Annotated in this window: 50 protein-coding genes (1 of these 50 cut by a window edge); 17 read left to right on the top strand and 33 right to left on the bottom strand. The window is 60.1% G+C overall.

Features of this window, described 5'->3' with window-relative positions; translation table 11 throughout:
- The 3 genes from plsB to ACI5GA_RS22330 all read left to right on the top strand — a co-directional run.
- Nucleotides 1–712 carry the end of a glycerol-3-phosphate 1-O-acyltransferase PlsB gene (gene plsB / locus ACI5GA_RS22340; protein ID WP_421424282.1) on the top strand. Its footprint begins 1781 nt before the window's first position, so the window shows 712 of its 2493 coding nt (coding positions 1782–2493); the start codon falls outside the window, past its left edge; the stop codon is at nucleotides 710–712.
- A gap of 213 nt (nucleotides 713–925) precedes the next feature.
- A complete protein-coding gene (locus ACI5GA_RS22335) occupies nucleotides 926–1327 on the top strand; it encodes a YbaY family lipoprotein (RefSeq protein WP_404637478.1) in 402 nt (133 codons plus the stop codon).
- Nucleotides 1328–1360: 33 nt separating this feature from the next.
- Nucleotides 1361–2050, top strand: a complete 690-nt coding sequence (locus ACI5GA_RS22330; protein ID WP_404637476.1) for a DUF4197 domain-containing protein — start codon at nucleotides 1361–1363, stop codon at nucleotides 2048–2050.
- Nucleotides 2051–2117: 67 nt separating this feature from the next.
- Here the strand turns inward: ACI5GA_RS22330 and ACI5GA_RS22325 are convergent, their stop codons facing one another.
- The 3 genes from ACI5GA_RS22325 to ACI5GA_RS22315 all read right to left on the bottom strand — a co-directional run bounded on the left by ACI5GA_RS22325 (nucleotide 2118) and on the right by ACI5GA_RS22315 (nucleotide 7116).
- Nucleotides 2118–2684 (bottom strand): DUF4337 domain-containing protein, encoded by a 567-nt coding sequence (locus ACI5GA_RS22325; RefSeq protein WP_404637474.1) that lies wholly within the window; start codon nucleotides 2682–2684, stop codon nucleotides 2118–2120.
- Nucleotides 2685–2934: 250 nt separating this feature from the next.
- Nucleotides 2935–6009, bottom strand: coding sequence for an efflux RND transporter permease subunit (locus tag ACI5GA_RS22320; protein ID WP_404637472.1), 3075 nt, complete (start codon nucleotides 6007–6009; stop codon nucleotides 2935–2937).
- A 6-nt stretch (nucleotides 6010–6015) separates the two neighbouring features.
- Nucleotides 6016–7116 (bottom strand): efflux RND transporter periplasmic adaptor subunit, encoded by a 1101-nt coding sequence (locus ACI5GA_RS22315; RefSeq protein ID WP_421424280.1) that lies wholly within the window; start codon nucleotides 7114–7116, stop codon nucleotides 6016–6018.
- Between the two features lie 107 nt (nucleotides 7117–7223).
- On the opposite strand from ACI5GA_RS22315, the gene ACI5GA_RS22310 reads away from it, so the two are divergent.
- Nucleotides 7224–7856 (top strand): TetR/AcrR family transcriptional regulator, encoded by a 633-nt coding sequence (locus tag ACI5GA_RS22310; RefSeq protein WP_421424279.1) that lies wholly within the window; start codon nucleotides 7224–7226, stop codon nucleotides 7854–7856.
- A gap of 175 nt (nucleotides 7857–8031) precedes the next feature.
- Here ACI5GA_RS22310 and ACI5GA_RS22305 read toward each other — a convergent pair whose 3' ends face one another.
- Nucleotides 8032–8814 carry a class I SAM-dependent methyltransferase gene (locus ACI5GA_RS22305; RefSeq protein WP_421424278.1) on the bottom strand — a complete coding sequence of 261 codons (783 nt, stop codon included), beginning with the start codon at nucleotides 8812–8814 and terminating at the stop codon, nucleotides 8032–8034.
- 98 nt (nucleotides 8815–8912) lie between these two features.
- Between ACI5GA_RS22305 and ACI5GA_RS22300 the strand changes: the two genes are divergently transcribed.
- Nucleotides 8913–9539 carry an energy transducer TonB gene (locus ACI5GA_RS22300; RefSeq protein WP_404637464.1) on the top strand — a complete coding sequence of 209 codons (627 nt, stop codon included), beginning with the start codon at nucleotides 8913–8915 and terminating at the stop codon, nucleotides 9537–9539.
- Nucleotides 9540–9659: 120 nt separating this feature from the next.
- Here ACI5GA_RS22300 and ACI5GA_RS22295 read toward each other — a convergent pair whose 3' ends face one another.
- The 6 genes from ACI5GA_RS22295 to ppc all read right to left on the bottom strand — a co-directional run bounded on the left by ACI5GA_RS22295 (nucleotide 9660) and on the right by ppc (nucleotide 16217).
- Nucleotides 9660–10358: an extensin family protein gene (locus ACI5GA_RS22295; protein WP_421424277.1), complete on the bottom strand. Its 699-nt coding sequence runs from the start codon at nucleotides 10356–10358 to the stop codon at nucleotides 9660–9662.
- Between the two features lie 45 nt (nucleotides 10359–10403).
- On the bottom strand, nucleotides 10404–11270 hold the full coding sequence (locus ACI5GA_RS22290) for a DUF72 domain-containing protein (RefSeq protein WP_421425513.1): 867 nt from the start codon (nucleotides 11268–11270) through the stop codon (nucleotides 10404–10406).
- A gap of 2 nt (nucleotides 11271–11272) precedes the next feature.
- Nucleotides 11273–11566, bottom strand: coding sequence for a hypothetical protein (locus ACI5GA_RS22285; protein WP_404637460.1), 294 nt, complete (start codon nucleotides 11564–11566; stop codon nucleotides 11273–11275).
- A 310-nt stretch (nucleotides 11567–11876) separates the two neighbouring features.
- The gene (tsaB, locus tag ACI5GA_RS22280; RefSeq protein WP_404637458.1) at nucleotides 11877–12551 is read right to left on the bottom strand and encodes a tRNA (adenosine(37)-N6)-threonylcarbamoyltransferase complex dimerization subunit type 1 TsaB; all 675 of its coding nucleotides are present in this window, start codon (nucleotides 12549–12551) and stop codon (nucleotides 11877–11879) included.
- 96 nt (nucleotides 12552–12647) lie between these two features.
- Entirely contained in the window at nucleotides 12648–13295 is a 648-nt protein-coding gene (gene adk, locus ACI5GA_RS22275) for an adenylate kinase (RefSeq protein WP_404637456.1), read from the bottom strand.
- Nucleotides 13296–13580: 285 nt separating this feature from the next.
- Nucleotides 13581–16217: a phosphoenolpyruvate carboxylase gene (gene ppc, locus ACI5GA_RS22270; RefSeq protein ID WP_421424276.1), complete on the bottom strand. Its 2637-nt coding sequence runs from the start codon at nucleotides 16215–16217 to the stop codon at nucleotides 13581–13583.
- 234 nt (nucleotides 16218–16451) lie between these two features.
- Between ppc and ACI5GA_RS22265 the strand changes: the two genes are divergently transcribed.
- The 3 genes from ACI5GA_RS22265 to ACI5GA_RS22255 all read left to right on the top strand — a co-directional run bounded on the left by ACI5GA_RS22265 (nucleotide 16452) and on the right by ACI5GA_RS22255 (nucleotide 18334).
- A complete protein-coding gene (locus ACI5GA_RS22265) occupies nucleotides 16452–16796 on the top strand; it encodes a pilin assembly protein (RefSeq protein WP_421424275.1) in 345 nt (114 codons plus the stop codon).
- Nucleotides 16797–17077: 281 nt separating this feature from the next.
- On the top strand, nucleotides 17078–17503 hold the full coding sequence (locus ACI5GA_RS22260) for a DUF4398 domain-containing protein (protein ID WP_404637450.1): 426 nt from the start codon (nucleotides 17078–17080) through the stop codon (nucleotides 17501–17503).
- 48 nt (nucleotides 17504–17551) lie between these two features.
- Nucleotides 17552–18334, top strand: a complete 783-nt coding sequence (locus tag ACI5GA_RS22255) for an OmpA family protein (RefSeq protein ID WP_404637448.1) — start codon at nucleotides 17552–17554, stop codon at nucleotides 18332–18334.
- Nucleotides 18335–18565: 231 nt separating this feature from the next.
- Here ACI5GA_RS22255 and ACI5GA_RS22250 read toward each other — a convergent pair whose 3' ends face one another.
- The 15 genes from ACI5GA_RS22250 to ACI5GA_RS22180 all read right to left on the bottom strand — a co-directional run bounded on the left by ACI5GA_RS22250 (nucleotide 18566) and on the right by ACI5GA_RS22180 (nucleotide 35285).
- Nucleotides 18566–18892, bottom strand: coding sequence for a hypothetical protein (locus tag ACI5GA_RS22250; RefSeq protein WP_404637446.1), 327 nt, complete (start codon nucleotides 18890–18892; stop codon nucleotides 18566–18568).
- Nucleotides 18889–19797, bottom strand: coding sequence for an alpha/beta hydrolase (locus ACI5GA_RS22245; protein WP_404637444.1), 909 nt, complete (start codon nucleotides 19795–19797; stop codon nucleotides 18889–18891). The genes ACI5GA_RS22250 and ACI5GA_RS22245 overlap by 4 nt, the downstream gene beginning before the upstream one ends.
- A gap of 126 nt (nucleotides 19798–19923) precedes the next feature.
- Nucleotides 19924–21201 carry a flavohemoglobin expression-modulating QEGLA motif protein gene (locus ACI5GA_RS22240; RefSeq protein WP_404637442.1) on the bottom strand — a complete coding sequence of 426 codons (1278 nt, stop codon included), beginning with the start codon at nucleotides 21199–21201 and terminating at the stop codon, nucleotides 19924–19926.
- Between the two features lie 27 nt (nucleotides 21202–21228).
- The gene (locus tag ACI5GA_RS22235; RefSeq protein ID WP_421424274.1) at nucleotides 21229–21786 is read right to left on the bottom strand and encodes a hypothetical protein; all 558 of its coding nucleotides are present in this window, start codon (nucleotides 21784–21786) and stop codon (nucleotides 21229–21231) included.
- 36 nt (nucleotides 21787–21822) lie between these two features.
- The gene (locus ACI5GA_RS22230) at nucleotides 21823–22545 is read right to left on the bottom strand and encodes a TetR/AcrR family transcriptional regulator (protein ID WP_421425512.1); all 723 of its coding nucleotides are present in this window, start codon (nucleotides 22543–22545) and stop codon (nucleotides 21823–21825) included.
- 131 nt (nucleotides 22546–22676) lie between these two features.
- On the bottom strand, nucleotides 22677–24179 hold the full coding sequence (gene lysS, locus ACI5GA_RS22225) for a lysine--tRNA ligase (protein WP_421424273.1): 1503 nt from the start codon (nucleotides 24177–24179) through the stop codon (nucleotides 22677–22679).
- 105 nt (nucleotides 24180–24284) lie between these two features.
- Nucleotides 24285–25380 (bottom strand): peptide chain release factor 2 gene (prfB, locus tag ACI5GA_RS22220; protein WP_404637436.1). Its coding sequence is split into 2 segments (ribosomal slippage): nucleotides 24285–25307 and nucleotides 25309–25380, totalling 1095 coding nucleotides; the frame shifts between segments, so codons are not numbered across the junction.
- 203 nt (nucleotides 25381–25583) lie between these two features.
- Entirely contained in the window at nucleotides 25584–26591 is a 1008-nt protein-coding gene (locus ACI5GA_RS22215; protein ID WP_421424272.1) for a diguanylate cyclase domain-containing protein, read from the bottom strand.
- Nucleotides 26592–26636: 45 nt separating this feature from the next.
- Entirely contained in the window at nucleotides 26637–27647 is a 1011-nt protein-coding gene (locus tag ACI5GA_RS22210; RefSeq protein ID WP_404637432.1) for a chemotaxis response regulator protein-glutamate methylesterase, read from the bottom strand.
- Nucleotides 27644–30025 (bottom strand): hybrid sensor histidine kinase/response regulator, encoded by a 2382-nt coding sequence (locus ACI5GA_RS22205; RefSeq protein ID WP_421424271.1) that lies wholly within the window; start codon nucleotides 30023–30025, stop codon nucleotides 27644–27646. The genes ACI5GA_RS22210 and ACI5GA_RS22205 overlap by 4 nt, the downstream gene beginning before the upstream one ends.
- Nucleotides 30022–30705 carry a chemotaxis protein CheW gene (locus ACI5GA_RS22200; protein WP_421424270.1) on the bottom strand — a complete coding sequence of 228 codons (684 nt, stop codon included), beginning with the start codon at nucleotides 30703–30705 and terminating at the stop codon, nucleotides 30022–30024. The genes ACI5GA_RS22205 and ACI5GA_RS22200 overlap by 4 nt, the downstream gene beginning before the upstream one ends.
- Entirely contained in the window at nucleotides 30702–32006 is a 1305-nt protein-coding gene (locus ACI5GA_RS22195; RefSeq protein ID WP_421424269.1) for a CheR family methyltransferase, read from the bottom strand. The genes ACI5GA_RS22200 and ACI5GA_RS22195 overlap by 4 nt, the downstream gene beginning before the upstream one ends.
- Nucleotides 32003–32539, bottom strand: a complete 537-nt coding sequence (locus ACI5GA_RS22190) for a chemotaxis protein CheW (RefSeq protein ID WP_404637424.1) — start codon at nucleotides 32537–32539, stop codon at nucleotides 32003–32005. The genes ACI5GA_RS22195 and ACI5GA_RS22190 overlap by 4 nt, the downstream gene beginning before the upstream one ends.
- 7 nt (nucleotides 32540–32546) lie before the next feature.
- The gene (locus ACI5GA_RS22185; RefSeq protein ID WP_404637422.1) at nucleotides 32547–34169 is read right to left on the bottom strand and encodes a methyl-accepting chemotaxis protein; all 1623 of its coding nucleotides are present in this window, start codon (nucleotides 34167–34169) and stop codon (nucleotides 32547–32549) included.
- Nucleotides 34170–34550: 381 nt separating this feature from the next.
- Nucleotides 34551–35285, bottom strand: a complete 735-nt coding sequence (locus tag ACI5GA_RS22180) for a tellurite resistance TerB family protein (protein ID WP_404637420.1) — start codon at nucleotides 35283–35285, stop codon at nucleotides 34551–34553.
- Between the two features lie 166 nt (nucleotides 35286–35451).
- Between ACI5GA_RS22180 and ACI5GA_RS22175 the strand changes: the two genes are divergently transcribed.
- The 8 genes from ACI5GA_RS22175 to ACI5GA_RS22140 all read left to right on the top strand — a co-directional run bounded on the left by ACI5GA_RS22175 (nucleotide 35452) and on the right by ACI5GA_RS22140 (nucleotide 46377).
- A complete protein-coding gene (locus tag ACI5GA_RS22175; RefSeq protein WP_404637418.1) occupies nucleotides 35452–36366 on the top strand; it encodes a LysR substrate-binding domain-containing protein in 915 nt (304 codons plus the stop codon).
- Between the two features lie 263 nt (nucleotides 36367–36629).
- A complete protein-coding gene (locus tag ACI5GA_RS22170) occupies nucleotides 36630–38090 on the top strand; it encodes a gamma-aminobutyraldehyde dehydrogenase (RefSeq protein WP_404637416.1) in 1461 nt (486 codons plus the stop codon).
- Between the two features lie 88 nt (nucleotides 38091–38178).
- Nucleotides 38179–39330 carry a putative ABC transporter substrate-binding protein YdcS gene (gene ydcS, locus ACI5GA_RS22165; RefSeq protein WP_404637414.1) on the top strand — a complete coding sequence of 384 codons (1152 nt, stop codon included), beginning with the start codon at nucleotides 38179–38181 and terminating at the stop codon, nucleotides 39328–39330.
- Nucleotides 39331–39514: 184 nt separating this feature from the next.
- Nucleotides 39515–40552 (top strand): ABC transporter ATP-binding protein, encoded by a 1038-nt coding sequence (locus ACI5GA_RS22160; RefSeq protein WP_421424266.1) that lies wholly within the window; start codon nucleotides 39515–39517, stop codon nucleotides 40550–40552.
- A gap of 31 nt (nucleotides 40553–40583) precedes the next feature.
- A complete protein-coding gene (locus tag ACI5GA_RS22155; RefSeq protein WP_421425511.1) occupies nucleotides 40584–41504 on the top strand; it encodes an ABC transporter permease in 921 nt (306 codons plus the stop codon).
- On the top strand, nucleotides 41494–42324 hold the full coding sequence (locus ACI5GA_RS22150) for an ABC transporter permease (RefSeq protein WP_421424264.1): 831 nt from the start codon (nucleotides 41494–41496) through the stop codon (nucleotides 42322–42324). Before ACI5GA_RS22155 ends, ACI5GA_RS22150 begins: the two co-directional genes overlap by 11 nt.
- 201 nt (nucleotides 42325–42525) lie before the next feature.
- Nucleotides 42526–43950, top strand: a complete 1425-nt coding sequence (locus ACI5GA_RS22145) for a gamma-aminobutyraldehyde dehydrogenase (protein ID WP_421424263.1) — start codon at nucleotides 42526–42528, stop codon at nucleotides 43948–43950.
- 414 nt (nucleotides 43951–44364) lie between these two features.
- Nucleotides 44365–46377, top strand: a complete 2013-nt coding sequence (locus ACI5GA_RS22140; protein WP_421425510.1) for a response regulator — start codon at nucleotides 44365–44367, stop codon at nucleotides 46375–46377.
- Nucleotides 46378–46478: 101 nt separating this feature from the next.
- Here the strand turns inward: ACI5GA_RS22140 and ACI5GA_RS22135 are convergent, their stop codons facing one another.
- The 3 genes from ACI5GA_RS22135 to ACI5GA_RS22125 all read right to left on the bottom strand — a co-directional run bounded on the left by ACI5GA_RS22135 (nucleotide 46479) and on the right by ACI5GA_RS22125 (nucleotide 49995).
- Complete coding sequence (locus ACI5GA_RS22135; protein WP_404637406.1) at nucleotides 46479–47585, bottom strand: NADH:flavin oxidoreductase/NADH oxidase; 1107 nt, start codon at nucleotides 47583–47585, stop codon at nucleotides 46479–46481.
- A gap of 92 nt (nucleotides 47586–47677) precedes the next feature.
- Nucleotides 47678–49393, bottom strand: coding sequence for a single-stranded-DNA-specific exonuclease RecJ (recJ, locus tag ACI5GA_RS22130; RefSeq protein WP_421424262.1), 1716 nt, complete (start codon nucleotides 49391–49393; stop codon nucleotides 47678–47680).
- Between the two features lie 59 nt (nucleotides 49394–49452).
- Nucleotides 49453–49995, bottom strand: a complete 543-nt coding sequence (locus ACI5GA_RS22125; RefSeq protein ID WP_404637402.1) for a YaeQ family protein — start codon at nucleotides 49993–49995, stop codon at nucleotides 49453–49455.
- Nucleotides 49996–50290: 295 nt separating this feature from the next.
- Here ACI5GA_RS22125 and ACI5GA_RS22120 point away from each other — a divergent pair, with 295 nt between their 5' ends.
- Nucleotides 50291–51184, top strand: coding sequence for a TIGR02285 family protein (locus ACI5GA_RS22120; RefSeq protein WP_404637400.1), 894 nt, complete (start codon nucleotides 50291–50293; stop codon nucleotides 51182–51184).
- Nucleotides 51185–51345: 161 nt separating this feature from the next.
- Here ACI5GA_RS22120 and ACI5GA_RS22115 read toward each other — a convergent pair whose 3' ends face one another.
- The 5 genes from ACI5GA_RS22115 to dsbC form a co-directional block, all read right to left on the bottom strand.
- Nucleotides 51346–51642, bottom strand: a complete 297-nt coding sequence (locus ACI5GA_RS22115; RefSeq protein ID WP_404637398.1) for a DUF3509 domain-containing protein — start codon at nucleotides 51640–51642, stop codon at nucleotides 51346–51348.
- Between the two features lie 148 nt (nucleotides 51643–51790).
- Nucleotides 51791–53941, bottom strand: a complete 2151-nt coding sequence (locus ACI5GA_RS22110; protein WP_421424261.1) for a transporter substrate-binding domain-containing protein — start codon at nucleotides 53939–53941, stop codon at nucleotides 51791–51793.
- A gap of 114 nt (nucleotides 53942–54055) precedes the next feature.
- Nucleotides 54056–55465, bottom strand: a complete 1410-nt coding sequence (thrC, locus tag ACI5GA_RS22105) for a threonine synthase (protein WP_421424260.1) — start codon at nucleotides 55463–55465, stop codon at nucleotides 54056–54058.
- Between the two features lie 48 nt (nucleotides 55466–55513).
- A complete protein-coding gene (locus ACI5GA_RS22100) occupies nucleotides 55514–56818 on the bottom strand; it encodes a homoserine dehydrogenase (protein ID WP_404637394.1) in 1305 nt (434 codons plus the stop codon).
- A gap of 89 nt (nucleotides 56819–56907) precedes the next feature.
- Complete coding sequence (dsbC, locus tag ACI5GA_RS22095) at nucleotides 56908–57651, bottom strand: bifunctional protein-disulfide isomerase/oxidoreductase DsbC (RefSeq protein ID WP_404637392.1); 744 nt, start codon at nucleotides 57649–57651, stop codon at nucleotides 56908–56910.
- Nucleotides 57652–57671: the final 20 nt, after the last annotated feature.

Genomic DNA, 57671 nt, shown 5'->3' with positions numbered 1-57671 from the left:
CGCGCTGGGCAGGATTCTGTATCTGGACGAGCAAAATGCCGTCCTGATGACCTACTACCGCAACAACGTGTTGCACATCTTTGCGTTGCCATCGCTGCTGGCGAGTTTCTTCCAGAGTTCGTCGCGCATGAGCCGAGAACAGATTCTGCGATTTGCCCGCGCGCTGTACCCGTACCTGCAATCGGAGCTGTTCATTCGCTGGTCGCTGGATGAACTGGATGAGGTCATCGATCAATGGCTGGCCGCGTTCGTGGAACAGGGCCTGCTGCGATTCGAGAACGACGTGTACCTGCGCCCGGCGCCCAGCTCGCGGCACTTTGTCCTGCTGACCTTGCTGTCACGCTCCGTGGCGCAAACCCTGCAACGTTTCTACATGGCGATCTCGTTGCTGCTCAACAGCGGCCAGCACACGCTCACCGCCGAAGAACTGGAAGACCTGTGCACGATCATGGCTCAGCGCCTGTCTATACTTCACGGTCTGAACGCCCCGGAATTCTTCGACAAGAGCCTGTTCCGGCACTTTATTCAGACCCTGCTGGATCAGGGCGTACTCACCAAGGACGAGAGCGGAAAACTGGGCTATCACGAGTTGCTCGGCGAGTTGGCCGAGGGAGCGGCCAAGCGGGTGTTGTCAGCTGAAATCCGATTGTCGATCCGTCAGGTGGCACTGCATCGCGAGGATGAGGTCCTAGATCCAGGCCCGATTGGCTGAGGCCTGATCTTGTACATTCGGGATACCGGAGCCGAACGCAGTTCCTGTGGGAGCCGGCTTGCTGGCGAAAGCGCTGGGTCAGTCAGGGATAAATTGACTGACAGATCGCATTCGCCAGCAAGCCGGCTCCCACGGGGGAAGCGAGTCAATCAGGACGATCGCGGCGTTATTTCACCGATGACGCATCCACGAAGCCACAAGGAGACTCACCCCATGAAACAGCTTTTCCTCGCCCTCGCCGCCTCACTGCTGGCCGCCTGCGCCGGTCACACACCGGACAACCTGCCCGGTACGGTCGATGGCGAAGTGTTCTACCTCCAACGCATGGCCTTGCCGCCCACCGCCACGTTGAAAGTCAGCTTGCAAGACGTCTCACTGGCCGATGCCCCCGCGCAAACGCTGGCCAGTCAGAGCGGCCCGATCAAAGGCCAGGTTCCGCTGCCGTTCCATCTGACTTACGATCAGAAACAAATCAAGCCGGGCCACACCTACGCGGTCAGCGCACGCATTGAGGTCGACGGCAAACTGCTGTTGATCAGCACCGAACGCTATACCGTGGACCTGACGCTGGAAGAAAAGCCGCCGATCAAGATCCGCGTGAACCCGGCGAACTAACACGCTTACTACATGATGAAAAGGACACTCCCCATGCTGCTTCGCACCCTCTCGTTCACTGGCCTGTGCGCTGGACTGTTGCTGTCGGCCAACGCCTTCGCACTCTCTTTGGGTGACCTGTCGCAATCCGATGCAACGGGCGGGCTGAAGGACGCGCTGACACAGGGCGCGCAGATCGCCGTCAAGCAACTGGGCGTGCCTGGCGGCTTCAGCAACAACAAGGATGTACGTATCGAGTTGCCAGGCAAGCTGGGCAAAGTGGCGAGCAAAATGAAGCTGCTGGGTATGGGCTCTCAGGTTGATCAACTGGAAACCAGCATGAACCAGGCGGCCGAGGCCGCAGTACCGCAGGCTCAGGCGATTCTGGTCGATGCCGTGAAGAAGATGAGCGTAGCGGATGCCAAAGGCGTGCTGACCGGCGGCAAAGATTCCGCGACCCAATACCTGAACAAATCCAGCCGCGAGCAGATCCGCGCCAAGTTCCTGCCGATCGTCAAGCAGGCCACCGACAAAGTGGGCCTGGCGCAGCAGTACAACGCGTTTGCAGGCAAGGCAGCAGGTCTGGGCGTGGTCGATGCCAAAGACTCCAACATCGAAGGCTACGTGACTGAAAAGGCGCTGGATGGCCTGTTCGAGATGATCGCCAAACAGGAAGAAAGTATTCGCTCCAACCCGGCCGGTGCTGCCACCAGCCTTGCGAAGAAGGTATTTGGCGCACTGTAATCGCCTGACCGCCAACCGACACAAAAAGCCCCGACACCGCAAAGTATCGGGGCTTTTTGTTAAGCGATCAGAGGTGCAGCCAGGCCATGACACCCAGCAGAATGCTCACACCACCCGCACCATAGGAGACCTTTTGCAGCCATTCCTTGCGGGTGAGCAAGGTGATCGCCGCCAGCGAAATGGCCATCTGAATTGCCATCATCGCTTGCGCCCACCGATGGTGGGAGTGCAGCACTCGCTCGGACTTCTCGTCCCATTCCTGCGCCTGAACTTCCAGCGCCTCGGCTTTCACCTTCGCCGCTTCCTTGTCCGCCTTGTAACGCTGCACCTCGGCGACGTAATGCGCGGCGTCCATTCCGGGAATGTGGCTGGCAAGGTCGGCGAGGTTTTCACGGCTGGACTTGGCCTGATAGTAATTCCACTGATTCGAAGCCTCGGTCTTCTTGATCGCTGCGTTGTTCTTGTCCATCGCCGCTTCGCTTTCAGTGGAACCGGCCTGATAACTGAGCAGCGCACCCACCGTCGCCATGATCGCGGTCATTACGGCGATCTTTCCGGCAAAGCTGTCGCCGCTTTTGTGCGCATGCTCGACATGGTGCTCGTGGGGGCTGGGGACTTCGAAAGATTCGGACATGGACTTCTATCGCCTGAAACGATGTTGACGCGGATGGTGCTTGAGCAGCCGGAGGCTGGCGGGGCGAATATAGGAGAAAACCGCCGAGGCGAGAAGCACGGCGGTGAGTTTGTTCAGGCAACAGAAAGGGAGTGCTATGGCGTGTACACGGTACTCTGCCTCCAAACGTGCCCCTGTAGCAGTCCGGCTTGCCGGCGGTGGCGATTTAAAAGACGCCACCGCCGGCAAGCCGGACTTCTACAGAGGTGTTTCAGTTAGGCGTCTGCTTCTTCACCCTGAACCACGCCGCATATAGCGCTGGCAAAAACAGCAGCGTCAGCGCCGTCGCCACGATCAATCCCCCCATGATCGCCACTGCCATCGGCCCAAAGAACACGCTGCGCGACAGCGGGATCATCGCCAGTACCGCCGCAAGCGCAGTAAGGACGATGGGGCGGAAGCGGCGAACAGTCGCTTCGATAATCGCCTGCCAGCGATCAAGCCCTGCGGCGATGTCCTGCTCGATCTGGTCCACCAGGATCACCGAGTTGCGCATGATCATCCCGGACAGCGCGATGGTGCCCAGCATTGCCACGAAGCCGAACGGCTGACGGAAGATCAACAGAAACAGCGTCACACCGATCAAACCCAGCGGCGCTGTCAGAAACACCATGAAGGTGCGTGAGAAACTGCGCAGCTGGATCATCAGTAACGTCAGCACCACCACGATGAACAACGGCACACCGGCGTTCACCGAGTTCTGGCCCCGGGTCGAGTCTTCGACCGTGCCGCCGACTTCGAGCAGGTAACCATCGGGCAATTGTGCGCGCACGCCCTCAAGCGTCGGCAGGATCTGATTGACCAGGGTCGCCGGTTGCTCCTTGCCATAAATGTCGGCGCGAATGGTCACGTTGGGCAGACGATTGCGATGCCAGATGATGCCTTCCTCGAAGCCGTATTCCAGCGTCGCGACCTGGGACAACGCCACGCTGGCGCCGTTGGCCGTCGGTACTGACAGACTCGCCAACCCGCCCAGCGCATGACGCTCCTGTTCGGTGCCGCGCAACAGGATTTCGATCAGTTCGTCGTCTTCGCGGTACTGGCTGACGCTGGAACCGGTCAACTGACTTTGCAGGAAGCGCGACAGGTCGGCCGTGGTCACGCCCAAGGCCCGCGCCCGGTCCTGATCAACGTTGAGATACACCACTTTGCTCGGTTCCTCCCAGTCCAGGTGCACGTTGACCACATGGGGGTTTTCGCGAACCTTGGCCGCGACTTTGCGCGCCAGCGCCCGCACCTCGTCGATGTGCTCACCGGTCACCCGAAATTGCACCGGATAGCCCACGGGGGGACCGTTTTCCAGACGTGTAACCCGAGGACGCAGCATCGGGAACTGCTCATCCAGCGTCTGAATCAGCCAGGTGCGCAGGGCTTCGCGGTCCTCGATGGTTTTCGCCAGCACGACAAACTGCGCAAAGCTGGCGGCAGGCAGTTGCTGGTCCAGCGGCAGGTAGAAACGCGGCGAGCCGGTGCCGACATAGGCCACGTAATTCTCGACGCCCGCGTGGTCCTTGATCATGCCCTCAAGGCGCTTGACCTGCTCTGCCGTATTGCTCAGCGACGCGCCTTCAGCGAGCTTCAGATCGACCATCAACTCCAGTCGTCCCGAGGCCGGAAAGAACTGTTGCGGGACGAAACGGAAGCTAAAAATCGACAGCACGAACAAGGCAATGGTCAGCACGATAACCGTCTTGCGCCGACGCACACACCAGCCCACCAGCGCTCGAACCTTTTTATAAAACGGCGTGCCGTAAGGGTCTGGCGCATCCGGGCCTGAGCCGTGTTTAGCCGCATGAATCCTGGCCAGATCCGGCAGCAGGCGCTCGCCCAGATACGGCACGAACACCACCGCAGCCACCCACGAGGCGAGCAGTGCAATGGTCACCACCTGAAAGATCGAGCGGGTGTATTCACCCGTGCTGGACTGCGCGGTGGCAATCGGCAGGAACCCGGCCGCAGTGATCAGCGTGCCGGTCAGCATGGGAAACGCGGTACTGGTCCAGGCGAAGGCTGCGGCCTTGAGACGGTCGTAGCCCTGTTCCATTTTGATCGCCATCATTTCCACAGCGATGATCGCGTCGTCCACCAGCAGCCCCAGCGCCAGCACCAGCGCGCCGAGGGAAATCTTGTGCAGGCCGATGCCGAGGTAATACATGGTGGCGAAGGTCATCGCCAGGACCACGGGAATCGCCAGCGCCACCACCATGCCAGTGCGCACGCCGAGGGAGAAGAAGCTCACCAGCAGCACGATACCCAACGCCTCGGCGAGCACCTGAACGAATTCGCCCACGCTGGTCTTCACCGCCGCCGGTTGATCAGAGACCTTGCGCAGCTGCATGCCCGCCGGAAGGTTGTTTTGCAAACGCGCGAACTCGCCTTCCAGCGCGCGGCCGAGTACCAGGATGTCGCCGCCGTCCTTCATCGCCACGGCCAGCCCGATAGCGTCCTGCCCCATAAAACGCATACGCGGCGCAGGAGGGTCATTGAAGCCACGACGCACATCGGCCAGATCGCTGATGCGGAAGGTGCGGTCGCCGACCCGGATCGGGAAATTGCGAATTTCGTCGACGGTCTGGAAGCGTCCGGTCACCCGCAACTGCACGCGCTCGCTGGGGGTCTCGAAAAAGCTCGCTGCGACCACCGCGTTCTGCGCTTCCAGCGCCTGTTGAACCGCAGACAACGGTAGGCCAAGGGTAGCGAGTTTGACGTTCGACAGCTCGATCCAGATCTTCTCGTCTTGCAGGCCGATCAGCTCGACCTTGCCCACATCCTTCACCCGTTGCAACTGGATCTGGATACGGTCGGCGTAATCCTTCATGACCGCGTAATCGAAGCCCTCCCCCGTCAGCGCGTAGATGTTGCCGAAGGTGGTGCCGAATTCGTCGTTGAAGAATGGGCCTTGTACACCCGTGGGCAAAGTCTGGCGGATGTCACCGATCTTCTTGCGGATCTGATACCACAGCTCGGGCAACTTGGCCGAGACCAGCGAGTCCCGTGCCATGAACGTCACCTGAGACTCGCCGGGCCGCGAAAACGAGACGATGCGCTCGTAATCGCCGGTTTCCATCAGCTTCTTTTCAATCCGGTCGGTGACCTGACGCGCCACTTCCTCGGCGCTGGCACCCGGCCAGAGCGTGCGAATCACCATGGCTTTGAAGGTAAACGGCGGATCTTCACTCTGCCCCAGCTTGGTGTAGGACAACGCTCCGACCACGGCCAGAAGAATCATCAAATACAGGACCATCTGCCGGTTGCGCAGCGCCCATTCGGAGAGGTTGAAACGCATCCGTGCTTACTCCCCGCTTGACAGCTTGATCGCGCGGTTATCGCGGTCTACCGGACGCACCTGTTCACCTTCGTGCAACACATGAACGCCCGCCGCCACCACCCAATCATTGGCCGTCAGCCCACCCAACACGGGGACGGATTCCTGGCCATAGGGGCCGACCTGAACCGGCGTGCGCTTGAGGGTGCTGTCGCTTTGCAGGCGCCAGACGTAGGTCTGCCCATTTTCAGCGGTCACGGCAGACAGCGGTACCGACAACGGCACGCTGTGATCCGAGGCAATGAACACCCGCGCACTCTGCCCCAGCTCGGCAGGGACTTTGCCCCCGGCAAAAGCGATGCGCGCCGCGAAGGTACGAGATTTAGGATCGGCTGCCGGAGACAGTTCGCGGATGCGGCCAGGGAACCGTTGTTCGCGCTGGGTCCACAGTTCGACAGACACTGGATCGCCGATCTTGAAACGGCCGAAATTCTGTTCCGGCAGGCTGATCGCCACTTCGCGCTCACCATCGGCAGCCAGCGTGAAGACGGTTTGCCCGGCGGCCACCACCTGACCCACTTCCACCAGACGTTTGGCGACCACACCATCCTGAGAGGCACGAAGCACCGCGTAACGGGTCTGATTGTCGGCGACGGTGAGTTCAGCCTTGAGCTGTTTGAGACGGGCATCGCCTGCGCGGTAAAGGTTCTCGGCGTTGTCGTACTGTGACTTGCTGACCATTTGACGGTCCATCAATGTCTTGTAACGGTCACGCTCGGAGCGGACCATTTGCAGGTTGGCTTCGGCAGCCGCGACCTGCGCGCGAGTGGCATCCAGTTGCAGGCGCACGTCTTGTGCATCGAGTTCGGCCAATGGCTGCTCGGCCTTGACCCGTTCGCCCTCCTCGACCAGCCGCTTGCTCACCTTGCCCGAGATGCGAAAGGCCAGATCCGGCTCGAAACGGGCGCGGACTTCACCGGGGTAGCTGTCCATGGATTGGGACGACGGCATGGGTTGCACTACCATGGCCGGGCGAACAGTGGCGGGAACCGAAACATCCTGGCCACAGCCGACCAGCAACGACGCCAGACCGATCGGCACAGCAAGGAACAAGGCATCGCGAAACATGATGAGGCACCTTGGCAGAGAGAGCTTTGAATAATTGTACTGGCGAGTATATTAAGAATTACCGAACTGCACAGTCCACTATTAAAACCGACAGGCTTGATCACCGAATGACCGATGCAACATCCACCACAGGCCCTGGCCGCCCGAAGGATCTGGCCAAGCGCCAGGCGATTCTGGACGCCGCCAAAGACCTGTTCGTCCGCAATGGGTATGCGAATACCAGCATGGATGCGGTCGCCGCTGAAGCCGGGGTTTCCAAGCTCACGGTTTACAGCCATTTCAATGACAAGGAGACACTGTTCTCTGCCGCGGTCGTGGCTCGCTGCGAGGAGCAACTGCCCGAGTTGTTCGTCGACATGGCGCCGAATGAGTCAGTGGAAAAAGTATTGCTGGGTATTGCGAGAGGTTTTCAGACACTGATCAACAGTCCGGAGTCCATCGAGCTGCATCGCCTGATGATCGCCTTGGGCACTCAGGACACTACGCTGTCACAAGTGTTCTTCGAGGCTGGGCCGCAACGTATCCTGCACGAAATGGAGCGTTTTCTGACGCGGGTGAACGACACCGAAGGCCTGCATTTCGATTCGCCTGCCCGCGCGGCGGGGCACTTTCTGAGCTTGATCAAGGGGGTGTGTAACTTCCGGTTGCTGATCGGCAACGCAGGTGTGCCGGATGAACAGACCGGCGAGCGGCATGTGCGGGAGGTGGTGGCGTTGTTTTTGAAGGCTTACAAAGCCTGAACGTCAGCCGCGCCGCAAAATGCATGCCCTGCATAGCCCCCTGTGGCAGCGAATTCATTCGCGATGCGGTTGTACATCCGACACATCTTCATCGGAGGTACGATCCAATCGCGAATGAATTCGCTCCCACAGGTTTGCGTGCATGCCGACAAAATGGCGTCGGTGAAATCGGCAATCAGGACTTCAATGCTTTCTTCGGGTAGATGTCATACCGGCTCGATTTGCCATCCAACGCATACCCTGGCTTCGTGCCCTCGATGCAAGGCGCCTTGCGCGGGCGTTTGACGACTACGCGGTGAGTCGCCAGCGCGAGGGCCGCTTCCAGCAACGCGGGGGCGTCCATGTCGTCGCCCACCAGCGGCCGGAACAAACGCATCTCCTTCTTCACCAGCGCCGTTTTCTCACGATGGGGAAACATCGGGTCCAGATAGATGACCTGCGGCGGCTCACCTTCCCAATTGCGCATCAGTTCGATGGAGTTACCGGTCAACAAGCGCATCTGGCTGACAATCGCGCCGACATCCAGATCCTGCGCCGCACGGGCGAGACCATCCTCCAGCAGTGCGGCAATGATCGGCTGACGCTCGATCAGGCTCATCTCACAGCCCAGGCTCGCCAACACGAACGCGTCCTTGCCCAGCCCGGCAGTCGCGTCCAGCACACGGGGACGAACACCCGGTTGGATACCCACCGCCTTGGCGATCATCTGCCCGCTACCGCCACCAAACAGGCGTCGATGGGCGGCTTTGCCTTCCACGAAGTCCACCCGCACCGGACCCGGCGCATCCTCGCCCAGCTGCTGCAATTGCAAACCGTCATCACAGACTTGCAGTGCAAAATCGGCCTCGCCGTCCTCCAGAGGCAAACCCAGACGCTCGGCCCATCGTGCGGCTTGCTGCGCGCCATCGGCGGTCAGGGTTTCGACCCGAATGCGGCTGCCCGCTTGCTGCTCACTCATCTTTTCAACACGCTCAAATTTTCTTAATGATTGGCAACATCTGCCGATAACGAAAGTATCCGGCATTCTGCCAGACCCACGGCATGTACTGAGCGCTTATGTCAGACATTCAGAACACATCCTCAATCGGTTACTTGACGTACGTTGGCGACTACAGCGTACGGAACACCGAAACCCTGGGCGGCTCCACGCAGCTCTGGCAGGATGCGTTCGCCCGGGCAATGGCTCAGCAAGTCGACGACAACGCAGGCACAACCCCGGAATTCAGCGTTGTAGCCGCGACGGACAGCATGACTGGCGAGCCAATTGCGGGCGCCAAGACCCTGAGCAAAATCGTCGAACAGCGCGAATGCCCGGTCGAAGACAAAGAAATTGCCCCGCCTGAGCCGCTGTTTTTGCCGATTGCCGAATTTGAATGGGACCTGGCCAAACCACCCGTGCCTTTCAGCGCCAGCGAAATGATCGAACAGCAGCGCAATCTGGAAATCGACAGCAACTGGGTACGCCCGACCGTGCTCAACCCGTACGACGACAGCGTCGATCCGGGTCCAGGCCCTCAGCCTCGCCCGCTTTTCCTGCCCATTGCCGAGTTCGAATGGGACCTGGCCGACAAACCGGCCACGCCTTACAGCGCTGAAGAAATAAACGAACAACAGCGCCATCTGGAATTCGATAACGGCTGGGCACGGCCGATCGTGTTGCAGAATCTTCGTATCGCGGCTTGATAATCTAATCCTGAACGGCAACGCCTGTAGCAGTCCGGCTTGCCGGCGGTGGCGTCAGCGAGCTCGCTAACACCGGCAACCCGGACCGCTACAGAAACTCATACCCGCCACCGCAACCCCCTAACGGCAGACCCGCCAGCGCCCCATGTCGACGTGAAAGTGATTCCGGTGCGCCGCGTTATAGTCCGGCCCCAGCACCGTGTTGAACTGCCGACAGGCGCCATCCCTGACTAAAGCCAGAAACTTCCCTTTATCACTGCCGTCATTCCAATCCCTGAGCACCGAAATCCGTTTTCCGTCAGCCAGGCGAAACCCGGCAATGTCCAACGCATTGGCCGAGGCATGCTGACTGAGCCGCCCTACGCTACGGTTATACACGTTGCGACAGGCAAAACTGCCGAGATGATCGACCTGCGTGACGTTTTGCCCGAACACCGCTTGGGCGGCCGGTTGGAGTTCATGAATGTCGAACAGCGCATAAGCCACCGCCAGCGGGCAGCTTGAGAGAAAGCTGCTGCTCAACGCCACATCCCCGCCTTGTATGCGCAACGTGTTAGTCAGCGGGCATTTGGCGTCGGCGCTGCTGTCGGTCTGACGGCTGTAACGCAGGCTCGACGTCTGCAGCACGTGATCGCACAACGTCGGATTGCGCTGGAGGCGCCAGAGCTTGAACGACGTCAGAAGATTCGGCTGATCGCGCAAGTCCAGCGGCACCCAAGGATTCCAGCGGTCCGGAATAGGTAGCCATCCGCGCCACACCGAAATGGCAACGCTTGCGCAGGCTAAAAAGCATATGAGGAACAGGGTCGAACCGCGCATAAGCAGATTTCCACTGAGTGTGCGAGGACATGCCCACTATCGACCTCAGAGCAGCCCAAGTTGCTCCACTTCAGGCCCACGCTCCAGCTCAGGCAGGTCCGGCAGACCAGGCAGCAATGTCATCAACTGCTGATGGAAGCGTCGTGCGAGGTCCGGCGCCTGAACGTTATCGGGCGTGTGTAGGAACACGTAGGGCGTACGCCCCTCTTCAATCCACCCTGCCACTTTCACTGCCCATTGCTCGAGGAAGCTCTGGTTGGCGTCCAGCTCCGGGCGGCCAATGAAGCGGATCTGGGGGAACTGCGTCAACGCAGCGGGCCTCGCAGGCACTTTCGGCTTTTTCGACTGTGCATGCAGCACAGCCGGATCATTGGAGATGCAACTGAACAGGGGGCGGGAATCGAGACAGATGCGTTCGACGCCGCGATCCAGCAACAGCCGATTGAGCATTCGCTCTTCTTCACCCTTGCTGAAAAACGCCATGTTGCGCACTTCAACCGCCAAGGCTCGACCTTCCAGCGCATCGATGAAGGTGGCCAGTTCCCCCAGGCGGTTGGGCGTGAAACTGGCGGGCAGTTGCAGCCACAACGGCTGAACACGCTCACCCAACGGCGCCAGCAATCGCAGGAAATCGTCGGCGGCGGTCAGGTGCTCGCGCAAATCCCCCGCGTGGCTGATGTCACCCGGAAACTTGGCAGTGAAGCGAAAATGCTCAGGCAACACCTGCGCCCAGCGCTGCACCGTCGTGTCTTTCGGGCGTGCGTAGAACGTCGTGTTGCCTTCAACGGCGTTGAAGACTTGGGCATAGAGTTCAAGAAAATCGGTGCTGCGGGCATCGGGCGGGTACAGCGAATCACGCCAGGCGTTTTCACTCCACGACGGACAACCGATGTAGTAAGGCGGATTGGCGATGTTCAAACGTGCAGATCAAGCCCCGAGACTTCGAGGTCCCAATCAACGAACGTGGACGTCGTCAGGTAGCTGCTGAGCGCGGTGGCGACTCGACGGCTCATGGCACGAGGAAAGATGATGTCCTGTTGGCGAGCAGGCACATTGGCGGTGCTGCCGGTTTGACGACGAGCAGGCTGTTGCGCGACCACTTCAACGTCGTCGATCACTTCTTCCGAGGCGTTATCGATCGTCGCCGAGCCTTTGCGGGGCTTGCGCTTGATCGGGTACGAACGTGGTGATGGACCATTAATACGCATCGATGCTTACTCGGCGTCTTGTAGTGGCAATTTAATCTCACGAAACGCACTTAAGCAAACTCGCGAACGTTAACTAGACCACAGTTATTGCAAAACGTTTAAAGCCACCGGGCAGAAATTGCAGGTTTGTCGCCGAACGGTAGCAAACGGTGTGACTTGGGTCGCAGATTGCACGTATCTAGCGGTTGAATTCTTGTGGGAGCCGCCTTGGTGGCGAAAGCGGTGGATCAGTCGGCCCGGACGGGACAGAAAGGCCGCATTCGCCAGCAAGCCGGCTCCCACAAGGGGATTCGCGATGGAACAGACCACGTCACCGCGCCTTGGGCGTGGCCACTTTGTCGCGCAGGTAAACCGGTTGCGCCTGATCGGCGACGATGGCTTCGCCGCGATGCCAGGCGAAAGTGCCTAGCGTGAGCAGGTCTTGGGCGTGAGGCAGCAACGTGGCGTCCTGGCCGGACAGGTTGACGTGAATGCGCTCGCCGTACCCCCAACCGGTGCCCGCGCCGAACCACTCGCCCGACGCATCGTGCGGCAGTGCAGCACTTTCCGGTGGCATCACCGCTTCTGCGCCGATCAGCGTCATCTCGCCTGCCACTTCGCGATAGCACCCCCAATACACTTCATCCATCCGCGCATCGATGGCTGCCGCCACCTGCGTGGCGCCCTGCTCACGAAAGGCACGTTGCGCCAATGCCGCGAGGTTGGAAACCGGTAATACCGGGCGATCCAGGCCGAACGCCAGCCCCTGAACCACACCAATGGCAATACGCACGCCGGTGAAAGCACCCGGACCACGACCAAATGCAATGGCGTCCAGCGCCGACAGACCAATCCCCGCCTCGGCCAGCAGGTCCTTGATCATCGGCAGCAGCTTTTGCGCGTGCAGACGCGGGATCACCTCGTAGTGAGTCAGCACTTTGCCGTCGTGCAGCAAAGCGACTGAGCAGGCTTCAGTGGCGGTGTCCAGGGCCAGCAAGGTGGTCATCGTGGGGTTCCGTGAGTGAGGGGGGAGTGCGAAAAGTGCCGCATTATAAACAACAACGGCCCGCAATCGGGCCGTTGTTCACTGCGCCATGAAGGATCAGGCCAGTGCTGCTTCCACCTTGGCGGTGATGTCGGCTACCGAGCCAACGCCCGGAATGCTGCTGAACTTCGGCGTGCCGTCGTTCTCTTCGAGCTTTTTGTAGAACTCGACCAGAGGCTCGGTTTGCGCGTGGTAAACCGACAGGCGATGACGCACGGTTTCTTCAACGTCATCTTTACGCTGAACCAGATCTTCGCCGGTCTCGTCATCCTTGCCTTCAACCTTTGGCGGGTTGAACACGGTGTGATAAACACGGCCCGAACCTTCGTGTACACGACGACCAGAGATGCGTTTGACTATTTCTTCGTCATCCACCTTGATTTCAACCACGTGGTCGATCGAAAGGCCCGCATTCTTCAGGGCTTCAGCCTGAGGAATGGTGCGTGGGAAGCCGTCGAACAGGCAGCCATTGACGCAGTCTGGCTGCGACAGGCGATCTTTGATCAGGCCAATGATCAGGTCATCGGAAACCAGACCGCCCGCGTCCATGACGCTCTTGGCTTTCAGACCCAGTTCGGTGCCCGCCTTGACCGCTGCGCGCAGCATGTCGCCCGTGGAGATTTGCGGAATGCCGAATTTCTTGGTGATAAACGTTGCCTGAGTACCTTTACCGGCCCCGGGAGCTCCCAGCAGAATCACGCGCATTGTTGTGCTCCTCAATTTTTATAGAGATTTCGTCGGATTCGCCTGATTGGGGCCAATCGCTTTAAAGATTTACTGACCCAACGGCCAAAAGGCTGATCAAGATACACAGCCGATTCCTGCCGCACAAGACGCTAAAAGTCGCACCAACCGGGCGTAAACCGGTAGCCCGCCAACGATCGATACTTTCGGATGACCCGCCATAGCTGCACATTTACACGCAGTGAACAGCCACCCGTAACCCGCGAGATGAAGGCTTTCGCCCCCATCCCTGCCAGAAAACGCCCTTCAGCCCGTGTTGCGCAAACCGGCGGCAATCCCCGCCACAGACACTAGCAGCGCCTGTACCAAAGGACTGTCCAGACTGGCCTCCTGCCGACGCGAGCGTGCCAGCAGCTCAGCCTGTAGCAGATGCAGAGGGTCCAGATAGGTGTTGCGCAAACTGATGAACTCCAGCGTTTCCGGGCTATGGGCCAACAGCTGCGACTGGCCGGTCAACCCCAGCACGACCTGACAAGCCTGCGACAATAGGTCGCGCAGATGTATACCAAGATGCAGCAGTGTCGGGTCAACCAGACGTTCGTCGTAGAGTTGTGCGATGTCGCTGTCGGCCTTGGCCAGCACCATCTCCAGCATGTCGATACGGGTGCGGAAAAACGGCCACTGCTCGCGCATCTGGCCAAGCAAATCGCCCTGCCCTCGCTTCAGTGCGTTGCTCAGCGCCTCCTCCCAGCCGAGCCACGCAGGCAACATCAGGCGCGTCTGAGTCCAGGCGAAAATCCACGGGATCGCCCGCAGACTTTCCACCCCACCCTCTCGACGTTTCGCCGGACGACTGCCCAATGGCAAGCGCCCCAGTTCCTGCTCTGGCGTCGCTTGACGGAAGTACTCGACGAACTCGGGATTTTCCCGCACCACCGCCCGGTAGGCCTTAACCCCATCTGCCGCCAGTTGATCCATCATTTGACGCCAGGCAGGCTCCGGCATCGGCGGAGGTTGCAGCGTGGCCTCCAGCACCGCAGCCAGGTAGAGGTTGAGGTTTTGCTCGGCAATGTCGGGCAAGCCGAACTTGAAGCGGATCATTTCGCCCTGTTCAGTGGTACGGAAACGCCCGGCCACCGAACCCGGCGGCTGCGACAGAATCGCCGCATGAGCCGGGCCGCCGCCACGCCCCACGGTGCCGCCACGACCATGAAACAACAGCAGCTCCACTTGTTGGGCGCGGCAAATTTCGACCAGTTTTTCCTGCGCCCGGTACTGCGCCCAGGCTGCCGCCGTGGTACCCGCGTCCTTGGCCGAATCGGAATAGCCGATCATGACTTCCTGTGGCCCGCTCAGACGTGCGCGATAGCCCGGCAGACTCAGCAGATGCTCGATCACAGGCCCTGCGTTATCCAGATCCGCCAGGGTTTCGAACAACGGCACCACGCGCATCGGCCGCTGCAACCCGGCTTCTTTCAATAGCAACTGTACGGCCAAGACGTCGGACGCAGCACCGGCCATGGAAATGACATAGGAACCCAGCGACGCGGCAGGCGCCGCCGCCACTTCGCGGCAGGTCGCCAACACTTCAGCAGTGTCGGCAGCGGGTTTGAAATGGGCGGGCAATAGCGGACGTTTGTTACTCAACTCACGCAGCAGAAACTCGATGCGCGCCTCTTCGTCCCACTCGTTGTAACGGCCCAGCCCCAGATAATCGGTGATTTCGGTCATTGCCGAACTGTGTCGCGTGGAGTCCTGGCGTACGTCGAGCTTGACCAGAAACAGGCCGAACGTGACGGCGCGACGCAAGCAATCGAGCAGCGGCCCGTCGGCGATCACGCCCATGCCGCATTCATGCAGCGACTGGAAACACAACTGCAAAGGCTCCAGCAACTCGCGGTTGCTGTGCAACACGCCTTCTGGCGCGGGCTGAGTGACTTTGAGGGACGCGTGCGCCCAATTCCGGGTAGCGCGCAACCGCTCACGCAGTTGTTTAAGGACGCTGCGGTAAGGTTCGGCGCTGTCCCCCGCCACAGCCAAAAGCGCAGGGCTGGCTTGTTGCATCGACAGTTCGGCGGCCAGTTGATCGACGTCTCGCAAGTAGAGATCCGCGGCCATCCAGCGAGCCAATAGCAGCACTTCGCGGGTGACCGCTGCCGTTACGTTAGGGTTGCCATCGCGATCCCCGCCCATCCACGAGGCAAAGCGGATCGGAGCCGCCTCAAGGGGCAAATGCAGGCCGGTTGCCGCGTGCAGTGCCTGATCGGCCTTGCGCAAATAATTGGGAATCGCCTGCCACAGCGAGTTCTCGATCACCGCAAAGCCCCATTTCGCTTCATCCACCGGGGTGGGACGCACGCGGCGAATCTCTTCGGTGTGCCAGGCTTCGGCGATCAGACGTTGCAAGCGCTCAGTGATCTGCTGGCGCTCCAGACGATTCAGATCGCGATGATCGAGGGCGGCGAGTTGCGCGGCGATGGCGTCGTATTTCTGGATGAGGGTACGTCGCGCCACTTCGGTCGGGTGCGCGGTCAGCACCAGTTCGATTTCCAGCTTGCCGAGTTGACGGGCCAGCGCGTCAGGCGACTGTCCGGACTGCTTCAAACGCTCCAGCAGTTCGGGCAACACGCGAGACTCGAACGGCTGAGGCGTGCTGTCGTCGCGACGATGAATGAGTTGGTATTGCTCGGCGATGTTCGCCAGATTCAAGAACTGATTGAAGGCCCTCGCCACCGGCAGCAGCTCGTCTTCCCTCAGGCTTTCCAAGTTGGAACTCAGTTGCTCGGTGCCCTGCGCCGAACCGTGACGCCCGGCCTTGGCACTCTTGCGAATGCGTTCGATCTTTTCGAGAAAATCAGCCCCGTGCTGATCACGAATGGTGTTGCCCAACAACTCACCCAGCAGGTGAACGTCTTCGCGCAAGCGTGCATCGATATCAGCCATCCAGCGTTCTCCTTTAGCGCTTTTTTGTTGTTCTGCCTTGAGTCTGCGATCAGCCGAAACTGAACGTCCTCACCTGTTTTGCCTCTATCTCTGTGTATAGAGCGACAAATTCATGCATCGACGCAACCCTTGGCGTCGCATCCGCCCGAAGCAGACTAGTCTGAACGACGGGCCTCATGAGGGTCCGAAAATCCGCCTTGACCCGCCATCACGCGGGTCTGTGAAGAGGTCTCTATGAAAATTCGTGAGCTCGCAAAACAGTGGGAAGACTCGGCAAAAGGCCGTCTGACTAAAACCGGCTACGCGGTGCATCTGGACATCGAAGCGGCGGCCCGCCTGGCCGCGCTCGCCGAAATGTACCCCAAGCGCTCCCCCGAAGAGCTGATGGGCGAGTTGCTCGGCGCCGCGCTGGAAGAGCTCGAAGCCAGTTTTCCGTATATCAAGGGCCAGCATGTGGTCGCCACTGACGAGGAAGGCGATCCGCTGTATGAGGACGTCGGCCCGACGCCACGCTTCCTCGCGCTGTCCCGTCGTCATTTGCAGGATTTGTCCGATCAGAAGGACAGCTCTCAGCACTGATAACGACGTCGTTTTTTGAACATCGAATCTTCCCGCACCGGCCCGGGAAACCGGGTATGGCGTGGGATTTTTTGTGTCAATTTTCAAGCGTCATATTTACAACGCGTAACAAAAGACGCGCTCTTGAGAAGCAAAACATCTGAACTATTCAAAAAACGCGCAGGTCCGAGCAGTTAGCCATTACAGAAAAAGCCGACCAATGGCAGCGGGTTTCCATGCGTTTATCGCCCCCCGCCAGGCCTAAAACTGAAATGGATCCTCTCGTTTTCAGGAGTTAAAAAATGGAGTTGACCATGATGAACACCCGCACTGCCAACGCCTCATCCAAGGGTCTGCGCGGACTGAAACTGGCTGCGTTGGTGCTGGGCACCAGCGTGCTGCTCGCCGGTTGCGCGGGCAAGCCGCCCAGTGAGCAATACGCCGTGACCCAATCGGCGGTGAATGCCGCTGTGACCGCGGGTGCGACTGAGTATGCACCGGTCGAAATGAAGTCGGCTCAGGACAAGTTCAAGCAATCCGAGCTGGCCATGCAGGAAAAGAAATACGACGAAGCCCGTAAATACGCCGAGCAGGCCGAATGGGACGCCCGCGTCGCCGAACGCAAGGCTCAGGCAGCCAAGGCACAGAAGGCGGTGCAGGACGCGCGTCAGGGCGTCAATGAACTGCGTGAAGAAGGCCTGCGTCAGGTTCAGCCGGTCAGCCAGTAACCCTTCGCATTTCATGCATTGCCATTGGATTTAAAGGACGAAATTATTATGCGTAAACAAGTACTCATCCCTGCCCTGTTGGCCGTTAGCGTTGGTCTGGCTGCCTGTTCTTCGGCGCCTAACGTCAACCTGGAACAAGCTCGTACCAACTACTCCGCACTGCAAAGCAACCCGAAATCGACTGAATTGGCCGCACTGGAAACCAAAGACGCCAGCGAGTGGCTGGACAAGGCGGATGCCGCCTACCGCAACCACGAAGACGAAAAGAAAGTCGATCAACTCGCGTATCTGACCAACCAGCGCGTGGAGCTGGCGAAGCAGACCATTAATCTGAAGACCGCTGAAAACGATCTGAAAAACGCCTCGGCCCAACGTGCTCAAGCGCGTCTGGACGCTCGCGATGCGCAGATCAAGGCCCTGCAAAACAGCCTGAACGCCAAGCAGACCGAACGCGGTACGCTGGTGACCTTTGGTGACGTGCTGTTCGACCTGAACAAATCCGAGCTGAAATCGGCCGGTCTGGTCAACGTCAACAAGCTGGCCCAGTTCCTTCAGGAAAACCCGGACCGTAAGGTGATCGTCGAAGGCTATACCGACAGCACCGGTTCCGACAGCTATAACCAGTCGCTGTCCGAGCGTCGCGCCAACTCGGTGCGCATGGCGCTGGTGAAAATGGGCGTGAGCATGGACCGCGTGGTCGCTCAAGGTTATGGCAAAGAGTACCCGGTAGCCGATAACAGCAGTAACTCGGGCCGCGCCATGAACCGTCGTGTGGAAGTGACCATTTCCAACGACAACCAGCCGGTTGCACCGCGTTCTTCGATTCAGTGATCGGTTAGCGCTGCATCTGAAAGCCCCGCTTGGCATTGCACCCAGGCGGGGCTTTTTTGTGGATGCGGACTCAGCACGTTGCCCGAACGTCCAAGAGATGCAAATCCTGTGGGAGTGAGCTTGCTCACGATGACCGATTCAGACCTGAGCGTCTGCTGCGGATGTACTGGCCTCTTCGTGAGCAAGCTCACTCCCACAAAGGGTGTGACCACTTAAAGTGAATGGTATCCCTCACTGCACCTGCTGCGGCGTCTGTTGCCCCATGCAACGCACGGCTTGCTTACGGTCATTGACCAACACGCCGGTCAAACCTTTTTGTTCGGTGTCGAACAACACCAGCACTCCCTCGATGCACTGCGCGACTTGCGGCGCAGGCTCCAACGCCACTTTGTAATCCTCACCGGGAACCGTCTTGAGCATGGTGAACTGGCTCAATTCCAGTGCATCCTCCGGTTTGGCGAAATGCAGGTAGCCGTAGTACCACAACACCCCCACGGTGCCGAAAATGCAGGCGATGCCCGTAAGGATTTGCGGGATAACGTTACGCTCATCGGTCATTGCGGATTCTCTGCCTTCTTGCCCGCATCAGGGTCGGGATAATTCGGAATTTCGGCCAGACGTCGCAGGCCATTGAAGTGCTGCGGATCGTCCAGATAACGCACCATGACTTCACGCCAGGTCGGGTCGCCGAATGTTTGCACATGAGGGCCGCGGGTCAGTTGCAAGACGCGGGGCGGCGGCGCGGACTGGTACAGACGGATGCCGTTGTACAGCGGCACTTGGCTGTCATCCAGGCTCTGGAACAACAGCATCGGCGTGCCCTTCAATTGCGCGATGCCGTTGATGGCGCTGTCGCTGTCGGGGATCACCCAGGATAGAGGCCGCTTGAACGCCCACGTCAGCCAGGACGTGCTCAAGGTGTAACGGGCGACTTCCCGGTAACTGGCGGGCACGCCGTCGAGCACCAGCGCTTTGATACGCGAACGCTGCTGCGGATGCTCAGCGAGATAGTGCACACCCAGCGCGCCGCCGATGCTTTGCCCCAGCACCACTAACGGTTTGCCCTGTACGTCGGGCGCGTTGTTCAGCCACTCGAAGGCAGCGTCGATATCCTGATACACCGCAGGCAGGCTGGGGTCGCCTTGGGAGTGGCCATAGCCGCGGTAGTCCAGCAGCAACACTTGATAGCCTTGTTCGGGCAGCCATGCACTGCCGCTCAAATGCCAGGCCATGTTGCCGCCGTTGCCATGCAGGTGTAGCACCGTGCCTTTGAGCGGAACACCCTGTTTGGCCGGCAGAAACCAGGCGTTGAGCCGGGTGCCGTCGGTCGCGGTGAGAGTGACGTCGCGCCAGGCGAGCTGGGCCGCTTTCGGAGTCAACGGCACCTCGCGTTCAGGGTAGAACAGCAGTTGGCTGCAGCCGGTGAGGCAGAGCAGCAGGAGCAGCGAGGTGAGCAGCTTCACGCAGTGTCCTTTTATTATCTGGATACCCCTTGGAGCAGCACGGCTTGCCGGCGGTGGCGATGTTGATGACGCCACCGCCGGCAAGCCGGACTGCTACAGAATGGGTGAGTGTTCGCTGGGTGGGTATCAAAGGATATTCGAATAATCCGCCTCGATCCGGTCCAGGCTCAAATGGTTGAGGAAGTTGGAGAAGCACATCCACGCCGAGAGCGCGTTCATGTCGCGGAACTGATCGGGCAAGTACTTGGGTGGCACAACCAAACCTTCGTCCACCAACTGCCGCAAGGTGCGCATGTCTTCCAGGGTGGTCTTGCCGCAGAACAGCAGCGGCACTTGCTCCAACTTGCCCTTCCTCACGGCCAACTGGATGTAGTTGTAAACCATGATGAAGCCCTTTAGGTAGGACAGATCCTTGGTGAACGGCAGACCGTTCGGCACCGAACCGCGGAAAACGCGGCTGGCATTGCCGTAACTTTCCGGCATCCCGAAGCCTTGCTCACGGTAGAAGTCGAACACCTGAAGGAAATCAGCGCCCTCCTCGGCCATGTGAATCGCGCGGGTGCGGTTGGTGAGTTTGCGCAGACGGCTGGGATAGGAAGCGAAGCCGATCACTTCCATCAAGATCGCCAGGCCTTCCTGAGTGATAGTCGACGAGGGCGGGCCTTTGGCCAGAAAGGTGCAGATCGGCTGATTCAAACCGTTCAACGTCGTGCCCACGTGCACCAACCCTTCGTGGACTTCCAGCGCACGCACGTCACGCTCGTTGAACATCGCATCACTGCGAATCTTGATGTAGTCCGCGCCCGCTGCCGCGTCAGCGACGATGCCGTCGGACTCGAACACGCGGATGGTCTCTTCCGCCTCGCCAAAGGTCCGGTTCAGGCGGCTTTGCAGCATCGCCACGGCGTCCTTGGCATTGAGGGTTTTCGGCTCGTCCTTGAGATCGCCTCGGCCTGCGATGTTATTCAGGTAATCAGAGAGCATCAGCCCAAGGTCGGACAGCGTTGGGTCTCCGGCATGAAACGCGTCCGATGCCGCGCCATAAAGCTCTTGCGAAATCAGCCCGAAATCCGGCGTACCCCGCGCTTCGAGCATGCGAATGACCATCCGGTATTCCTTGCACATGCGGCGCATGATCTGCCCGACCGGGTTGAACTGTCCCAGTTGTCGGGTGATGTCCCGTTCGATGTTCTGGAATTCCACCTTCAGCGCGCCTGAATCAAAACCCAGCGGGCGATTTTCGTAGTACGCCCGATCGATTTCCGGAAGCTCCTTGCCCTTGGCCGCCAGGAAACGCTTGCGAATGCTCTCGTCCCATTTCACGGCGTCAAGGACACGGATCGGCGTCTGGGCCAACACGATACGATCGGACAACGTGCGTATGGTCTGCTGGTATTCGTCCACCCGGTACTCCTGTGATTGATTCGCGCGCTATTGGGTCATGCGCTGGTATTTGGCCGCTGGAAGAAACACGTCGGAATTGGCGCTGTCATCCAGATAGGCAAAAACCTTGTCCATGGACGTGGTGATCAACACGCCGTCACCTTTTTCGGTGTCGGTGGGCTGGCCTTCGAACACCTTCTGATCGACCAATTGCTGCATGCGTTCCAGATCCAGATCGTAGATCAGCAGTTCATCGGCACCGTTGTCGTTGTCGATCAGCTCGAAACCGGCGATCACGTAGTGGGCGCCGTACTTCTCGGGCAACGCCGCCGACACGTACCAGCGGCTACCGTGCCGTGACACGGTGAACGCGTATTCGTCACGGTTTTTGCGGTCGCCCTTGCGATAGCTGACGGCCTTATACTGATCCGTCCCGGCGCGGCTGATTTCCAGTTCCAGCGGCTCGCCCCAGGCATTTTTGCTGGTCCAGGTGCCGAGCAGTTTCGGCGGCGCAGTGTCGCGGGTCGGGATCGGGTCGTTGAACGTCACCAGGCACCCACTCAACAGCGCGAACGACAGGGCGAGCAAGACGTTCCAGACTTTCATCACGTTCTCCTGAAACTCGCCCCGAGTGAAAAGTTTTCAAGCTGCCATGGGTTTGGCAGTGCCCAGCACCAGATGCATCTGGCGGGTAAGAATAGCGAGCATTTCGTCGTCTGCGTCGGGCTTTGGCCCTTCCAGCAGGCCCTGATATTCCATCCGGCCGATCACACCCGTCAACACTTGGGCATCCACATGAGGCTGGCTAGAGCCCATCACCTCCAGAAACTGGGCACTTCCCTGCAACAGAATTTCCTGGTGAGCGGTCACCAGCGATGCCAGGCGCGGGTTGATCAGCGCTTCGAGACGGAAGGCATGTTCGGCGATCAACTGATCGCGACGGGTTTGCAATTGATGACGCACATACTCCATGGTCATGCGGGCGATCTCGTCGGCCAGGCGTGCGCGCGCCTGAGCACTGCCATCGTTACGCGACACCATTTCCCGCAGCAGCGCTTCGGTGTTGGTCCATAGCTTGGCCATGTAGGCGGCGCTGCGCTCCACGTATTGGGCGAAGGCATCGGTGAGCAGGTCATCGATGTCTTTGAAGTAGTAGGTAGTGGCTGACAAGGGTACCTGCGCTTCGGCAGCCACGGCGCGGTGGCGCACTGCGCGCACGCCGTCGCGGATGACGATGCGCATGGCCGCGTCGAGGATCTGCTGTCGACGCTGCTCACTCCCCTGCCGACTGGCCTTGCGGCCCTGGTACTGAACACTCTGCGCGACGGCCGTGGCCAGGCCAGCGGCTCCCTTTTGAGCGGTCATGCGATTCACGACGGGTTTTCCTTTTTCAGTCATTGAAGCGGAACGACACAATTCCTGTAGGAGCGTGGTCAGTATTCCGATAAAACAGGCAAAAAAAAGCCGCCCTGCTCAGGCGGCTTGTTTTTTGATGCTTACGCCTGTGGCCGCATGTGCGGGAACAGGATCACGTCGCGAATAGACGGCGAGTTGGTCAGCAGCATCACCAAGCGGTCGATACCGATGCCTTCGCCCGCCGTTGGCGGCATGCCGTATTCCAGAGCACGGACGAAGTCAGCATCGTAATGCATGGCCTCGTCATCACCGGCGTCCTTGTCAGCCACCTGTTGCATGAAGCGCTCAGCCTGGTCTTCCGCGTCGTTCAACTCGGAGTAGGCGTTAGCGATTTCCCGGCCACCGATAAACAGCTCGAAACGGTCGGTCACGCTTGGATCATCGTCGCTGCGGCGGGCCAGTGGCGACACTTCGAACGGGTAACGGGTGATGAAGTGCGGTTGCTCCAGCTTGTGCTCGACCAGTTCTTCGAAAATCATCACTTGCAGTTTGCCCAGACCTTCGAAGCCCAGCACTTTGGCACCGGCCTTTTTGGCGATAGCGCGGGCCTTGTCGATGTCGTTCAGGTCGTCAGCGGTGATGTCCGGGTTGTATTTCAGGATCGAATCGAACACCGACAGGCGCGCGAACGGCTCACCGAAGTGGAACACCTTGTCGCCGTACGGCACGTCGGTGCTGCCCAGCACCAGTTGCGCCAGCTCGCGGAACAGCTCTTCGGTCAGGTCCATGTTGTCTTCGTAATCGGCGTAGGCCTGGTAGAACTCCAACATGGTGAATTCAGGGTTGTGACGGGTCGAAACGCCTTCGTTACGGAAGTTGCGGTTGATTTCGAACACTTTCTCGAAGCCGCCTACCACCAGGCGCTTGAGGTACAGCTCCGGCGCGATGCGCAGGAACATGGCCATGTCCAGGGCGTTGTGGTGAGTTTCGAACGGCTTGGCCGCAGCGCCCCCAGGAATGGTCTGCAGCATTGGGGTTTCGACTTCGAGGAAGTCGCGCTTCATCAGGAAGCTGCGGATGTAGGCAATCACTTGCGAACGCACACGGAAGGTCTCGCGCACTTCTTCGTTGACCATAAGGTCGACGTAGCGCTGGCGATAACGCTGCTCGGTGTCAGTCAGACCGTGGTGTTTGTCGGGCAGCGGACGCAGGGATTTGGTCAGCAGGCGCACACTGGTCATTTCAACGTACAGGTCGCCCTTGCCGGAACGGGCCAGAGTGCCTTCAGCGGCGATGATGTCGCCCATGTCCCAAGTCTTGACCGCAGCCAGAGTTTCTTCCGACAGGGTCTTGCGGTTAACGTAGACCTGAATGCGGCCGGTCATGTCCTGGATCACCATGAACGAGCCACGGTTGAGCATGATGCGACCTGCAACCTTGACCGGAATCGCTGCCTCAGCCAGTTCTTCCTTGGTCTTGTCCACGTACTGTTTCTGCAGGTCATTGCAGTAGTTATCGCGGCGGAAGTCGTTCGGGAAGGCGTTGCCCTTGGCGCGCTCGGCAGCAAGCTTTTCCTTGCGCAGGGCGATCAGGGTGTTTTCTTCCTGTTGCTGGGCTTGCGGGTCGAGTTGTTGGTCGCTCATGTCTTCAGTTTTTCCATCACAGGTTCGTTGCTTCTTGCCATCGGCAAGGGATCGCGGGCCGGTCGCTTGTTGGCATGCGCCGTGCCCACAACGGGAGTTTCGCGATTACAGGCCCTGCTTGAGGCTAGCTTCCAGGTAACCGTCGAGGTCGCCGTCCAGCACCTTGTTGCAGTCGCTGCGTTCAACGCCGGTACGCAGGTCTTTGATGCGCGAGTCATCGAGCACGTACGAACGGATCTGGTGACCCCAACCGATGTCGGACTTGCTGTCTTCCAGCGCTTGGGACGCGGCGTTGCGCTTCTGCATTTCCAGCTCGTACAACTTGGCCCGCAGCATTTTCATGGCGGTGTCCTTGTTCGCGTGCTGAGAACGTTCGTTCTGGCAACTGACCACGGTGTTGGTCGGTACGTGGGTGATACGGACCGCCGAGTCGGTGGTGTTAACGTGCTGACCACCGGCACCGGACGAACGATAGGTGTCGATGCGCAGGTCTGACGGGTTGATGTCGATTTCGACCTTGTCGTCGATCTCTGGCGAAACGAAGACCGCCGAGAACGAGGTGTGGCGACGCGCGCCGGAGTCGAACGGGCTCTTGCGCACCAGACGGTGTACACCGATCTCGGTACGCAGCCAGCCGAAAGCGTATTCGCCCTTGATGTGAACGGTCGCGCCCTTGATGCCTGCGACTTCGCCCTCGGACAGTTCCATGATGGTGGCGTCGAAACCACGCTTGTCGGCCCAGCGCAGGTACATGCGCAGCAGGATGTTCGCCCAGTCCTGCGCTTCGGTGCCGCCGGAACCGGCCTGGATGTCCAGGTAGGCGTTGTTCATGTCCATCTCGCCGCTGAACATGCGACGGAATTCGAGCTTGGCCAGGGATTCTTCCAGACCCTCAAGCAACTCGACGACGTCATTGACGGCGCCTTCGTCGTTTTCTTCGACAGCCATGTCGAGCAACTCGCGGGAATCGGTCAGGCCGCTGGACATTTCGTCCAGAGTGTCGACGATCTGCGCCAGCATGGCGCGCTCGCGGCCCAGTGCCTGGGCGTACTCGGGTTTGTTCCAGACGTTCGGGTCTTCCAGCTCGCGGTTGACTTCGATCAGACGATCACTCTTGTGATCGTAGTCAAAGATACCCCCGAATGGACTGGGAGCGTTCGGTCAGGTCCTTGATGGTGTTCAGGATCGGGTTGATTTCCATGGTCGTCAGGACTCGCAGGCGAATTTCACAAAGCCCGCGAGTATACCTGAGCCGATGGCGCGATGGCAGTCCGTTGGGCAGCGGTTGGCGATTGGTCCGACTTGATCAATGCGTAATCGTTGTGGGAGCCGCCTTGGTGGCGAAAGCGGTTGAGCAGCCACCATAGAATCTCCCTCAAAATCGCCGCACAGCACCAAAATCGGTTACCCGCCCACCACCACCTGATTGCGTCCATTGTGCTTGGCCGCGTACAGCCCTTGGTCCGCGCTCTGAATCAACTGGCGGCTGTGGCTACCCACCGGCGGGATGATCGTCGCCAGGCCGATGCTGACCGTCAGGTGCGAGCCTTCGGTCGGCGCGATGTGCGGGATGTTCATGCCCGCCACGGTCTGGCGCAGCTTTTCCGCCAGCAGACGCGCGCCGCCCGGCGAGGTGTTCGGCAACACCAGCGCAAACTCTTCACCACCATAACGGGCAGGCAGATCGGATGGGCGGCTGCAACTGGCGCGAATGGCCTTGGCCACCTGGCGCAGGGCTTCATCACCCTCAAGATGGCCGAAATTGTCGTTATACGCCTTGAAGTAGTCGACATCGATCATCATCAGCGACAACTGGGTCTGCTCGCGGATCGCCCGCCGCCACTCCAGTTCCAGGTACTCGTCGAAGTGCCGACGGTTCGAAAGGCCGGTCAGGCCGTCAGAGTTCATCAGGCGTTGCAGTACCAGGTTGGTGTCCAGCAACTGCTGCTGGCTGACGCGCAAGGCGCGGTAGGCCTCATCACGCTGCAACAGCGTCATGTAGGACCGCGAGTGGTAACGGATGCGCGCCACCAACTCGATGTTGTCCGGCAACTTGACCAGATAATCGTTGGCACCCGCTGCGAACGCGGCGCTCTTGATCAACGGGTCTTCCTTGGTCGACAGCACGATGATCGGGATGTCCCGTGTCATCGGGTTGTTGCGGTATTCACGTACTAGCGTCAGGCCATCCAGCCCCGGCATGACCAGGTCTTGCAGGATGACGGTCGGCTTGATCTGGATCGCCTGTGCGATGGCCTGATGAGGGTCGGCGCAGAAGTGGAAATCAATGTTTTCCTCATTCGCCAGCCCACGCCGGACTGCTTCGCCGATCATCGCCTGATCGTCGACCAGCAACACCATGGCAGCGTTTTCGTCCGTGGTGTCTAACTCGTCCAGCTGCAAATCATGCATTCAGGGTCTCCTGGTCACAGCCGGGCTGTGAAATCACCTGGAAATTCATTGGGTAAAAGCCTCGTTCAAGCGAGACGCGATGCTGTCCAGCGGGCGAATCTCCATGGCGGCGTCAATCGCGGCTGCCGCTTTGGGCATGCCGTAAACCGCACAACTTTGCTGATCCTGGGCGATGGTGAGAAACCCGCGCTGACGCATCAGCTTGAGTCCCTGGGCACCATCCCGGCCCATACCTGTCAACAGAACACCCACCGCATCACTGTTCCAATAGGTCGCTACGCTCTCGAAGAAGACGTCGATCGAGGGCCTGTAGATCTCGTTAACCGGCTCGGCGGTGTATGCCAGCGTGCCGTTTTTCAACAATCGAATATGGTGATTGGTGCCTGCCAACAGCACGGCACCGGGTTGAGGCGGTTCGCCATCACGGGCTAATCGTACTGCGAGTCCCGATGAACTGCTCAACCATTGTGCCATTCCAGCCGCAAACACCTGATCCACGTGCTGAACCAGCACGATAGCCGCCGGGAAACTCTTCGGCAGGCCCTTGAGCAGCACTTCCAGCGCAGCCGGTCCACCTGCGGACGATCCAATGGCAACCAGCCCTTGCCGTTGCGCGGCTTCGCGCACCGGTGGCGGCGCCTGTTTGACCCGGCTGTCACGCTGGCCGATGAGCCAGCCTATATTAAGTATCTTGCGTAACAAAGGTGCGGCGGCTTCTTGCGGGTTGCCCGCGCCAATCGCCGGGGTGTCCACGACGTCCAGCGCACCGTGGCCCATGGCTTCGAAGACGCGATGCACGTTCTGCTCGCGATCCACCGTCACGATCACGATGGCACAGGGCGTGGCCGCCATGATGCGTCGCGTGGCCTCGACGCCGTCCATCACCGGCATGATCAGGTCCATCAGGATCAGGTCCGGCGTCAGCTCGGCGCAGCATTGCACCGCCTCCGCGCCGTTGCTCGCCACCCACACCACTTGATGCGCAGGCTCGAACGCCAACGCACGGCGCAGAGCCTCGACAGCCATGGGCATGTCGTTGACGATGGCGATCTTCATCCCTGCGCATCTCCTATGAGTTCAACGACCGCATCGAGCAATGCGTCGTCATGAAAACTGGCCTTAGCCAGATAATAGTCGGCGCCAGCATCAAGCCCGCGTCGGCGGTCTTCTTCACGATCCTTGTACGACACCACCATCACCGGCAGCGACTGCAACCGGCTGTCGCGTCGTAACAGGGTGACCAGCTCGATGCCGTCCATGCGCGGCATGTCGATGTCAGTGATCAGCAGATCGAAATCCTCGGCACGCAGGGCGTTCCAGCCGTCCATGCCATCCACCGCCACCGCCACTTCGTAACCGCGACTGAGCAGCAGCTTGCGCTCCAGTTCGCGCACCGTTAGAGAGTCGTCCACCACCAGCACGCGTTTGCGCGATTGTGCGTCGGCCTGGCGATTGCGCCGGTCGATGCGCTCCAGACGTCCGGTGTTGAGCAGTTTTTCCACCGAGCGCAGCATGTCTTCGACGTCGATGATCAGCACCGCCGAACCGTCGTCCAGCAACGCGCCAGCGGAAATGTCCTGAACCTTGCCCAGACGCGGGTCCAGCGGCAGCACCACCAGCGTGCGCTCGCCGATGAAGCGCTCGACCGCCACGCCATACACCGCGTCGCGCTCGCGAATGATCACGACCTTGAGCACATCGGCGCTGTCCTGGCTGGCCGGGCGATTGAGCAACTGGCTGGCCGCGACCAGACCGACGTGCCGCTCTTCGTGCCAGAAATGCTGACGACCTTCCAGTTGCACGATTTCGTCGGCCTGCACATCGCGCATGCGTTCGATGTGCGCCAGCGGGAAGGCATAGGCCTCGCCGCCCACTTCGACGACCAGACTGCGCACCACCGACAGCGTCAACGGCACTTCAAGATGGAAGCGACTGCCCTGCCCCGCCTGCTGGTGCAAATCAACACCGCCGCGCAGTTGCCGGACCATGTGCAACACCGCATCCAGCCCCACGCCTCGGCCCGAGACTTCGGTGACCTTGTCGCGCATGCTGAAACCGGGCAGGAACAGGAAACTCAACAGCTCTTCTTCGCTCAACTGCGCAGCGGTTTCTTCCGGCGATAATTTGCGCGCGATGATACTGCGACGCAGCTTCTCCAGATCGACACCCGCGCCGTCGTCGATCAGTTCCACGACCAATAGCCCGGCCTGATGGGAGGCCTTGAGCTGAATCAGGCCTTCGGCGGGCTTGCCGCTGGCCAGGCGTTGTTCGGGCAACTCGATGCCATGATCCACCGCGTTACGCAGCAAGTGAGTCAGCGGCGCTTCAAGTTTCTCCAGCACATCGCGGTCGACCTGGGTTTTCTCACCTTCGATTTCCAGGCGCACCTGTTTACCCAGCGAGCGCCCCAGGTCGCGCACCATGCGTGCCTGACCGGCCAATACATCGGCGAACGGGCGCATGCGACACGCCAGTGCGGTGTCATACAGCAGTTGCGCGCGCTGGCTGGCCTGCCAGCCGAATTCGTCCAGGTCCGCCGTCTGCTGAATCAGCAAATGCTGCGCTTCGCTCAACAGGCGACGGGCCTCATCCAGTGCTTTCTGGGCGTCCGGATCGACATTGGCGTCGAGCAGCGCTTCCAGATTATCCAGCGCCCGGCTGGCCCCCATCTGTGAACGTTTGACCCGTTGCATGGCGGTCAGATACGGCTTGAGCCGCTGGGTCTCGACCAGCGATTTGCTCGACAGGTCCAGCAGGTTGTTCAAACGCTCGGCGGTGACTCGCAGGACCCGCTCGCCGCCTTCAGCCACCCGCCGCTCACGATGCCGCTCGGTTTTCGGTGAAGCATCTTCTTCACTTTCCGCGACAACGGGCGGCGTCGGCGCAGGGGGTTCCACGACGAGGGGGGGGTCAATCACCGCAGGCTCGGGAACGAGCGGCGCATGAGCGGATTGCACCGACTCCACCAATGCCTGGGCATTGGCCCGCAGCAAATCCTCCATCGAGGGTTCGGCGGACGGCGCCGCAGCCGCATGATGAGCGCCCGGCTTGATCAAGTCGTTCATCAGGGCCACATAGCCATCCACGTCACCCTGACCCACGCTGCTTTCGCCCGGCGTGGCGATGCGCATCAACATGTCGGTGCCCATCAACAACGCGTCGATGTGTTCGGGCTTCAGGTGCAGACGCCCTGTCTGGGCTTCCACAAGACAGTCTTCCATGACGTGGGAAACGCTGACGCCCGCATTGACCCCGACAATCCGCGCCGCGCCTTTAAGCGAGTGGGCGGCACGCATGCAGGCTTCCAGTTGGTCGGCCTGGGTCGGGTTGCGTTCGAGGGCGAGCAGGCCTGCGCTCAACACTTGAGTCTGCGCTTCGGCTTCCAGCGTGAAGAGTTCGAACAGCGAGGCGTCGCGCATTTGATCGGGCGTCATATCAGGCTCCGGTTCACTGCCGACAACAGGTGTTCTTCATCCAGCAGGCGCAGGCTGCGGTTTTTCCACTGCACAACCCCCTTGGTGAATCGGGCATTGGTGTTCTGTGCGGGGACCGATGCGGCGTCCAGCAACCGCGCTTCGATGGCGTGGATACCGTCGACCTCATCCACCGGCACCACCACCGGGCCGCCCTCCACGGCGACGATCAGCATGCGCGGCATAACTCGACCAGTGCTGACAGGGGCGAACGAAACGTCCAGCCCGAGCAGCTCGACAAACGACAGGCAGGCCACCAGCGCGCCACGCACGTTAGCGACACCGAGCAAGGCGCGTGAACGCTGGTGGGGCAACGAATGAATCGACTGGACGGGCGAGACTTCCACCAGACACCGGGTCGGCAAACCGAGCCATTCTTCACCGAGGCGAAAGACCACCAGCGAGCGGGTCTTGACGTCGCTGTCCAGCTCGTCGCTTTGCGCCACGGCCCGGTGCTCTTGAGCGAGCGCATAACGGTCCAGCAAACGGGTGGCGGCGGCGGAATACACCGAGCAGTTGCGGCAATGGATGTGATCGGCCAGCAACGGGCAGGAACGGTCGCCGTGAATGCCGATACGGTTCCAGCAATCGTCGATGGCCTGGGCGTCGTCGCTGATCAATTCACTGTGTACGCCGGTCATCGACTACGTCCTTCTTTGTTCACACCACGTGCGGCGCGCTCTTGCAGACGGCGGGCTCCGGCGCTGTCGCCTTGCGCAGCCAACAGGGCCGCCAGTTGCGCCAGCGCCTCGGGGTGCTGGGGTTCCAGATACAGCGCCTTGCGGTAAAAGCCCTGAGCGCCGATGACATCACCGCCCACTTCACTGAGCAGACCCAGCCAATAGAAAACCGAGGCCACCGGTTCATAGCGTTTCAGGTATTGCTCGCAGGCCAGTTTGGCCTCCGCGCTTTTGCCTTCGTTGGCCAGTTGTTTGATGCTGTTCAACAGGGTCGCCGCCTCGCCGGTCGAGACAGGCGCTGGCGGTGCCGGGCTGCGCGTCGTAGCGGGTGTGGACGCAAAAGGCCTCGTGACAGGCTTGGACCGTGGGGACGGTGCCGGTTTGCTGCTGACCGATGGCGCAAGAGTTGGCGACACAGGCGGCAGCGGCGCAGCGGGCTGGACTGCAAAAGGGTCCGCCACAGGTTCCGAACGATGACGGAACGCGAACGACTGGGGAATCCCGATGGAGGCCATGCCCATGCGCCCCAACAGGCTGCCTTCAGCGGGACCGATGAACAGCAGGCCGTCCTCGCGGGTCATCCGCTTCAACGCCTCGAAGCCCTGACGTTGAGTGTCGACGTCGAAGTAGATCAACAGGTTGCGGCAGAACACGAAATCATAGGCCGATTGCGCCACCAGCAAGTTCGGGTCGAGCAAATTGCCGGTCTGAAAACTGACCCGCTCACGCACCTTCTCGTTGACGAGGTAGCCCTCGTCGACCTGGCTGAAGTAGCGGTCACGAAAACTCAATTGATCGCCACGAAAGGAATTCTTGCCATACACCGCACGTCGCGCCCGTTGCAGCGACAGCGGGCTGATGTCCACGGCTTCGACTTTGAATTGCTGCGGTTGCAACCCGGCGTCGAACAGCGCCATGACAATCGAGTACGGCTCTTCGCCGGTCGAGCATGGCAGGCTGAGAATGCGTAATGGGCGAACGCCACTCAACTGGACGACCCGTGCGGCAGCGAGCTTGCCGAGGGTGCCGAAGGATTCCGGGTAACGGAAAAACCAGGTCTCCGGCACGATCACCGCTTCGATCAGCGCTTGCTGTTCGTCAGCCGAGCTTTGCAGCAGTTGCCAATAGGCATCGGCGGTGTCCGCCTTGACGCTGGTGCAGCGCTGACGCACCGCCCGCTCGATGATGGCCTCGCCCACAGACGCAACGTCCAGACCGATGCGGCTCTTGAGGAAGGCGAAGAAACGCGCATCGGAACTCATGGCATGGACTCAAGGGCTGCAAGGTCCATGGGCTGGGCGGGAAACAGCATGTCCCGCACATCATCGGTGAGCAGGTCCTGTACTCGAATCCATTGCAACAACCCAAGAGCGTCTTCGCGCACAGGCCCCAAGTACGGCGCTTCGCGGTTGTCCAGACCATAGGCCTTGAACTCATCGACGGCGCAACGCAGGGTATCCGTCGCGTGTTCGAGAACCAGCCCCAGACGCTGCGACGGGCGATCGCCCCCCATCCGGTAATGCACCAGCACCACGCGCGTGCTGGTGCGCAGCGGCGCCGGCTCGCCAAAGGTCAGCGCGCTCAGGTCAATGACCGGCACCACTGCGCCCCGATGGGCAAAAACGCCTGCGACCCAGTGCGGCGCCCGCGCAATGGGTTTGAGCATCAGACGAGGCAGGACTTCGGCGACCTCGGCTGCCTCCAGCGCATAACGCTCCGTCCCGATGCGAAACAGCAGGAACAGTTTGTTCTTGGGCACGACGGCCGTGCCGCGCTTGGCTGAATGCTCGGTCATGGCCCGATCAGACCTTGAATCGCGAAACGCCGCTGCGCAGACCTACCGCCACCTGACTCAGTTCGTCGATGGCAAAACTGGCCTGACGCAAGGACTCCACCGTCTGGCTGCTGGCATCGCCCAACTGCACCAGCGCCTGGTTGATCTGCTCGGCGCCCGTGGCCTGGGCCTGCATACCTTCGTTGACCATCAACACCCGCGGCGCCAGCGCCTGTACCTGGTGGATGATCTGCGAAAGCTGCTCACCGACCTGCGTCACCTCGAACATGCCGCGACGCACTTCTTCAGAGAATTTGTCCATGCCCATCACGCCCGCCGACACCGCTGACTGGATCTCGCGGACCATCTGTTCGATGTCATACGTGGCGACCGCCGTCTGATCAGCCAGACGACGCACCTCGGTGGCGACCACCGCAAAACCACGACCATATTCGCCGGCTTTCTCGGCTTCGATCGCCGCGTTGAGGGACAGCAGGTTCGTCTGGTCGGCGACCTTGACGATGGTCACGACCACCTGATTGATGTTGCCCGCCTTCTCATTGAGGATCGCGAGCTTGGAGTTCACCAAATCCGCCGCGCCCATCACCGAATGCATGGTTTCTTCCATGCGCGCCAGGCCTTGCTGGCCGGAACCGGCGAGGATCGAAGCCTGATCGGCGGCCGACGTCACCTCGGTCATGGTGCGCACCAGATCGCGAGAGGTGGCGGCGATTTCCCGCGAGGTCGCACCAATTTCCGTGGTGGTCGCAGCGGTTTCGGTGGCCGTGGCCTGCTGCTGTTTGGACGTGGCGGCAATCTCGGTGACCGAGGTGGTGACCTGCACCGACGAACGCTGCGCCTGGGACACCAGCGCCGCCAGCTCGGTGACCATGTCGTTGAATCCGGTCTGCACCGAATCGAATTCGTCCTTGCGCTCCAGGTTCAGGCGGCTGCTCAAGTCACCCGTGCGCATGACCTCCAGAATGTGCACGATGCGGTTCATCGGCGCCAGAATCGCCCGCATCAGCAGCAAACCGCAGGCAGCGGCTGCAAGGACGGCAAGCACCAGGGAAATGCTCAGCGTGACTTTGGCGCTGGAGACAGCGGTCTGAATATTGTCAGACGCGCGGTCCGCATTGACCTTGTTCTTGGTACCCAAGGCATTGAGCATCTTGCGGCCGTCAAACCACATCGGGGTCAACTGCTCGGTAAAAATGCGTTGCGCCAAGGCATAGTTGTCGCCCTGATAGGCCGCCAGAATGCCATTAAGGACCAGACCATAACGTTCCCGCAGTTGCAGGAACTGCGCGAAATCATTGCGATCGGTCTCTTCGAAAATACTCTTTTGATAGGCGGATATCTGCGCTTGCAGACGGTCCTCGAACTCTTTGTATTGGTCTTCTTCAGCGTTGGTCAGCGCACGCCCTGCGCCTTCAGCGAGCAACTGCTGGGTACGCACATAACTTTCAACCCATGCCCCACGCACCGTGCTGCTGTAATAGACGCCCGGCAACGCGTCGAGACGCACCTCATCGCCGCTGCTTTCAATCACCAGCAACCGGTTGAAAGCCACAATCACCATCAGCAGCATGATGGCGATGATGACAGCGAAGCTCGCCAAAATACGTTGACGCAACGTCCAGTTCTTCACAGTCAGCCCTCAAGAGTTCAACACCGGCAAAAACCGGGTTCAAGAAGCGGACCGACAGACGGCCCAACGCGAGCGGAGTATAGCCTAGTGCCTTACTGTTTAAACGGGCTGTTTCCGACATGACTTACGTAATAACGCACACATGTAGCGTAAATGTCAGACGGGTTATCGGCAGATGGGAAAGTGTGTTTGATAGTGGACTGCCAACCTGTCAAAAATCGTCCGGCGTTCAGACCGCGCTGTCGATCATCAAGCACTGTAGCTGTTGGAGTGAGCTTGCTCACGATTTCGGTCTGTCGTCATAGCGGCAGTGACTGACCGGATGCCATCGTGAGCAAGCTCACTCCCACAGGTATGAATACCGACTTTGTGCGGTGCCGTTTATTGCTGTGCCTGGCGAACCTGATTTTCCAGCTCGGCTTTCAAGCCCGGCGCCAGCTTCAGTTGCTTCGCCAGCTCATCCAGATACGCCCGCTCCATGAAATGCTCCTCATCCACCATCATCACGCTGGCCAGGTACATCTCGGCAGCGATTTCCGGGGTATGGGCCGCGCGGGCGACTTCGGCAGGGTCCAGCGGTTTGTTCAGTTCGGTGTGCAGCCAGTGCTGTAATTCCTGATCGCCAGTCAGGCGGGTGAACTCGCCTTCTAACAACTGCCGTTCGTAGTCATCTACGTGGCCGTCCGCCTTGGCCGCCGCCACCAACGCCCGAAGGATCGCCTCACTGTGCTGCTCGACCTGCGCCGGTGGCACGCGGTCTACGGTTTGTGGCTGACTCGGCCCGGCACCCGCTTGATTCGCCTGCCAGTTGCCGTAGGCCTTGTAGGCGAGTACGCCCAGCGCCGCCAGGCCGCCATAGGTCACGACCTTGCCGCCGATCTTGCGCGCGCTCTTGTTGCCCAGCAACAGCCCCATCGCACCCGCTGCCAGCGCCCCGCCGCCCGCGCCGGACAGAAATCCGCCCAGATTGCCGCCCCCCATTTTGCCCAGTAAATCGCCAAGCCCGCCCTGGCTGCCTTGGCGTTGAGATTCGGAACGAGCCGGTTTGCCTGCCGTGTTCTGCAACAGGTCCTGACCGGATTTCAACAGCTGATCGAGCAAGCCTCGGGTATTCATGGGCACCTCCTGAAAACAGATAAACAGTCCGACCCGCAGGTTAAGTCGAAGTCGTCAGGTGTCGTTTTCGGGTGTGCTTCTGGATGTTGCAGGTCAGTCACCAGCCATTCAGTAAAAACGATATACACTCGCTACATTCTAAAAAATCACGCGAGCCGCGCCCTTCATGATGACGCTACGCCAGATTCGCCATTTCATTGCGGTGGCCGAAACAGGGTCGATATCAGCCGCTGCACAAGCGGTGTTCATTTCCCAGTCCACCCTGACGCTGGCCATTCAGCAATTGGAGGAGGAAATCGGCGTCACCCTGTTCAGTCGTCATGCCAAGGGCATGACCCTGACTCACCAAGGGCATCAGTTTCTGCGTCAGGCGCACCTGATTCTGGCCACCGTCGAAAACGCCAAACGCAGCCTGCAACAAGGCGCTGAACAAGTGGCCGGGCAATTGGTGATCGGCGTGACCAGTCTCGTCGCGGGTTACTACCTCGCCGACCTGCTGACCCGCTTTCAGCGCGCCTATCCCAACGTCGACATTCGCGTGATGGAAGACGAGCGGCCTTACATCGAGCATCTGCTGGTCAGTGGCGAGATCGACATTGGCGTGTTGATTCTCTCCAACCTGGAAGACCGTCATGCCTTGCAGACCGAGGTATTGACCCACTCGCCCTATCGGCTTTGGCTGCCTGCTCAGCATCCGCTGCTGGAGCACGACAACATCAACCTCGCCGATGTCGCCTGCGAGCCGCTGATTCAACTGAATGTCGACGAGATGGGCAGCAACGCACAGCGCATTTGGTCCCGCGCGGGGCTGCAACCGAAAGTCGGCCTGCGTACGGCCTCAACGGAAGCAGTGCGCAGTCTTGTGGCGGCCGGCCTGGGTGTGTCGATTCAGCCGGACATGACCTATCGCCCCTGGTCGCTGGAAGGCGACATCATTGAAGCCCGCCCTATCGCCGACTTGACCCAAACGCTGGACGTGGGCTTGGCGTGGCGTCGAGGCACCGCACGGCCTTCATTGGTTGATCCCTTCCTGAGCGTCGCCCGAGAACAGCCTCACCCGGGACGCAAGCCATCGATTTAATCGAATGGGGGTTTCAGTATTTAGAATTTGTCGACCACTGAAGGGGGCACTAGGCTCTGAGGATTGGGAATCAACCTGTATCTATATCTTTCAGTAGCGGCGCCGCTCTCCTGTGGGAGTGAGCTTGCTCACGAAAGCGATGTGGAAGGCTCCAGAGGTGCATCTGCCTTACTGGCCTATTCGTGAGCAAGCTCACTCCCACAGATGACCAGTGATCTTTCGGCCTGATACGCAACACCTCTCGACACAAGGAAGCTCGAACCATGGCAGGCGGCGCGAACCCTCAATTCCTCACTTCACTGCTGATCGACGGTGAACTGATCGCAGGCCAGGGGTTTGTCGAGCCGATCCTCAATCCGGCCACGGGCGAGGTGTTGACCCACATCGCCGAAGCCAGCACGGATCAGGTCGAAACCGCGATTCTGGCGGCCAACCGCGCCTTCGCCGAATGGTCGCGCACCACACCGCAACAACGCGCCCATGTGCTGCTGAGCATCGCCGATGCCATCGAAAAGAACGCTGATCACCTCGCCCAACTGGAAGCGCTGAATTGCGGCAAACCTTTGCATCTCGCGCTTCAGGACGACCTGACCGCTACCGTCGATGTATTCCGCTTCTTTGCCGGAGCGGTGCGTTGTCAGACCGGGCAACTGGCGGGCGAATACGTGCCGGGGTACACCAGCATGGTGCGGCGTGATGCCATTGGAGTGGTTGCGTCCATCGCGCCATGGAATTACCCGATCATGATGGCCGCGTGGAAAATCGCCCCCGCGCTGGCCGCCGGTAACACGCTGGTGTTCAAGCCCTCGGAACACACCCCCCTCTCGATTCTCGCGCTCGCCCCGCTGCTCGCTGACCGCCTGCCCAAGGGCGTGATCAACATCGTTTGCGGCGGTGGTGAAGGCGTGGGCAGTCATTTGGTCAGCCACCCGAAAGTGCGGATGGTGTCGCTGACCGGGGATATCGTCACCGGCCAGAAGATCCTTCAGGCCGCTGCCAAAACCCTTAAACGCACCCACCTTGAGCTGGGCGGCAAGGCCCCGGTGATCGTCTGCAACGATGCCGACATCGCCGCAGTGGTCGAGGGCGTGCGCACCTATGGCTATTACAACGCGGGCCAGGATTGCACCGCCGCCTGCCGAATCTATGCCCAGGCCGAGATCCACGACAAATTGGTCGCCGAACTGGGCAGCGCTGTCAGCAGCCTGCGCTTTGCGGGCAAGCGCGATGCCGACAACGAGATCGGCCCGCTGATCAGCACCCGCCAACGCGACCGCGTGGCCAGCTTTGTCGAGCGTGCACTGAGCCAGCCGCACATTGAGCGCATCACGGGCGCTGCCGTGCATTCCGGCCCCGGCTTTTTCTACCAGCCGACGCTGCTCGCAGGCTGCAAACAGAACGATGAAATCGTCCAGCGCGAGGTGTTCGGGCCGGTGGTGACCGTCACCCGTTTCGACGAACTGTCACAGGCCGTGGAGTGGGCCAACGACTCCGAATACGGCCTGGCCTCGTCGATCTGGACCCGGAATCTGGACAAGGCCATGCAGGTCGCAGCCCGGCTGCAATATGGCTGCACCTGGATCAACAGCCACTTCATGCTGACCAGCGAAATGCCCCACGGCGGCTTGAAGCGCTCAGGCTACGGCAAGGATTTGTCCAGTGATTCGCTTCAGGACTACAGCGTGGTCCGCCACATCATGGCCCGAAGCAGCTACGAGCTGTGAATTTCAAGCGTCAAGCGAACGCTATAAAAACAGCGATACCCTGAGATTTTGTTCTGCCGAAAAAAACATCAATAACGAGGTGAACCCTATGTCGTTTCAAAAAACCGCGCTCTTGGGCGCCATAGTGGCCGGATTGCTCTCAAGCGGCATGGTACAGGCGGCCGAAGTGCTCAAGTCTGTCGGCAATGGTGAAGGCCAACTGGATATCGTGGCGTGGCCGGGTTACATCGAACGGGGCGAGAGCGACAAAGCCTATGACTGGGTCACCGGCTTCGAAAAAGAGACCGGCTGCAAGGTCAACGTCAAAACCGCAGCGACCTCCGACGAGATGGTCAGCCTGATGACCAAGGGCGGCTACGACCTGGTGACCGCATCGGGCGATGCCTCGCTGCGTCTGGTGGCGGGCAAGCGTGTTCAGCCCATCAACACCGATCTGATCCCCAACTGGAAAACCCTCGACCCGCGCCTGAAAGACGGCCCGTGGTACACCGTCAACAAGCAGACTTACGGCACGCCCTATCAGTGGGGACCGAACGTGTTGATGTACAACACCAACGTGTTCAAGACCCCGCCTGTGAGCTGGAGCGTGGTGTTCGAACCGCAAGACCTGCCGGACGGCAAGCCGAACAAAGGCCGTGTGCAGGCTTATGACGGGCCAATCTACATCGCTGACGCGGCGCTGTACCTGAAGTCCGCCAAGCCGGAGCTGAAAATTGAAGACCCGTACCAGTTGACCGAGACCCAGTACAAGGCCGTGCTCGACCTGCTGCGCGCGCAACACCCGCTGGTGCACCGCTACTGGCATGACGCGACCGTGCAGATGAGCGACGTGAAAAACGAAGGTGTCGCCGCCTCAAGTTCGTGGGGCTACATGGTCAACGGCCTGGTGGCGGACAAACAGCCTGTCGCCTCGACCATCCCGCAGGAAGGCGCCACCGGTTGGGCTGACACCACCATGCTGCACGCCGAGGCCAAGCACCCGAACTGCGCGTACAAGTGGATGGACTGGTCGCTGCAACCGAAGGTGCAAGGTGACGTCGCCGCCTGGTTCGGCTCGCTGCCGGTCGTGCCTGCGGCGTGCAAGGGCAACGAGTTGCTGGGGGCCGAAGGTTGCGCCACCAACGGCTTCGACCTGTTCGACAAGATCGCCTTCTGGAAAACCCCACAGGCCGAAGGCGGCAAGTACGTGCCGTACAGCCGCTGGACCCAGGATTACATCGCGATCATGGGTGGGCGGTAGCTATTTAACCCGCAGGTCAGACGCAATTCCTGTGGGAGCCGGCTTGGTGCGGGCGGCGTTCCGATGAATGCGGTCAGTCATTCAACATTGCAGTGCCTGACCTGACGCATTCGCCAGCAAGCCGGCTCCCACAAAGGCGACCGCGCAAGACTCCAGATCCCTGCTATCTCCAGAGTTTCCAATCATGACCCTTGCAGTCCAGTTCACCCACGTTTCCCGTCAGTTCGGCGATGTGAAGGCCGTTGACCGGGTTTCCATCGACATCAAGGACGGCGAGTTCTTTTCCATGCTGGGCCCGTCGGGCTCGGGCAAAACCACCTGCCTGCGCTTGATCGCAGGCTTCGAGCAACCCAGCGCAGGTTCGATCCGCATTCATGGCGAGGAAGCAGCAGGCCTGCCGCCGTACCAGCGCGACGTGAATACGGTGTTCCAGGATTACGCCCTGTTCCCCCACATGAACGTGCGTGACAACGTGGCCTATGGCCTGAAGGTCAAAGGCGTGGGCAAGAGCGAGCGCCTGACCCGCGCCGAAGAGGCGCTGAGCATGGTCGCCCTCGGCGGTTATGGCGATCGCAAACCGGTGCAGCTTTCCGGCGGCCAGCGCCAGCGTGTGGCGTTGGCACGTGCGCTGGTCAATCGCCCACGCGTCCTGTTACTCGACGAACCCCTTGGCGCCCTCGACCTCAAGTTGCGCGAGCAGATGCAGAGCGAGTTGAAGAAACTCCAGCGCCAACTGGGCATCACCTTCATTTTCGTGACCCACGACCAGACCGAAGCGTTGTCCATGTCAGACCGCGTCGCGGTGTTCAACAAGGGCCGCATCGAACAGGTCGACACCCCGCGCAACCTGTACATGAAACCGGCGACGCCCTTCGTTGCCGAGTTCGTCGGCACCTCCAATGTGCTGCGTGGCGAACTGGCGCAGCAGTTGAGCGGCAACGCCAGCGCGTTCTCCATTCGACCCGAGCACATCCGCTTCGCTGAAGGCCCGGCGGGCAGTCACGAAATCGAAGTCAGCGGCTTGCTGCACGACATCCAGTATCAAGGCAGCGCCACCCGCTTCGAACTGATGCTGGATAACGGCCAGACCTTGAGTGTCAGCCAGCACAATACCCAATGGCTGGACACCAGCGCGCAACACCAGACAGGCCAGCGGGTCACCGCACGCTGGGCGCGTGAGGCGATGGTCGCGCTGCACGACCCTGTCACCGAGGCCCGCTGACATGAGCCAGACAGTCGCGCATTCAGCGCCGATGCCAGGGCTTTCGCCCCTGCGACGCCTCTCCAATCTGCTGTATCTACGGCCGAACCTGTACCTGTCGCTGCTATTGATCCCGCCGCTGCTGTGGTTCGGCGCGATCTATCTCGGTTCGCTGCTGAGCCTGCTGTGGCAAGGGTTTTACACCTTCGACGACTTCAGCATGACGGTCACCCCCGACCTGACCCTGACCAACTTCGCTGCGCTGTTCAACCCGGCCAACTTCGATGTGATCCAGCGCACCCTGACCATGGCCATCGCGGTGTCCATCGCCAGCGCCATCGTCGCCTTTCCCATCGCCTACTACATGGCGCGTTACACCACGGGCAAGACCAAGGCGTTTTTCTACATTGCGGTGATGATGCCGATGTGGGCCAGTTACATCGTCAAAGCCTATGCCTGGACGCTGTTGCTGGCCAAAGGCGGCGTGGCGCAGTGGTTCGTTCAGCACGTGGGGCTGGAACCGGTGTTGCAGGCGATTCTGGGGCTTCCCGGCGTCGGCGGCAGCACCTTGTCGACCTCCCATCTGGGGCGCTTTCTGGTGTTCGTCTATATCTGGCTGCCGTTCATGATCCTGCCGATTCAGGCCTCACTTGAACGTCTGCCGCCGTCATTGCTGCAAGCCTCGGCGGATCTGGGCGCCACACCCCGGCAAACGTTCATGCAGGTGATTTTGCCGCTGTCGGTGCCGGGCATCGCAGCGGGTTCGATCTTCACCTTCTCGCTGACCTTGGGCGACTTCATCGTCCCCCAACTGATCGGCCCGCCGGGCTATTTCATTGGCAGCATGGTCTACGCCCAGCAAGGCGCCATTGGCAACATGCCCATGGCCGCCGCGTTCACGCTGGTGCCCATCGTGCTGATCGCCATTTACCTGTCCATCGTCAAACGACTGGGGGCTTTCGATGCGCTCTAAGCCTGTCATCAAGCAAGGCGATCAAGCCTCATGGGGCTTGAAGATCGCCGCCTGGGGCGGGCTGGTGTTTCTGCACTTCCCGATCCTGATCATCTTCATGTACACCTTCAACACCGAAGACGCTGCGTTCAGCTTTCCACCACAGGGGTTCACTCTGAAGTGGTTCAGTGTGGCGTTTGCCCGGCCTGATGTGCTGGAAGCGATCAAGCTGTCGCTGCAGATCGCCTGCGTTGCCACCCTGATCGCGCTGGTGCTGGGCACGCTGGCCTCAGCGGCGTTGTACCGCCGGGACTTCTTCGGCAAGGACGGCATCTCACTGATGCTGATCCTGCCCATTGCCCTGCCCGGCATCATCACCGGGTTGGCGCTGCTGTCGGCGTTCAAGTCACTGGGCATCGAGCCGGGGATGTTCACCATCATCGTCGGCCATGCAACGTTCTGCGTGGTGATCGTCTACAACAACGTCATCGCCCGTTTGCGCCGCACCTCCCACAGCCTCATTGAAGCCTCGATGGATTTGGGCGCGGACGGTTGGCAGACCTTCCGCTACATCATCCTGCCGAACCTGGGTTCGGCGTTGCTGGCGGGTGGGATGCTGGCGTTCGCGTTGTCGTTCGACGAAATCATCGTCACCACCTTCACCGCAGGCCATGAACGCACGCTTCCGATCTGGTTGCTCAACCAACTCAGCCGCCCACGGGATGTGCCGGTGACCAACGTCGTCGCCATGCTGGTGATGATGGTGACCATGCTGCCGATCCTCGGCGCCTATTACCTGACCCGTGGCGGCGAAAGTGTGGCCGGTAGCGGCGGGAAATAATCCTTTTTTAAGGAACTACGCCAATCCCCTGTGGGAGCGAATTCATTCGCGATGGCGTCGGTACATTCGACACAACGCTGTCGCCTGGAATACCGATTCGCGAATGAACTCGCTCCCACAAGGGGCCCGATTTGAATCAATGCAGTAGCGACAGGCCAACGCGCCCGAAATACCCAACGGATCGAACAAGAGGACAACCCCATGCAAACCAAACTGCTGATCAATGGCCAACTGGTCGCCGGTGAAGGTCCCGCGCAACCCGTGTTCAACCCCGCACTGGGCCGTGTGCTGGTGGAGATCAATGAGGCCAGCGAAGGCCAGGTCGACACCGCCGTGCGCGCCGCCGATGCCGCGTTCGAGAGCTGGTCGCAGACCGCACCGAAAGACCGCTCGTTGCTGCTGCTGAAACTTGCCGATGCCATTGACGCCAACGCCGAAGAACTGGCCAAACTGGAGTCGGACAACTGCGGCAAGCCTTACCACGCCGCGCTGAACGATGAACTGCCCGCGATTGCCGACGTGTTCCGCTTCTTCGCCGGGGCCAGCCGCTGCATGGGCGGCTCGGCGGCCGGTGAATACCTGCCGGGCCACACCTCAATGATCCGCCGCGACCCGGTAGGCGTGATCGCCTCGATTGCGCCGTGGAACTACCCGCTGATGATGGTCGCCTGGAAAATCGCCCCGGCCCTCGCCGCAGGCAATACCGTAGTGCTCAAGCCATCCGAACAAACCCCGCTGACCGCATTGCGCCTCATCGAATTGGCCAATGACATCTTCCCCGCAGGCGTGCTGAACCTGGTCTTCGGTCGCGGCCAGACTGTCGGCAACCCGTTGGTGACTCACCCGAAAGTGCGCATGGTCTCGCTGACCGGCTCCATCGCCACTGGCTCGCACATCATTTCCAGCACCGCCGACAGCGTCAAACGCATGCACATGGAGCTGGGCGGAAAAGCGCCGGTCATCATTTTCGACGACGCTGACATCGACGCCGCCGTCGAAGGCATTCGCACCTTCGGCTTCTACAACGCAGGCCAGGACTGCACCGCCGCTTGCCGTATTTACGCGCAGAAAGGCATCTACGAGAAGTTCGTGCAGAAACTCGGTGAAGCAGTCAGCACCATCAAAGTCGGCCTGCAGGATGACCCGAACACCGAACTCGGTCCGCTGATCACCGCCCAACATCGCGACCGCGTGACCGGCTTCGTCGAGCGCGCCGTCGCCCAGTCCCACACCCGCCTGATCACCGGCGGCAAAGCCATCGACGGCAATGGCTTCTTCTTCCAGCCAACGGTCATCGCCGATGTCCAGCAGGATGACGAAATCGTTCGCCGCGAGGTATTCGGACCTGTGGTGTCAGTCACTCAGTTCGACGACGAAGCGCAGGTGCTCGGCTGGGCCAACGATTCGGACTACGGCCTGGCCTCGTCGGTCTGGACCCAGGACGTCGGCCGCGCTCATCGCCTCTCGGCGCGCCTGCAATATGGCTGCACCTGGGTGAACACCCACTTCATGCTCGTCAGCGAAATGCCCCACGGCGGTCAGAAACTGTCCGGTTATGGCAAGGACATGTCCATGTACGGACTGGAGGACTACACCACCGTGCGGCATGTGATGTTCAAGCATTGAGCCTCCCTTGCCTGCGCTGATCAATCTGATCGTTCCCACGCTTCGCGTGGGGATGCCTCCACCAACGCTCCGCGTCCCAAGCGGACGCAGTGCGCCGAAAACAGCGTTACCACGCGGAGCGTGGGAACGATCAGAGTGATCTCAAAAAACTGATGAGAATTTGATATCACCACGCAACCCCTGTGCACTTCCATGGTCAACACCCTTGACGCTGCTTTGGATTGGCAGGGGCTTTTTGCTATTCGTTCGAGTAAGCACGAATCGCTCATCCAATCCATTCACCCTCAATTGGATAGAAAGGGTGAGGATTTTTCCGGTCCGGCTTCGTACACTGTCACCCCCTGACTGGAGCCTGCTTCGTTGACCAGATACCCCCGCTTCCCCGCAGGTGACAGTGAGGCCGCTCGCACCCTTATGGGAATCGACTGGAGCGAGACGTCGCTAGGCCCCATGGAGCAGTGGCCTGCCGCGCTGAAAGTGCACTTGAACCTGATCTTCAATTCTCCAGAGTCGATGTACGTACTCTGGGGTCCCGATCTGCTCTTCTTTCACAACGATGCCTATGCGCCCGTGCTCGGCCCTCGGGTGGAAAAGGCCATGGGCGCGCGGATGCAGGAGCTGTGGTCGGACGTATGGGATCAGGTGCTGCCTAATGTGGAAGACGCGCTGCGGGGTATCCCCTACCAATGCGAAGACCTGCCGTTGACGATGGCCCGTTACGGGGAAATCGAACGGACGTGGTGGTCATTCTCGTTCTCGCCCGTCATCGACGAGCAAAACGCTGTGGCCGGATTGCTGTGCATCACCAAGGAAACCACCAAACGCGTCCTGGACCAACGAGCATTAAAGGCCAGCGAACAGCGTCGGCTGGACCTGATCGCCAATCTGGAGCGCCAGGTGATCGAGCGCTCTCACGAACGTGGGCTGACGTGGCAAGTCAGCCCTGACCTGTTGTCGGTCATGACCGACGATTTGCGCTTCGAAACCACCAACCCCGCCTGGCGCTTGACCCTGGGCTGGTCCGATGACGAACTGTCGAAACGGGCGTTCACCGATCTGATCCATCCCGACGACGCCCCGCGCAGCCAGGAAGCGTTCGATGCCCTGAGCCACAACCATCCGGTTTTGAATCTGGAAAACCGCTACCGGCGCAAGGATGGCAGCTATCGCTGGCTGTCCTGGGTAGCGGTGCCGGAAGGCGGGAAGATGTACTGCAGCGCGCGGGACATCACCACCGAGAAACAGCAGGCCGATGCCCTGCGCGTGGCGGAGGACGCGTTGCGCCAATCGCAAAAAATGGAAGCGGTCGGGCAGTTGACCGGCGGACTGGCCCATGACTTCAACAACCTGCTGATGGGGGTCAGCGGCAACATCGAGCTGCTAAAAAACCGCGTCGCCAAGGGACGGACCGAGCATCTGGAGCGTTACATCGAATCGGCGCTTGAAGGCTCACGCAGAGCCGCTGCGTTGACCCATCGGCTGCTGGCGTTTTCGCGTCGTCAAACCCTGGACCCCAGACACACCGATATCGATCGACTCGTCGAGGGCATGGCCGACCTGATCCGGCGGACCGTCGGCCCCTCCATTGCCATGGATGTCATCGCCACAAGAGGGTTATGGGCGACACTGGTGGACCCCCACCAACTGGAAAACGCCCTGCTCAACTTGTGCCTTAACGCGCGCGACGCCATGCCGGATGGCGGTCAGTTGCTGATCGAAACCTGCAACAAAGAGCTCGACGCCGCCGAGGCACGGGACCTGGAATTGCCCGAAGGCCGCTACGTCGCGCTGTGCGTGAGCGACAACGGCAGCGGCATGAGCAGTGAAGTGGTCAAGCGGGCATTCGATCCCTTCTTCACCACCAAACCCATCGGGATGGGGACAGGCCTTGGGCTGTCGATGATCTACGGATTTGCCCGCCAGTCGGGGGGCGGTGTACAGATCAAATCGACCCTTGGACGAGGCTCGCAAATCTGCATTTATCTGCCCGCACACTCCGATGTTCCAGTCGTCACCGAACACGCGCCCGTCCCGGATCCCGACGCTCGCCTGGGAGCAGGCGGGGAAACCGTTCTGGTGGTGGATGATGAACCGTCGGTACGGGTGCTGGTCGCTGAGGTGCTGACCGATCAGGGCTATCGTGTACTGGAAGCAGACAACGGGGCATCGGCGCTGGAAATCTTGAACACCCGTCAGGCCATTGACCTGTTGGTGTCGGATGTCGGCTTGCCGGGCGGCATGAATGGTCGCCAACTGGCTGACGCCGCGCGCACGCTCCGGCCTGGTCTGAAAGTGTTGTTCGTCACCGGTTATGCCGAAAATGCCGCGCTGGACAAAGGACGGCTCGAACCGGGCATGCATGTGCTGACCAAGCCGTTTTCGATTCCGGCGCTCAGCGAGCGGGTGAAGGGATTGCTGGAAAACTGAGAACGTCCCCCCCGTGGCAGTCCGGCTCGCCGGCGGTGGCGATTGTACGGACGCCACCGCCGACGAGCCGGACTGCTACAGAACTGACAACGCCAGACTGCTCAATCGCGCAAATCCGACTCATGAATCGGCTGATCCCGATGGGTCGCCCGCTGATACTGCGCAGGCCACACCGCCTGGCGCCCACCCAAATCATCATCGGCATGCAAGGGCCAATACGGATCACGCAACAGCTCGCGGGCCAAGAGAATCAAATCCGCCTGGCCAGTACGCAAAATCGTGTCGGCCTGATACGGCTCGGTGATCATGCCCACCGTCCCGGTGGCGATCCCCGACTCTCGCCGAACACGCCCCGCGAACTCGGTCTGATACCCCGGCCCCACTGGAATCTCGGCATTGGCCGCCGTGCCGCCCGATGACACGTCGATCAAGTCGGCACCAATGGCCTTGAGTCGTTTGGCCAGTTCGACCGTTTCATCCGGGTTCCAGCCGTCCTCGACCCAATCAGTGGCCGACACCCGCACGAACAACGGCAACTCCTGCGGCCAGACCTTGCGCACGGCTGCGGTGACTTCCAGTGTCAGGCGAATGCGATTCTCGAACGAGCCACCGTATTGATCACGCCGTTGGTTACTCAACGGCGACAAGAATTGATGCAACAGATAGCCGTGGGCCGCATGAATCTCCACCACCGAAAACCCTGCCGTCAGCGCCCGTTTTGCGGCATCGACGAAGGCCTGAATCACCGTCTTGATTTGAGTCTCGTCAAGCGGCGTGGGTTTGGTGTGCTGAGGGTCGAACGCGATTTCGGACGGCCCCCATGGCGTCCAGCCCCCCTCATCCGTGGGGATGCTGCCGTGCTTGCCCAGCCAAGGCCGCCATGTGCTGGCCTTGCGCCCGGCATGAGCCAGTTGAATACCGGCAACCGCACCTTGCGCGGTGATGAATCGGGTAATGCGTTGCAGCGGCGCGATCTGGTCATCGGACCAGATGCCGAGGTCTTCGGGGGTGATGCGGCCGTCGCGGGTCACTGCAGCAGCCTCAGTGAAAATCAACCCGGCGCCACCCACGGCACGACTGCCCAGGTGCACCAGATGCCAGTCATTGGCCAGGCCGTCGGCACAGCAGTACTGGCACATCGGCGACACCACGATGCGATTGCGCAGGGTCAGTTGACGGAAGGTGAAGGGTTCAAGCAGCAGGCTCATGGGCACCTCTCTCAAGTGGCGTTGGAAGGTCCGTTGTTCTAAACCTTGAGCCTAGTCGACAACCTGAGAGAAGTGACGTTCCTGCGGAAAAGTCAGCGCGGGGAAATATGCGCGACCATCAATTGCACGGTTTCATTGCCACGGAACTCGTTCAGGTCCAGCTTGTACGCCAACTCGACCCAACGCACGGTCGGATTGGGCCAGACGTCCCGGTCCACGCTGAAGGCAATGCCATCGAGTCTGACGGTGCCACATTCGGTCCTGAGTACCATCTTCAGATGCCGCTCACCGACCACCCGCTGCTCCACCAACTGGAAAACGCCATGGAACAGCGGCTCAGGGAAATGCTGCCCCCAAGGCCCGGCATTGCGCAGCGCACGCGCCAGTTCCAGGTGAAACTCCTCGACCGCCAGCGTGCCGTCTGACAGCAGACGACCGGTCAAGTCTTCTTCCGTCAATTGGCGACGCACCTCGGCGTCGAAGGCCTCGGCGAACGCCGGGAAATTCTCGGCAGGCAGCGACAGGCCAGCAGCCATGGCGTGGCCACCGAACTTGCTGATCAAGGCAGGGTGCTTCGCTGCGACCGCGTCCAGCGCGTCGCGAATATGGAAACCGGGCACCGAACGCGCCGACCCTTTCAACACGCCCTCTCCAGCACTGGCGAACGCGATGGTCGGACGGTGGTAGCGCTCTTTGAGGCGCGAGGCGAGAATCCCGATCACGCCCTGATGCCACTCGGCTTCGTACAGGCACAGGCCGAACGGCATCGACTCCACCGGCAGGTCTTTCAACTGGGCGAGCGCTTCGCGCTGCATGCCCTGCTCAATGGACTTGCGGTCCTGATTGAGTTCGTCCAGTTGAGTGGCCATTTCCCGGGCCAGGGTTTCATCGTCGCAGAGCAGGCATTCGATGCCCAGACTCATGTCGTCCAGACGACCCGCTGCGTTCAGGCGAGGCCCGAGGATGAACCCAAGATCGGTCGAGGTGATGCGCGAAGGGTCGCGACGGGCGACTTCCAGAATCGCCCGCAATCCCGGACGCGCGCGCCCTGCACGAATCCGCATCAGGCCCTGATGCACCAGAATGCGGTTGTTGGCGTCCAGCGGCACGACGTCGGCCACGCTGCCCAGCGCCACAAGATCCAGCAGTTCGCCCAGATTCGGCTGTGCCCGACCATTGGCCTCGAACCAGCCAATGTCGCGCAACCGCGCGCGCAGGGCCATCAGCACATAAAACATCACCCCTACCCCCGCCAGCGCCTTGCTCGGGAAGGTGCAGCCCGGTTGGTTGGGGTTGACGATGGCGTCAGCGGCAGGCAGCTCGTGGCCCGGCAAGTGGTGATCGGTGACCAATACCTGCAAACCCGCTGCCTTGGCCGCCGCAACGCCCTCGACACTGGAGATGCCGTTGTCTACGGTCATCAGGAGATCAGGCTGGCGCTCAAGGGCGACCTTGACGATTTCCGGAGTCAGGCCATAGCCATATTCGAAGCGGTTCGGCACCAGATAATCGACATGTGCCGCACCCAGCAAACGCAGGCCCAGAACGCCCACAGTGCTGGCCGTCGCGCCATCGGCATCAAAGTCGCCGACGATCAGGATGCGCTGGCGTTGTTGCAGAGCCGTCACCAGCAGACCCACAGCCGCATCGATGCCCTTGAGCTGCTGATACGGGATCAACCGCGCCAAGCCTTTGTCCAGTTCATCGGGTGACACGACGCCGCGCGAAGCATATAGGCGGGTCAACAGGGGCGGCAGATCGCCCAGAAATGGCAGGGTGTCGGGCAACTGGCGTGATTCGATGCGCATGCGGGTTCCGCTGATGTTCTTTGGTGTGAAGCGTGTTCAGGAAGGCGTGAAGGCGACGATCAACCGCGCTCGCCCGCCAGCCATTGCAACTGCACCTCGTGCTGACCACGGTCGTCGGTCACGAACACCGTACCTTCGCTGATCATGACGTCCCACTTGATCACCCGTGGCATCTCGCGGGCCAGGGTTTCCAGTACCTCTTGGGGCACGGCGGCAATGTTCACGTTCTTCAGCGCCTGAGCAGGAGGCACCACTTTGCCCTCCCAGACACGCAGGCTGCCGTAGGCCAGCAAACTGGTGCGTTCGGTCCGACGGGAGCACCAGGTCAGACGCTCGATGTCCGGCTGGCCCACTTCGATCCAATGCAACACGCGGTCGTCCAGGCTCTTTTCCCACAGGGCAGGTTCGTCGACATCCGATAGCCCCCGGCCAAACGACAGGTGTTCGTTGTACCAGAGCGCGTAGGCCAAAAGGCGCACGGCCATACGCTCCTCGGTTTCCGAAGGATGGCGGGCGATGGTCTGTTTGACGGTTTCATACACCCCACGATCCAGATCGGTGAGGTTCAGTTCGAATTTATAGGTCGTGGACGGCTGGGCCATGAACGGGCTTCTAGAGACGGGAAAGGCGCCAAGTCTAACCGATGCATGACCATTGAACGACCCGACGCGATGATTGATCGCTCAAGTGGCGCAAACGGTGTGCTGAAACGGCGGTGCAGTGCTTTACTCGTCCAAAGGTGACGAGTGTTAAACAAATGGACTACAACGCCGATACCTTGATGCGAGACCCTCTAGGATGAAGTGTTCAGAGCGGCCCGTTGCACCTTCAGTACCTTTCGGTGGTGATCGCGCAGAGTCCGGCCCCAGTCAGTTTTTTCGGGATTTACATCGACGGATGGTCAATCGCTCCCCGCGCCCTCTCAAGTCCGGGCTCTGTGTCCTGCTCGTTACATCGGTACTGGGCACGATACCCGGAACCGCGCATGCCAAGGAAACACTGACCTGGCTGCTGCGCGACTTTCCGCCCCTGACCATCTTTGCCGGCCCCCAGACCGGCCAAGGGGCCATCGACAAGCTGATGCCCGAACTGATCGCGCGCATGCCCGAGTACAATCACCAGATCATGCACGTGAACCGCGCACGGGGTACGCAAATGCTGCAAGACCCGGACGTGTTTGCCTGCGATCCGACGCTGTTGTGGACCCCTGAACGGGAAAAAACCATCCTGTTCTCGATCCCGACCTACGCCACGCCAGGTAACGGCGTGACCATCGAGAAAAGCAATCACGAGCGCTTCGCGCCCTTCCTCACCGACGATGGCCATCTCGATCTCACCTCGCTGCTGGCGAGCAATACGGTCAAGGTAGGGATCGTGGCGGAACGCAGCTACGGGCCGACCATCGACAAGATTCTGCGCACAACACCCCACCAAGACAGTCTGGTCCTGCACTACGGCAATGCGGCCGTGGGCAGCATGTTGCAGATGGAACGCATGGACCGTTTTCAGGCCATCATCAGTTACTGGCCAGAAGCGCGTTATCACGCGCAGCAACAGGCCATTCCACTGGATGAGCTGGAGTTCTTCCCGGTCAAGGATGCTCCCAAATATCAGTTCGCCCACATCGGCTGCTCGAAGACCGACAAAGGGCGCGCCGCCATGGACGTGATCAATCGGGAAATGCGTGTATTGCGCACGACCAGGCTGGTCGGCTTCTATGCCGAGTGGATGGTCAAGAGAGACGAATACCTACGCGACGCGCAGACGTTTTTCGACGAACCGGGCAATTGAAAAACGCTGGACAAAAGAAACCCCGAGCAGCGGGGAGACTACTCGGGGTCAACCGCGGTCCACCTTGGACCCGTACGGCAGGCGACATGAACACCGGAGCACAATGCCTGCACCTGCCGTAATGAATAAGAGCCACTTCGGCCGATAAGGTTCCCCGTGGTTCAGATGAAAGCTTGACCGGCAGCGAAATGAGTGACCTGTGTCGCATTACGCATTGCAGCGATCACACAAGGTTCTATACGCCCCTCGGCGACCATCAGATCTCGATGAAGCCCGTCGACCACGTCGGTCAACTGACGTTTGTCACACAACTGCGCAGCGCTGTAGACACGCTCGATCACAATCGCACCGGCTGCATTACTCAACGTCACCAGACGCTCGCCATTAACCCCTGCAGCGCCCAGACTCGCCTGATACGGTGCCAGGGCTTCGCTTAGCAACAAGCTGATATTTTCCATTGGATTCACCACTCAATCGTTTGAATGCAAAAGGTGCTCATCAGTGACCATCGACGGAAGCGGAAAGTTCTTGGCGCCGTGAGTGGGGTCATCGCTGCACCCTGTTCACTGGAGCATGCCTGCCGAATGTGACAGATGGAATTCAGGATCAAGGAGGGGCGGACTCCGGTTGCTGACGGGCCGTTATCAGTTCCTGCTCGATCCGTCTGGATTCGGTCAGGTCGGTCCAGCCTCCCACCAGTCCTTGCAGCTCACCATTGGCGCGGTAGAACGGCACCATCCATTGAAAGGCCTCTATCCGCCGGTCCAGAAGAGTCAAAGATTGGTGATCCTTGACGGGCTCTTGCGTACGAAGGAGTGTCATGTAGGCAGCATGCATCTTTTCTACGCTCTCACGCGGTAGCAGGTCGATATCAATCAAGCGTCGGCCATTCAATTGTTCGAAACTGATACCCAGACTGTCTTCGTAACGTCGGTTGCACGCCATCAACCTCCCCTGCAGATCGCGCACATACACGGGATCGGGCAGGCCGTCGAGCAAGGCTCGGGTGAAAACCAATTGATCATTGAGTTGCCCTTCAGCCCTTTCGCGCTGCGCAACCTGAGCTTTTAGCCGTCTGTTCCAGAGCAGCGAAAGCAGTGCCGATAGCGCTACGCCCCCCAGCAACCAATACACGGGAGAGGGAATCTTTTTCCAGACGCTTGTTTCAGGCTTCATGCTTCCCAGCCACTTCATCCGGATCGAACGCAGCTCGGCAACGGGAAACTCATCCAGCGCCTTGTTCAGGATGCTCAACAGCTCCGGTTGTGTCTTGACCACTGCAAACCGGTCGGGAGACCACAAGCCCTCAACGCCCCGTCCGACCTTGAGCTTTCCAAGGGGGGCAGCCCACGCACCTGCTTCATTTTGAATGGTCGCGTGGGCATCACCGGCTTCGACCCGCCTGCGAGCCTCCGCATAAGTCTGTACAAGCTCCAGCCTGATCTGCGGATAGTCACGCTGAATGCCCCCAAGCAAGGCATGCCGTGCGGGCATTGCCAGTATTTTCCCCGAAAGATCGGACAGCATGACCGGGGATTCTTCATCGTCCCTTACGATGTAGACCCAGTTGTTTCCGCCATAGGCGTAGCCGAAATTAAGCAGTTCTCTGCGCTCAGGCGTCTCCGCGAGTGTTGTGTTCATATCGGCCTTGCCAGCGCTGAGCGTATCCAGCGCGACCTGCGTGGAAGGCATCGCCTCGTGAACGAAGATCAGACCTGTCATGCGCGAAATCTTGTCGAGCACGTCGATATTCAACCCCACCCACTGCCCATTCTCGTCCTTGTAGATATAAGGCGGGTGCAACGTAGACGCGACCTTGACCTGTGGATGGCGACGCATCCATTGCTGCTCGCTGGGACTTAAACGAATGCGCTGATCCACCACATCGTCGCCCAGTCCGACGGTCCAGCGTCGGTGGATTTCTCGCGTCACTGATTCATCAAGATCGCCGAGCGCTCGGTTCATCAACGTCTGGAGCCGGTCGTCACTGCGGCGCATCGCAAAGGACAAACCCGAGGGTGGCAAGAGGCTCTCGAATTGAACTCGCAGCCCGAGGAATGGGCGTAATGCGCTATAGGAACGAACAATGACTTCATTGCCAATGAACGCGTCGACGTCTCCTTGCGCCAAAGCCTCCATCCCGCTGCGGAGCGTGGGCGCCAATACGATTTGACTGTCAGGGTAAGCTTTATGGACGTCATTGGCGTCAGCGTAGCCATCAAGCAAAGCGACTCGTTTGCCGTGAAGCGTGCTTCTAAGGGGGGTGTCCACTTTACGGCCCACCACGACCGATCGATCCGGCATGTAATCGTTCGAAAAACTCAGCCCAGAAAAAGCTCGCTCATAACCGTTAGCGCCTGTCAGCACGTCAACCTCGCCCGCCAGCAACGCCGCAATCTCGTCCTCGCGGCGGGAGAAGCCCGTGATTTTTATCGGGAGCGACAACTTGGCACTGATCAGGCTCAGGTAATCGGCGCTGATACCCTGATAACGGTTCTGGTCAGTGGTGATATCGATGGGTTCATAGTCGGCTATGGGGATACCAACCCTCAGCACTTTGCGCTCCTTGAGCCAACGACGATCATCATCGTTGAGTTCAAGCGCCCGTGGTACTTGAAAAGGTGCCCCAAGCACAAACGGTAACGTTTCCGCCCCCTCGCCTTGTCGACTCCAGACGCACGCGATCAGCATCAATACCCATAGAGCATGCAGTGTGATTCGAGGCTGGACGGGCATTCCTTGCGTGTCCATGTTCATGTGTTCTACCGCCAATTGGTTGTTTGCGAAAAGCAGAAATTTTCGCAAGTTTGGCACGTAGAAACGAGAAGGCCCGCTGGGGAGCGGGCCTTAACTTGTTACACCAGGATACGGTCAGAGCGGCTTGCCGCGGTTGCCATGCTGGCTGACGAAGGCCTGCATGGCCTTCAGGTCATTTGGCAACACCGTGCAACGTTCATCACGCTCGAACAAATCAGACAAATGTGCAGGCAGTTCAAGTGCTTTTCCTACACCGGCTTTTTGAACGGCTTCCGGGAACTTGACCGGGTGAGCCGTGCCCAGAATCACCATTGGCGTGTCCAGGCTGCGACGGCAATCGCGAGCCGCTTTCACGCCAATGGCTGTGTGCGGGTCAAGCACTTCACCGGTGCTGGCGAAGACTTCGGCAATGGTTTCGCAGGTCTGCTCGTCGCTGACAGCCAGGGAGTCAAACAGCTTGCGGGTCTCGGTCCAACGGTCTTCTTCTACGCTGAAACCGCCACCTTTCTTGAAGCTGTCCATCAACTCTGCGATCGCTGCGCCATTGCGGCCGTGCATGTCGAACAACAGACGTTCGAAGTTCGACGACACCATGATGTCCATCGATGGCGACAGCGTGGCGTGCAAGGTCTCTTTGACGTACTGATTGCCGCTCATGAAGCGGTGCAGGATGTCGTTGCGGTTGGTGGCGACGATCAATTGGCTGATCGGCAGGCCCATGTTGCGCGCCAGATAGCCGGCGAAGATGTCGCCGAAGTTGCCGGTCGGCACCGAGAACGCCACGGAGCGCGCCGGACCGCCCAATTGCAGCGCGGCGTGGAAGTAGTAAACGATCTGGGCCATGATCCGCGCCCAGTTGATCGAGTTCACCGCCACCAGACGCGTGCCCTTCAGGAAGCCCTGATCAGCAAAGCTGTTTTTGACCATTTCCTGGCAGTCGTCGAAGTTGCCTTCGATGGCGATGTTATGAATGTTGTCGCCAAAGATGGTGGTCATCTGGCGGCGCTGCACATCCGACACGCGGTTATTCGGGTGCAGGATGAAGATGTCGACGTTCTCGCAACGGCGGCAGCCTTCGATGGCAGCCGAACCGGTGTCGCCGGAGGTTGCGCCGATGATTACCACGCGCTCGCCGCGCTTCTCCAGCACGTAGTCCAGCAGGCGACCCAGCAGTTGCAGGGCGAAGTCCTTGAACGCCAGGGTCGGGCCATGGAACAACTCCATCACCCACTCGTTGCTGTTGAGCTGGCGCAATGGCGCGACCGCGTTGTGCGCAAACACACTGTAGGTTTCTTCCAGGATTTTCTTGAAGTCCGCGTCCGGAATGCTGCCGGTCACGAATGGGCGCATCACCCGAAAAGCCAGCTCGTGATACGGCAAGCCGGCCCAGGAAGCGATTTCTTCCTGAGTGAAACGAGGCAGGTTTTCAGGGACGTACAGACCGCCGTCGCTGGCAAGGCCCGCGAGCAGGACGTCTTCGAAATTCAGGGCCGGTGCCTGGCCGCGAGTACTGATATAACGCATGTTTCAAACCTTTGGTTCGAGGTGCGAGCTTCACGCTCGCAACGGCTCTTAGTTGAGATGCTCGACGCGAATGCGCACGACCGGACCGGCTACGCCTTCCAGCGCTTCCAGCGCCTGAATGGCATCGTTGATACGTTGCTCGACCACTCGGTGGGTCAGCAAAATCATCGGCACCAGGCCATCCTGCTCTTCGGCCTCCTTCTGCATGATCGACTCGATGTTGATCCCGCGCTCGGACAGGATGCTCGCCACCTGCGCTAGCACACCCGGGTGGTCCTTGGCCTGAATGCGCAGGTAATACGCGCTTTCGCACTCCTGGATCGGCAGGATCGGATGGGCCGACAGCGAATCGGGCTGGAAGGCCAGATGCGGCACGCGGTTCTCAGGGTCGGTGGTCAGGGCACGCACCACATCGACCAGATCCGCGACCACCGACGAAGCGGTAGGCTCCATGCCTGCGCCTGCACCATAGAACAGCGTCGAACCCGCCGCGTCGCCGTTGACCATCACGGCGTTCATCACGCCATTGACGTTGGCGATCAGGCGATCCGACGGAATCAAGGTCGGGTGCACACGCAACTCGATACCAGCAGGCGTGCTGCGCGCAACCCCCAGGTGTTTGATGCGGTAACCCAGCGCCTCGGCGTAGTTCACGTCAGCAGTGGTCAGCTGAGTGATGCCTTCGGTGTAGGCCTTGTCGAATTGCAGCGGAATGCCAAAGGCGATGGACGCCAGAATGGTCAGTTTGTGCGCCGCATCGATGCCCTCGACATCGAAGGTGGGATCGGCTTCGGCATAACCCAGTGCCTGCGCTTCGGCCAGCACGTCAGGAAAGGTACGGCCCTTCTCGCGCATTTCGGTCAGGATGAAGTTGCCGGTACCGTTGATGATGCCTGCCACCCAGTTGATGCGGTTGGCCGCCAGGCCTTCACGGATCGCCTTGATCACCGGAATGCCACCTGCCACGGCCGCTTCGAAGGCGACGATGACGCCTTTCTCACGCGCCTTGGCGAAGATTTCATTACCGTGCACCGCGATCAGCGCCTTGTTGGCAGTGACCACGTGCTTGCCATTTTCAATGGCTTTGAGCACCAGTTCGCGCGCGACGGTGTAGCCGCCGATCAGCTCGATAACGATGTCGATGTCAGGATTGCTGGCCACTTCGAAAACATCGGTGGTGGTCGGGGTACCGGTAATCTGGCAATTGGGGTTTGGCGAACGCATGGCAATCTGCGCCACTTCGATTCCACGCCCGGCACGGCGGGCAATTTCCTCGGCGTTACGCTTTAGCACATTGAAGGTACCGCCACCGACAGTACCCAGCCCACAGATGCCTACTTTGACCGGTTTCACTATGAACTCCCCGTAAAACGATCGGCACGTGGCCGACCGTGGTATCAGCCGCATGACAGTGCGGCTCGCTGTTGAACTGGTTTATTGGGTTACTTGGCGGCGCTCAACGCCAGCTTTGCCACTTGGGGCGCAGGTTGATAGCCCGGGATAACCTGACCATCCGCCAGCACGATGGCAGGGGTGCCGTTCACACCAATCGACTGGCCGATCTCGAACTGTTTGGTCACCGGGTTATCGCACTTGGGTGCCTTGATGTTCTTGCCATCGACCATGCGGTCCATGGCGTCGCGGCGATCCTTGGAGCACCACACCGCCTGCAACTGCTCGTCACCCGGCGACCCCAGGCCCTGACGCGGGAAGGCGACATAGCGCACTTCGATGCCGCGCTTGTTCAGCTCCGGCACTTCGCCGTGCAGTTTGTGGCAATAAGGGCAGGTGGTGTCGGTGAACACGGTGATGTGTGACTTGGTTTCGCCCACGGCCGGATAGACGACCATTTCAGCGGTCGGGATGCCGTTGATGGTCTTGGAAATCGCCAGACGCTCGACCTTTTCGGTCAGGTTGACCGGTTTGCCGCCTTGAATCTGATACAGGTTGCCCTGCATCACGAACTGACCGTCAGCACTGGCATACAGCACGCGACCGCCCTTCAGGTTGACCTCATACAGGCCGTTGAGAGGACTGCTGGAAATGCTCTCTACAGGGATTTCCAGGTTCAGTGATTCCAGTGTCTTGCGGATAGCCTTGTCGGACGCTTCGTCAGCAGAGGCAAACAGGCTGAAAGTACTGGCCAGCGCTACGACAGCAGCACCGATAAAACGAGTCACGCGCATGAAAACTCCTCGAGCGGTGG

Origin of the sequence: Pseudomonas sp. Pseu.R1 (assembly GCF_045764065.1) — a bacterium.
In the GTDB taxonomy this organism is placed as follows: domain Bacteria; phylum Pseudomonadota; class Gammaproteobacteria; order Pseudomonadales; family Pseudomonadaceae; genus Aquipseudomonas.
Note: the sequence above shows the minus strand (reverse complement) of the source record. Positions and strands in the feature narration are given on the sequence as shown.

Coding starts and splice junctions, on each gene's coding strand:
- ACI5GA_RS22305 (WP_421424278.1), bottom strand. CDS start 8,814: ATGAGTGAGCAGCAAGCGGGCAGCCGCATTCGGGTCGAAACCCTGACC.
- ACI5GA_RS22110 (WP_421424261.1), bottom strand. CDS start 53,941: ATGAACATGGACACGCAAGGAATGCCCGTCCAGCCTCGAATCACACTG.
- ACI5GA_RS22215 (WP_421424272.1), bottom strand. CDS start 26,591: ATGCATGATTTGCAGCTGGACGAGTTAGACACCACGGACGAAAACGCT.
- ACI5GA_RS22175 (WP_404637418.1), top strand. CDS start 35,452: ATGATGACGCTACGCCAGATTCGCCATTTCATTGCGGTGGCCGAAACA.
- ACI5GA_RS22145 (WP_421424263.1), top strand. CDS start 42,526: ATGCAAACCAAACTGCTGATCAATGGCCAACTGGTCGCCGGTGAAGGT.
- lysS (WP_421424273.1), bottom strand. CDS start 24,179: ATGAGCGACCAACAACTCGACCCGCAAGCCCAGCAACAGGAAGAAAAC.
- ACI5GA_RS22135 (WP_404637406.1), bottom strand. CDS start 47,585: ATGAGCCTGCTGCTTGAACCCTTCACCTTCCGTCAACTGACCCTGCGC.
- ACI5GA_RS22320 (WP_404637472.1), bottom strand. CDS start 6,009: ATGCGTTTCAACCTCTCCGAATGGGCGCTGCGCAACCGGCAGATGGTC.
- ACI5GA_RS22315 (WP_421424280.1), bottom strand. CDS start 7,116: ATGTTTCGCGATGCCTTGTTCCTTGCTGTGCCGATCGGTCTGGCGTCG.
- ACI5GA_RS22250 (WP_404637446.1), bottom strand. CDS start 18,892: ATGACCGATGAGCGTAACGTTATCCCGCAAATCCTTACGGGCATCGCC.
- ACI5GA_RS22235 (WP_421424274.1), bottom strand. CDS start 21,786: ATGAAAGTCTGGAACGTCTTGCTCGCCCTGTCGTTCGCGCTGTTGAGT.
- ACI5GA_RS22195 (WP_421424269.1), bottom strand. CDS start 32,006: ATGAGTTCCGATGCGCGTTTCTTCGCCTTCCTCAAGAGCCGCATCGGT.
- ppc (WP_421424276.1), bottom strand. CDS start 16,217: ATGGCTGATATCGATGCACGCTTGCGCGAAGACGTTCACCTGCTGGGT.
- ACI5GA_RS22205 (WP_421424271.1), bottom strand. CDS start 30,025: ATGACGCCCGATCAAATGCGCGACGCCTCGCTGTTCGAACTCTTCACG.
- ACI5GA_RS22335 (WP_404637478.1), top strand. CDS start 926: ATGAAACAGCTTTTCCTCGCCCTCGCCGCCTCACTGCTGGCCGCCTGC.
- ACI5GA_RS22190 (WP_404637424.1), bottom strand. CDS start 32,539: ATGACCGAGCATTCAGCCAAGCGCGGCACGGCCGTCGTGCCCAAGAAC.
- ACI5GA_RS22300 (WP_404637464.1), top strand. CDS start 8,913: ATGTCAGACATTCAGAACACATCCTCAATCGGTTACTTGACGTACGTT.
- ACI5GA_RS22170 (WP_404637416.1), top strand. CDS start 36,630: ATGGCAGGCGGCGCGAACCCTCAATTCCTCACTTCACTGCTGATCGAC.
- ACI5GA_RS22255 (WP_404637448.1), top strand. CDS start 17,552: ATGCGTAAACAAGTACTCATCCCTGCCCTGTTGGCCGTTAGCGTTGGT.
- thrC (WP_421424260.1), bottom strand. CDS start 55,465: ATGCGTTATATCAGTACTCGCGGCCAGGCACCGGCCCTGAATTTCGAA.
- adk (WP_404637456.1), bottom strand. CDS start 13,295: ATGCGCGTGATTCTGCTGGGAGCTCCCGGGGCCGGTAAAGGTACTCAG.
- ACI5GA_RS22265 (WP_421424275.1), top strand. CDS start 16,452: ATGAAAATTCGTGAGCTCGCAAAACAGTGGGAAGACTCGGCAAAAGGC.
- ACI5GA_RS22180 (WP_404637420.1), bottom strand. CDS start 35,285: ATGAATACCCGAGGCTTGCTCGATCAGCTGTTGAAATCCGGTCAGGAC.
- ACI5GA_RS22125 (WP_404637402.1), bottom strand. CDS start 49,995: ATGGCCCAGCCGTCCACGACCTATAAATTCGAACTGAACCTCACCGAT.
- ACI5GA_RS22260 (WP_404637450.1), top strand. CDS start 17,078: ATGGAGTTGACCATGATGAACACCCGCACTGCCAACGCCTCATCCAAG.
- ACI5GA_RS22295 (WP_421424277.1), bottom strand. CDS start 10,358: ATGCGCGGTTCGACCCTGTTCCTCATATGCTTTTTAGCCTGCGCAAGC.
- tsaB (WP_404637458.1), bottom strand. CDS start 12,551: ATGACCACCTTGCTGGCCCTGGACACCGCCACTGAAGCCTGCTCAGTC.
- ACI5GA_RS22140 (WP_421425510.1), top strand. CDS start 44,365: ATGGGAATCGACTGGAGCGAGACGTCGCTAGGCCCCATGGAGCAGTGG.
- recJ (WP_421424262.1), bottom strand. CDS start 49,393: ATGCGCATCGAATCACGCCAGTTGCCCGACACCCTGCCATTTCTGGGC.
- ydcS (WP_404637414.1), top strand. CDS start 38,179: ATGTCGTTTCAAAAAACCGCGCTCTTGGGCGCCATAGTGGCCGGATTG.
- dsbC (WP_404637392.1), bottom strand. CDS start 57,651: ATGCGCGTGACTCGTTTTATCGGTGCTGCTGTCGTAGCGCTGGCCAGT.
- ACI5GA_RS22155 (WP_421425511.1), top strand. CDS start 40,584: ATGCCAGGGCTTTCGCCCCTGCGACGCCTCTCCAATCTGCTGTATCTA.
- ACI5GA_RS22285 (WP_404637460.1), bottom strand. CDS start 11,566: ATGCGTATTAATGGTCCATCACCACGTTCGTACCCGATCAAGCGCAAG.
- ACI5GA_RS22230 (WP_421425512.1), bottom strand. CDS start 22,545: ATGACCGCTCAAAAGGGAGCCGCTGGCCTGGCCACGGCCGTCGCGCAG.
- ACI5GA_RS22330 (WP_404637476.1), top strand. CDS start 1,361: ATGCTGCTTCGCACCCTCTCGTTCACTGGCCTGTGCGCTGGACTGTTG.
- ACI5GA_RS22115 (WP_404637398.1), bottom strand. CDS start 51,642: ATGGAAAATATCAGCTTGTTGCTAAGCGAAGCCCTGGCACCGTATCAG.
- ACI5GA_RS22120 (WP_404637400.1), top strand. CDS start 50,291: ATGGTCAATCGCTCCCCGCGCCCTCTCAAGTCCGGGCTCTGTGTCCTG.
- ACI5GA_RS22200 (WP_421424270.1), bottom strand. CDS start 30,705: ATGACCGGCGTACACAGTGAATTGATCAGCGACGACGCCCAGGCCATC.
- ACI5GA_RS22310 (WP_421424279.1), top strand. CDS start 7,224: ATGACCGATGCAACATCCACCACAGGCCCTGGCCGCCCGAAGGATCTG.
- ACI5GA_RS22150 (WP_421424264.1), top strand. CDS start 41,494: ATGCGCTCTAAGCCTGTCATCAAGCAAGGCGATCAAGCCTCATGGGGC.
- ACI5GA_RS22160 (WP_421424266.1), top strand. CDS start 39,515: ATGACCCTTGCAGTCCAGTTCACCCACGTTTCCCGTCAGTTCGGCGAT.
- ACI5GA_RS22210 (WP_404637432.1), bottom strand. CDS start 27,647: ATGAAGATCGCCATCGTCAACGACATGCCCATGGCTGTCGAGGCTCTG.
- ACI5GA_RS22325 (WP_404637474.1), bottom strand. CDS start 2,684: ATGTCCGAATCTTTCGAAGTCCCCAGCCCCCACGAGCACCATGTCGAG.